Annotated in this window: 12 protein-coding genes; 5 read left to right on the top strand and 7 right to left on the bottom strand. The window is 71.2% G+C overall.

Annotated features, from left to right (window positions below; translation table 11 throughout):
* The 7 genes from D7X12_RS04825 to D7X12_RS04795 form a co-directional block, all read right to left on the bottom strand.
* Nucleotides 1-24,757 (bottom strand): non-ribosomal peptide synthetase/type I polyketide synthase (locus D7X12_RS04825; RefSeq protein ID WP_120624091.1); only part of this gene is annotated, 24,757 nt, incomplete at its 3' end.
* Nucleotides 24,758-24,816: 59 nt separating this feature from the next.
* Complete coding sequence (locus D7X12_RS04820) at nt 24,817-25,896, bottom strand: hypothetical protein (protein ID WP_120624090.1); 1,080 nt, start codon at nt 25,894-25,896, stop codon at nt 24,817-24,819.
* Between the two features lie 68 nt (nt 25,897-25,964).
* Nucleotides 25,965-31,661, bottom strand: a complete 5,697-nt coding sequence (locus tag D7X12_RS04815; protein WP_120624089.1) for a type I polyketide synthase — start codon at nt 31,659-31,661, stop codon at nt 25,965-25,967.
* The gene (locus D7X12_RS04810; protein WP_120624088.1) at nt 31,658-35,686 is read right to left on the bottom strand and encodes a non-ribosomal peptide synthetase; all 4,029 of its coding nucleotides are present in this window, start codon (nt 35,684-35,686) and stop codon (nt 31,658-31,660) included. The genes D7X12_RS04815 and D7X12_RS04810 overlap by 4 nt, the downstream gene beginning before the upstream one ends.
* A 61-nt stretch (nt 35,687-35,747) precedes the next feature.
* Entirely contained in the window at nt 35,748-36,794 is a 1,047-nt protein-coding gene (locus D7X12_RS04805) for a TauD/TfdA family dioxygenase (protein WP_120624087.1), read from the bottom strand.
* Between the two features lie 24 nt (nt 36,795-36,818).
* A complete protein-coding gene (locus D7X12_RS04800) occupies nt 36,819-37,871 on the bottom strand; it encodes a TauD/TfdA family dioxygenase (RefSeq protein ID WP_120624086.1) in 1,053 nt (350 codons plus the stop codon).
* Nucleotides 37,868-41,344, bottom strand: a complete 3,477-nt coding sequence (locus D7X12_RS04795; protein WP_158619964.1) for a condensation domain-containing protein — start codon at nt 41,342-41,344, stop codon at nt 37,868-37,870. Before D7X12_RS04795 ends, D7X12_RS04800 begins: the two co-directional genes overlap by 4 nt.
* 177 nt (nt 41,345-41,521) lie before the next feature.
* On the opposite strand from D7X12_RS04795, the gene D7X12_RS04790 reads away from it, so the two are divergent.
* The 5 genes from D7X12_RS04790 (at nt 41,522) to D7X12_RS04770 (ending at nt 54,921) form a co-directional block, all read left to right on the top strand.
* Nucleotides 41,522-41,881, top strand: coding sequence for a YciI family protein (locus D7X12_RS04790; RefSeq protein ID WP_120624084.1), 360 nt, complete (start codon nt 41,522-41,524; stop codon nt 41,879-41,881).
* Nucleotides 41,882-42,063: 182 nt separating this feature from the next.
* Nucleotides 42,064-44,559: an AAA family ATPase gene (locus D7X12_RS04785; RefSeq protein ID WP_158619963.1), complete on the top strand. Its 2,496-nt coding sequence runs from the start codon at nt 42,064-42,066 to the stop codon at nt 44,557-44,559.
* Nucleotides 44,560-44,619: 60 nt separating this feature from the next.
* Nucleotides 44,620-49,752: a hypothetical protein gene (locus D7X12_RS04780; RefSeq protein ID WP_147443528.1), complete on the top strand. Its 5,133-nt coding sequence runs from the start codon at nt 44,620-44,622 to the stop codon at nt 49,750-49,752.
* Entirely contained in the window at nt 49,749-52,796 is a 3,048-nt protein-coding gene (locus D7X12_RS04775; protein WP_120624081.1) for a DEAD/DEAH box helicase, read from the top strand. Before D7X12_RS04780 ends, D7X12_RS04775 begins: the two co-directional genes overlap by 4 nt.
* A 91-nt stretch (nt 52,797-52,887) precedes the next feature.
* Nucleotides 52,888-54,921, top strand: coding sequence for a membrane dipeptidase (locus tag D7X12_RS04770; RefSeq protein ID WP_120624080.1), 2,034 nt, complete (start codon nt 52,888-52,890; stop codon nt 54,919-54,921).
* Nucleotides 54,922-55,008 lie beyond the last annotated feature (87 nt).

The raw sequence follows: 55,008 nt of genomic DNA, 5'->3' as shown, positions 1-55,008 counted from the left end.
GGTCGCCCGGGACGTCCTCGCGGACCAGGACGGTGGCGTCCTGGATGTCGGGGTGGCCCTGGAGGGCGACCTCGATTTCACCCAGCTCGATGCGGAAGCCGCGCAGCTTCACCTGGAAGTCGATGCGGCCCAGGTACTCCAGGGTGCCGTCCTGACTCCAGCGGGCCTTGTCGCCCGTGCGGTACATGCGCTCGCCGGGCTCGGTACCGAAGGGGTTCGGGACGAAGCGTTCGGCGGTGAGGTGCGGACGGCCCAGGTAGCCGCGCGCCAGGCCTTCACCGGCGATGAAGAGCTCTCCGGCCACGCCCACGGGCACGGGGTGCAGGTTCGCGTCCAGCACGTAGGTGCGCGTGTTGAGCAGCGGGCCGCCCAGCGTGGGCTTCGTGCCCTTGCGGAGCGCGAAGGTGGTGGCGTCGACGGTGCACTCGGTGGGGCCGTAGACGTTGAAGCTGCGCGTGGTGTCAGACGCGGCCAGCAGGTTCCAGGTGGCCTCGTCGATGGCCTCGCCACCGGGGACCAGCAGGGTGGGCGCGGCGTCGCCTTCCAGCAGGCCCGCCTGGATGAGCAGCCGCAGCAGGGACGGTGTGCAGTCGATGGCCTGGACGCGGTACTTCCGCTGCCACGCGACCATCGCCTCCGCGTCCTGACGCGTGGACTCCGGGACGATGCACAGGCAGTGGCCGTCGAACAGTTGGACGAGCTGCTGCACGGAGGCGTCGAAGGCCAGCGGCGCGTTGACGCTGACCCGCGTACTGGTGGACAGCCCCTGGTAGACGGTGCGTCGCAGGGCCGCGTGCAAGTTGAGTACGGCGCCGTGCCGCACCATCACGCCCTTGGGCGTGCCCGTGGAGCCGGACGTGTAGATGACGTACGCGAGGTCTTCCGACGTCGCGCTCGGCGCCAGATTGTGCTCTGGCAGCGTGGCCCAGGAGGCGTCCTTTGCATCCACGCGCACCACTGACACGCCCTCTGGCAGCCAGGACGTGGCGAGGTGTTGCTGCGTGAGGACCACCGTCGCGGCGCAGTCCTGGAGGGCGAACGCGCGGCGCTGGTCGGGCCATGCAGGATCCAGCGGAACGTAGGCGCCGCCCGCCTTCATCACAGCGAGCAGGGCGACGATCATGTCCACGGAACGCTCGAAGCAGAGCGCGACGCGGGACTCGGGGCCGACACCGAGCGTGCGCAGGTGCCGGGCGAGCTGATTGGCCCGGGCGTTGAGCTGCGCGAAGGAGAGCGCCGTGTCCTCGAAGGACACCGCAGGTGCATCCGGCGTGCGGGCGACCTGTTGCTCGAAGGCGGCGGGGAAGGTGAGGCCTTGCGGCAGCGCCTCGCGGGTTTCGTTCCAGGCGTGGAGCAGTTGCTGGCGCTCGTCGGGCGTCAGCATCGGCAGCTCAGAGAGGCGCAGGTCGGGCTGGGCGGTGATGGCCTCCAGCAGCACCTGGAAGTGTCGGGCCATGCGGGTCGCGGTGGCCGGGGTGAGCAGGTCGACGCTGTACTGGAGGGTGCCGAGGAGTCCTTCCGGCGTCTCGTTCACGTCGAGGGAGAGCTCGAACTTGGCGAGGCCCTCGGCGGCGTCCCCGAGCGGGTGCAGGGACAGCGAGGGCAGGGCGAGCGCCTGCACCGGCACGTTCTGCATCGCGAAGAACGCCTGGAAGAGCGCGGAACGGCTCAGGTCGCGCTGCGGCTGCAGCTCCTCGACGAGCTTCTCGAAGGGGACGTCCTGGTGCTCGAAGGCTCCCAGGGTGGACTCGCGCACCTGGGCGAGCCACTGGCGGAAGGTGCTCGCTCCGTCCACCCGGGCGCGCAGCACCAGCGTGTTGACGAAGAAGCCGATGAGGCCCTCCGTCTCCGCGTGACGGCGTCCCGCGATGGGCGTGCCCACCAGCAGGTCGTCCTGCCCGGTGTAGCGCGACAGCAGGAGCTGCCACGCGGACAGCAGCAGCATGAAGGACGTGGCGCCCTCGCGCCGGGCCAGGGCTTCAACGGACCGGCTCAGCTCGGAGGACAGGTGCAGTGGCACCCGGGCGCCCCGGTTGGAGGGGACGGGCGGACGGGGGAAGTCCGTGGGCAGCGCCAACTGCGTGGGCGCCCCCGCGAGCTGCTGCTTCCACCACGCCACCTGGCGCGCCAGCACGTCGCCCTGCAACCACGAGCGCTGCCACACGGCGTAGTCGGCGTATTGGACGGGCAGCTCGGGCAGGGGCGAGGGGCGGCCCTGACGGAAGGCCTCGTAGAGCGCGGCCACTTCGCGCACCAGCACTCCGCTGGACCAGCCGTCGGAGATGGTGTGGTGCAGGTTGAGGAGCAGCACGTGCTGCTGTGCGGACAGCCGCAGCAGGCTGGCTCGCAGGAGCGGCCCCTGGGCGAGATTGAACGGACGCGCTGCATCCGCGTGGGCCAGACGGCGGATCTCGGCTTCCGCGGCCTCGTGCTTGCTCAGGTCGAGCGCGGGGAGGTGGAAGGATGCGGGCGCGTGGATGCGCTGCACGGGCGTGCCGCCCTCGTCCACCAGGGTGGTGCGCAGGGCTTCGTGACGGCGCACCAGCTCCGTGAAGGCCTGCTCCAACGCGGCAGCGTCCAGGGCGCCTTCCAGCCGGAGCGCGAAGGGCATGTTGTAGGACGCGTCGCCGGGCTGGAGCTGGGCGAGGAACCAGAGGCGCTGCTGCGCGAAGGACAGGGGCAGGCCCGCGTCCGTCCTCGGCGTGGGCCGCAGGGCAGGCAGTGCGGCCATGTGCCCCGAGGTGTCGATGCGCTGGGCGAGCTGCTCCAGGGTGGGAGCCTCGAAGAGGGCGCGCAGCGGCAGCTCCACCCCGAAGGTGGCGCGAACGCGGGCCACCACCTGCGTGGCCAGCAGCGAGTGGCCTCCCAGCTCGAAGAAGTGATCCTCGCTGCCCACGCGCTCGACGCGGAGCACCTCGGCCCAGAGCGCGGCGAGCTGCCGCTCCGTGGGCGTGCGGGGGGCGACGTAGCGCTCACGGTGCAGGGCGCTGGCTTCCGGCGAAGGAAGAGCCTTGCGGTCCACCTTGCCGTTGGGCGTGAGGGGGAAGGCGTCCAGCGGCACGAAGACGCCGGGCACCATGTACTCGGGCAGCTTCTGCTGGAGGTGGGCGCGCAGCTCGCTCGGGTGGAAGTTGGCGCCGACGACGTAGGCGACGAGGCGCGGGTCCCCTGTGGGGGAGTCGCGGCGTGCCAGGACGAGGGCCTGCTGCACGGACGGGTGCTGGCGCAGGGTGGCTTCGATTTCGCCCAGCTCGATGCGGAAGCCGCGCACCTTCACCATGAAGTCGGTGCGGCCCAGGTACTCCAGCTGTGCATCCGCGCGGCGGCGCACGAGGTCGCCCGTGCGGTACATGCGGGCGCCCGGCGTGAGGCTGAAGGGGTCCGGGACGAAGCGTTCGGCCGTCAGCGCCGGACGGTTCAGGTAGCCCCGCGCGAGCCCCGCGCCCGCGAGGAACAGCTCCCCGGGGACACCGGGCGGCTGCAACTGGAGCCGGGCGTCGAGGACGTAGGCGTGCGTCTCCGGCAACGGCCTTCCGAGGGTGGGCTCACCGTCACCCGCGGGCACCTCCAGGAACGTGGAGTAGGTGGTGTCCTCGGTGGGACCGTAGAGGTTGAAGACGTGCTGGACGGAGCCCGTGGCGTGGAGGGCCCGGGCCAGGGTGCCGGGCAGCGGTTCTCCGGCGAGGTTGACGGTGCGCACCGAGGCCGGGAGCGCCCCCGCACGCAGCAGCTCCGCCATGGCGGAGGGCACGGTGTTGACGAGCGTGACCTCGTTCCGCGCCGGCAGCGAGGCCAGCGCGAGGACGTTGTCCGCCAGGAGCACGGTGCCGCCACAACACAGCGGCGCGAACAGCTCGAAGACGGACAGGTCGAAGCAGACGGAGGTCGCCGCCAGCGTGCCGGCGAGCTGCGCGGGCGAGAAGACGCGGCAGGCCCAGTCGAGGAAGGCGGACGCGTTCGCATGGCTCAGCGCCACGCCCTTGGGCGTGCCGGTGGAGCCCGACGTGTAGATGACGTACGCGAGCGCGTCGGTGGGAACCTCCACGTCGGGAGGCGTGCGGGAGCGTGAGGCCAGGTCTTCCACCGCGGTGTCCAGGCACAACACGGCCCGCGTGGCGGTGGTGGGGCCCAGCAGGTCCACCAGGGACTGCCGTGTCACCAGCAGCGAAGCCCCCGAGTCCGCGAGCATGCCGTCCAGCCGCTGCCTCGGGTAGGCCGGATCCAGCGGCACGTAGGCGCCGCCCGCCTTGAGGACGGCCAGGAGCGTCACCAGCAACTCTTCGGTGCGAGGCAGCAGGACGGCGACACGGACCTCGGGGCCCACGCCCCGTGCGCGCAGGGCATGCGCCAACTGGTTGGCGCGCTGGTCGAGCGACGCGTAGCTCAGGCGCTGGTTCCCGACGATGAGGGCGGTGGACTCAGGCGTACGGAGCGCCTGCGCTTCGATGCGCTGGTGGAGCGGGGCGCGGCGCAGGGGCGGGGCGTCGGCGTCCCACGCGGTGATCAGCTGCTCGCGCTCCCCGGTGCTCAGGAGGGGCAGCTCCTGGAGCGGGGCTTCCGGGTGGGCCAGTGCGCCTTCCAGCAGCCGCTGGAAGTGGCTGGCGAGCCGGCGGATGCTGTCCTCACGGAAGAGGTCGGTGCTGTACGTGATGGAGCCGGACAGCCCTTCAGGGGAAGCCGAGAAGGCGAAGGTCAGGTCGAACTTCGCGGTGACCTGATCGACTTCGACGGGCTCGAAGGAGAGCTGGGACGTCTGGAGGGCGTGAGGGGTCGCGTTCTGGACCAGGAGCATCGCCTGGAAGAGGGGCGCGCGGCTCAGGTCGCGCCGGGGGCGCAGCTCCTCGACGAGTTTCTCGAACGGGACGTCCTGGTGCGAGTGGGCCTCCAGGGTGGTCTCCCGCACCTGCGCCAGGAGCTGGCGGAACGACGCCGCGTCCCCCAGGCGGGTGCGCAGGGCCAGCGTGTTGACGAAGAGGCCGATGAGCCCTTCAAGCTCCGCGAAGCGCCGGCCCGCGATGGGCGTTCCGATGACGACGTCATCCTGGCCGGTGTAGCGGGACAACACCGCGGACGTCGCCGCCAGCAGTCCCATGAACAGGGTGGTGCCTTCCTGCTGGCCCATGGCCTCCAGGGTCCGAAGCAGCGACGCGGGGAGGCGGAAGTGCACCGAGGCGCCGCGCGTGGACGGGACCGGAGGACGCGCGAAGTCCGTGGGCAGCTCCAGGTGCGCCGGTGCATCGGCGAGGTGCTGGCGCCACCAGGCGACCTGGCGCTCCAGCACGTCACCGTGCAGCCACGAGCGCTGCCACGCGGCGTGGTCGGCGTACTGCACCGGCAGCGCGGGCAGGGCCGTGGGCGTGCCGTCGTGGAAGCCCTGGTAGAGCGCGGCCACCTCGCGCACCAGCACGCCGGTGGACTCGCCGTCGGAGATGATGTGGTGCAGCGTCAGCAGCAGCACGTGCTGGGACTCACCCAGCCGCAGCAGGTGGGCCCGCAGCAGCGGACCCACGGCAAGGTCGAAGGGACGCGCGGCCTCTTCCGCGGCGAGCCGTCGCGCTTCGGCTTCCGGATTCGCGGAGCCCGACAGGTCCGTGCGGGGCAGGTGGAAGGGCGCGGGCGGGTGGATGTGCTGCACGGGCACGCCTTCATGCTGCGCGAGGGTCGTGCGCAGGGCTTCGTGCCGGTGCACCAGCGCCTCGAAGGCGCACTCCAGGGCCGTCGCGTCCAGGGCGCCGTGGATCCGCAGCGCCACGGGGATGTTGTACGCGGACGAGCCCGGTTGCAGCTGGTCCAGGAACCACATCCGCTGCTGGGCGAAGGAGAGGGGCGGCGGCGCGTCCGTGCGCGGGACGGGCACGAACGGGGGCAGGTCCCTGACGCGGCCCGCGTGCTCGATGCGCGCGGCGAGCCTCCGCAGCGTGGGCTCCTCGAAGAGGGCGCGCACGGGCAGCTCCACGCTGAAGGCCGCGCGGATCCGGGCGATCACCCGCGTGGCCAGCAGGGAGTGGCCGCCCAGGGCGAAGAAATCATCCCGCGCGCCGACGGTGGGCACGCGCAGCACGTCGGACCAGAGCGCCGCGAGCTGCTCCTCGGTCCCGGGACGGGGGGCCTCGTGGACGTGCGCCTGGGATTCGGGCACGGGCAGCGCCTTGCGGTCCACCTTGCCGTTGGGCGTCAGGGGCAGGGCGTCCATCATCACGTAGGCGGCGGGCGCCATGGACTCCGGCAGCGTCTGCTGGAGGTGGGCGCGCAGCTCGGCGGCGTCGGGCGTGCGGGTGCTCGGGACGACGTAGGCGACGAGCCGTGCATTGCCCGGCACGTCCTCGCGCACCAGGACGAGCGCCTGGGCAACGGCGGGGTGCTGACGCAGCAGGGCTTCGATTTCACCCAGCTCGATGCGCAGGCCGCGCAGCTTCACCTGGAAATCGATGCGGCCCAGGTATTCGAGCGTGCCGTCCTCGCTCCAGCGCGCCTTGTCGCCCGTGCGGTACATGCGCTCGCCGGGGGTGGTGGCGAAGGGATTGGGGACGAAGCGCTCGGCGGTGCGGGCGGGCTGGCCCAGGTAGCCGCGCGCCACGCCCGCACCCGCGATGAAGAGCTCGCCGGCGACACCGACGGGCACCGGTTGCAGGTGCGCATCCAGCACGTATGTGCGCACGTTGAGCAGCGGCCCGCCCAGCGTGGGTTGCGTCCGCGGACGGACGGCGAAGGCGGTGGCGTCCACCGTGCACTCGGTGGGGCCGTAGACGTTGAAGGTGCGCGTCCGCGTGGAGGCGGCGAGCGTCGCCCACGTCGTCTCATCCAGGGCTTCACCGCCGGGCACGAGCAGGGCCGGGGCGAAGTCTCCGTCCAGCAGGCCCGCCTGGAGCAGCAGCCGCAGCAGGGACGGCGTGCAGTCCAGCACGTCCACGCGGAACCCGCGCACCCAGGGCACCATGGCCTCCGCGTCCTGACGGATGGCGTCCGGGACGATGCACAGGCAGTGGCCGTCCAGCAACTGCACGACCTGTTTGACGGAGCCGTCGAAGGCCAGCGGCGCGTTGACGCTGACCCGCAGACCGGAAGCCTGTCCTTCGTAGACGGTCCGCTTCAGCGCCGCATGCAGGTTGAGCACCGAGCGGTGCTGCACCATCACGCCCTTGGGCGTGCCCGTGGAGCCCGAGGTGTAGATGACGTAGGCCAGATTCTCGGGGCCGGCCCACGGCACCGGATCGTGCGTCGGCTCCGAGGCCAGGTGTTCCCCGGCCACGTCCAGGCACGGCGTCTGGAGGCCCGAAGCCTCCAGCTCCGCGGCCAGTCGCGAGGGGGCGAGCACGACGCGGGCCGCGCTGTCCTGGATGGCGAAGGTCCTGCGCTGGACCGGCCAGGCGGGATCCAGGGGCACGTAGGCGCCACCGGCCTTGAGCACGCCGAGCAGCGCGACGACCATCTGCACGGACCGCTCGAAGCAGAGCGCGACGCGCACGTCCGGCCCGACGCCCCGGGCTCGCAGCGCGTGGGCGAGCTGATTCGACCGGGCGTTGAGCTGGGTGAACGTCAGGACTTCGTCCTCGAAGCGCACCGCGGGGGCGTCGGGCGTGCGCGCCACCTGCTGCTCGAAGAGATGGGGGAAGGTGCTTTCGCGCACCGGCTCCCGGGCGGTGTCGTTCCAGTCCACGAGCATCCGCTGGCGCTCCTCGAGCGTCAGCAGCGGCAGGTCGTGGAGGGGCTGTTCGGGCCTTGCGACGAGGGACTCCAGCAGCACCTGGAAGTGCCGTGCGAGGCCGGTGGCCGTGGCCCTGGAGATCCGCGCGGCGCGGTACTGGAGCACGCCCTGGAGGCCGTCCGGCGTCTCGCTCAGGTTGAGGGAGAGCTCGAACTTGCTGGGGGCCGCGAACTCCTCCCCGAAGGGACGGAGCGTCAGGGAGGGCAGGGCGAGCGCCTCCACCGGCAGGTTCTGCAACACGAAGAACGCCTGGAAGAGGGGCGTGCGGTCCAGGTCGCGCTCGGGATGGAGCTCCTCGACGAGCTTCTCGAACGGGACGTCCTGGTGCTCGAAAGCCCCCAGCGTGCCTTCCCGCACCTGGGCCAGCAGCTCCCGGAACGAAGCCGCCGCGCCGGGCCGCGCGCGCAGCACCAGCGTGTTGACGAAGAACCCGATGAGGCCTTCGAGCTCCGAGAAGCGCCGGCCCGCGATGGGCGTGCCCACCAGCAGGTCGTCCTGCCCGGTGTAGCGCGAGAGCAGGAGCTGGTACGCGGCCAGCAGGACCATGAACGGCGTGGCCCCTTCCTTCCGGGCCAGGGCGTCGACGGCGTGGCCCAGTTCCCGGGGCAGCCGCAGCGGGATGCGTGCGGCCTGCGCGGCCGGGGCGGAGGTGCGCGACGTCCCGGTGGGCAGCTCCAGTTGCGTGGGAGCTCCGGCGAGGTGCTGGCGCCACCAGGAGACCTGCTGCTCCAGCACGTCACCGTGCAGCCACGAGCGCTGCCACGCGGCGTGGTCGGCGTACTGCACCGGCAGCGCGGGCAACGCGGGGGAACGGCCCTGACGGAGCGACTCGTACAGGGCGGCCATCTCGCGCACCAGCACGCCGGTGGACCAGCCGTCGGAGATGATGTGGTGCAGCGTCAGCAGCAGCACGTGCTGCGAGCCACCCAGCTTCAGCAGGTGGACCCGCAGCAGCGGACCGGCGGCGAGGTCGAAGGGGCGCGCGGCCTCTTCCTCGGCGAGCTGGTGCACTTCGGCTTCGGGGTTCGCGGAGCCCGACAGGTCCGTGCAGGGCAGGTGGAAGGGCGCGGCCGGGTGGAGGTGCTGCACGGGCGCGCCGTCGCGCTGCGGGAAGGTGGTGCGCAGCGTTTCATGCCGGTGCACCAGCGCCTCGAAGGCGCGCTCCAGGGCCTCGACGTCCAGGGGCCCCTCCGCGCGTAGCGCCACGGGCATGTTGTACGCGGGAGAGCCGGGCTGGAGCTGATCCAGGAACCACAGGCGCTGCTGCGCGTACGACAACGGCAGGACGCCGTCTCGCGACGTGGGCACCAGCGGGGGGAGCCCGGGCAGGCCCTTCGTGGTGGCGTCAATTCTCCGGGCCAGCTCGCGGAGGGTGGGCGCTTCGAAGTGCACGCGCAGCGGCAGCTCCACCCCGAAGGTGGAGCGGATGCGGCTGACCACGCGGGTCGCGAGCAGGGAGTGTCCCCCCAGCTCGAAGAACTGATCATCCACGCCGATGCGCGGGATGCCCAGCACCTGCGACCACAGCTCGGCGAGCGCCTGCTCCGTGGGGGTGGAGGGCGGTTGGAAGGTTCCGCTCCCGGTGGGCTGCTCCGGCACGGGCAGCACCTTGCGGTCCACCTTGCCGTTGGGCGTCCGGGGAAGCGCGGGCAGCACGACCAGCGCCGCGGGAACCATGAAGCCGGGCAGCCGCTGCTGCACGTGCGCGCGCAACGCCGCCACGTCCGGGAGGGCGCCGGCCTGGGTCGGTGCCACGTAGGCGACGAGCCGACGGTCGCCGGGCACGTCCTCGCGCACCACCACCACCGCTTCGTGGACGCCGGGGAAGGCGCGCAGGGCCTCTTCCACTTCGCCCAGTTCGATGCGGAAGCCGCGCACCTTCACCTGGAAGTCGATGCGGCCCTGGTACTCCAGCGTGCCGTCCGCCTTCCAACGGATCTTGTCTCCCGTCCGGTACATGCGTGCGCCCGGGACGGAGGCGAACGGATCCGGCACGAAGCGCTCCGCCGTCAGGTGCGGCCGGTGCAGGTAGCCGCGCGCCAGCCCGGCCCCGCCCAGGTACAGCTCCCCAGGCACGCCCACCGGCACGGGGCGCAACTCCGCGTCCAGCACGTACGCCTGCGTGCCCGCGAGCGGGCGGCCGATGGACGGCGGCAGCGCGGACTGCTCCGACACGCGCGCGTACGTCGAATAGGTCGTGTCCTCCGTGGGGCCGTAGAGGTTGAACACGTCCCGCACCGTCCCGGTGGCGTACAGCGCCCGGGCCAGGGCCGCCGGCAGCGGCTCCCCGGCCAGGTTCACCGTGCGGACCCCCGAGGGCAGCGCCTCCATCCGCAGCAGCTCCGCCATCGCGGAGGGTACCGTGTTGACGAGCGTCACTTCGTCCCGCGCCGGCAGCGACGCCAGCGCCAGGGCGTTGTCCGCCAGGTACACCCGGCCGCCACGGGCCAGGGGGACGAACAGCTCGAACACCGACAGGTCGAAGCTCACCGAGGTCGCCGCCAGCACGCCGGCCAGCTGCTCACCGGAGAAGGTGTCCAGTGCCCAGTGCACGAACGCCACCGCGCTGCGGTGTGCCACCGCCACGCCCTTGGGGCGTCCCGTGCTTCCGGACGTGTAGAGGACGTAGGCCAATGCATCCGACAGTTCACCGCGCTCCGGCCGGTGCGACGGCTGGTGCGCCACGGCCGCGAAGCCGTCCAGCAGCACGTCCTGGACACCCGGGGCCGCCAGCCGCTCCGCCACCGAACGCTGCGTCAGCCGCACGGGCGCGCGCGAGTCCTCCAACATGGAGGTCAGCCGCTCCCGCGGGTACGCCGGATCCAGCGGCACGTAGGCACCGCCAGCCTTCAGCACGCCCAACAGCGCCACCACCAGCTCGGCGGTGCGCTCCAGACACACGCCCACCGCAACGTCCGGGCCCACGCCCAGCGCACGCAGGTGGTGCGCGAGCTGGTTGGCCCGCGCGTCGAGCTGCCGGTAGGTGAGCCGCTGCGTGCCCACCACCAACGCGATGGCGTCGGGGGTGCGCTCCACCTGCGCTTCCACCAGGTGGTGCAGTGCTCCGGCCGTCGAAGGCACCGGGCCCGTGCGGTTCCAGGCGACGAGCACCTGCTCGCGTTCGGCCGCGTCCAGCAGGCTGACGTGGGACACGGGCGCCTCCGCGTCCGCCGTCACCGCCGTGAGCAGCCGCGCGAAGTGCCGCGCCATGCGCGCCACCGTCGCCTCGTCGAAGAGGTCGGTGTTGTAGCCGAGCGTCCCGACGAACGCGCCGTCGCGCTCCTCCAGGCCAAGGCCGAGGTCGAACTTGGCGCTGGTGTCCTCCACGGGCTCCATGCCCAGCACCAGGCCGGGCAGCGCGAGCGTCGTGCCCGGGGCGTTCTGGAGCGCGAACATCACCTGGAACAGCGGACCCCGGCTCAGGTCGCGCTGGGGGTGCAGCGCTTCCACCAGCCATTCAAAGGGCACGTCCTGGTGCGCGTAGGCCGAGAGCGCGGTGGTCCGCACGCGGGCCAGCAGCCCGGCGAAGGAGTCCCGCGCGTCGATGCGGGCGCGCATCACGAGGGTGTTCACGAAGAAGCCGATGAGGCCCTCGGTCTCCGCGTGGTGACGGTTCGCGATGGGCGAGCCGACGCTCACGTCGTCCTGGCCGGAGTAGCGCGACAGCAACAACTGCCAGGCCGCCAGGAGCACCATGAAGTCGGTGGCGCCGTGCTTCTGGGCCAGCTGCTTCACGGCGTCACCCAGCGCGCGCTCCAGCCGCACGGGGACGGCCGCGCCGTTGAAGGTCTGCACGGCGGGCCGGGGCCGGTCCGTCGACAGCTCCAGGGCCGCGGGTGCTCCCTCCAGGGCGTCGCGCCACCAGGCCAGCTCGCGCCCCAGCGTCTCTTCCCGCAGCCACTTGCGCTGCCACACGGCGTAGTCCGCGTACTGGAGGGGCAGCGGCGGCAGGGCGGGCGTCACGCCTTCGTGGAAGGCGCGGTACAGCTCGCCCAGCTCGCGCACCAGGATCGCGATGGACCAACCGTCGGTGACGATGTGGTGCAGGGTCAGCAGCAGCAGGTGCCGCTGGGACTCCAGGCGCAGCAGCGTGGTCCGCATCAGCGGCCCGCGCGCCAGGTCGAACGGGCGCCAGGCTTCCGTCACCGCCAGCCGCCGGGCCTCCTGCTCGCGCGTCGCCGCTGGCACGGGCTCCAGGTCCACGACGGCCAGCGCCGTGAGTGACTCCGGGTGGACGTGCTGCACGGGCGCATCGCCCTGGAGCGGGAAGGTGGTGCGCAGCACTTCGTGACGCTGGACCAGGGCGTGGAGCGCCCGCCGCAGGGCCTCCGTGTCGAGCGCGCCCTCCAGCCGCACCACGCTGGGCACGTTGTAGGTCGTGCCGCCCGGCTGGAGCTGATCCAGGAACCACAGGCGCTGCTGGGCGAACGACAGGGGCGGGGGGCCCGCGTGCTCCACCCGCTCCATCGCGGGCGCGGTGACGCGCGGCAGGTGCGCCAGGCGCTCCGCGAGCAACTCCACCGTGGGCGCTTCGAACAACTGGCCCAGGGGCAGCTCCACGCCCAGCGTGGCGCGGATGCGGGAGACCACCTGGGTCGCCAGCAGGGAGTGGCCGCCCAGCTCGAAGAAGTCGTCGCCGACGCCCACGCGCTCCAGGTGCAGCACCTCCGCCCAGATGGCGGCGAGCCGGGCTTCCGTCTCGTTGCGAGGCGCGGTGAAGGCGTCCACCGGGGCGGGTGCCGGGGCCTCCGGCGCGGGCAGGGCCTTGCGGTCCACCTTGCCGTTGGGCGACAGCGGCAGCGCGTCCAGCAGGACCACCGCCGAGGGCACCATGTAGTCCGGCAGCACCTGCTGCACCCAGGTCCGGACCGCCTTGCCGTCCACCGGCGTGCCCACCACGTACGCGACGAGCCGCTTGTCGCCCGGCACGTCCTCGCGCACCACGACCACGGCCTCCGCCACGCCAGGACACCGGCGCACCGCGGCCTCCACCTCGCCCAGTTCGATGCGGAAGCCGCGCACCTTCACCTGGAAGTCGGTGCGGCCCAGGAACGCCAGCGTCCCGTCCGCCCGCCACTTCACCTGGTCCCCGGTGCGGTAGAGCCGCGTCCCCGGCTGGGTCCCGAAGGGATTCGGGACGAAGCGCTCCGCGGTCAGCTCCGGCTGATCCAGGTAGCCCCACGCGAGCCCGTCGCCTCCGACGTGCAGCTCACCGGGCACGCCCACCGGCACGGGCCGCCCGGCCGCATCCAGCACGTACGCCGTGGAGTGCGCCAGGGGCCGGCCAATGGGCACCTGGTGATCCACCGCGTCCCCATGCCGCAGCGTCTGCGTCACGGAGAAGGTGGTGTTCTCCGTCGGCCCGTAGCCGTTGATCAGCACCGCGCCCTGCGGCATCCGCGCCAGGTGTTCCCGGACGCGCACGGCGGGGAGCACGTCGCCTCCGGCCAGCAGCTGGTTCACGCCCGCCAGTGCGTCCGGCTGGTGCTGCGCCATCTGTTCGAACAGCGCGGCGGTGAGCCAGAGCGAGTCCACCGCGTGCCGCGTCAGCAGCCCGCCCAGCTCCTCCAACGACAGCGCGTGCGGCGGGGCCAGCACCAGCCGCGCCCCGTGCAGCAGGGCTCCCCAGAGCTCCAGCGTCGACGCGTCGAAGGCCACCGGCGCGGCCTGGAGCCAGGTGCGCTCCGGCCCGAAGCGCGCGAAGCCCTGGCCCTCCACGAGCCGCACCACGCCCCGGTGGGGCACGCACACGCCCTTGGGCTGGCCCGTGCTCCCGGAGGTGAACATCACGTAGGCGAGGGCCTCCGCGCCTCCGCGCGATTCGGGCGCGCTCACCGGCCGGGCCGCGAGCGCCTTCGTCTCCTCGTCCAGGAGCACCAGCAGGGCGCCGGTGTCCGGAAGATCATCCGCCAGCGAGGACTGCGTCAGCAGGACGCCCACGCGCGACTGCGACAGCATGGACAGCTGCCGCTGCGCGGGGGCCCCCGCGTCGACCGGCACGTAGGCGGCTCCGGCCTTCAGCACGCCCAGCAGCGCCACCACCAGCTCCACCGAGCGCTCCAGGTACACGCCCACGCGCGCGCCAGCGGTCACGCCCAGCGCCCGGAGGTGGTGCGCGACCTGGTTGGAGCGTCGCTCCAGCTCCGCGTACGTCAGGGTCCGCTCCGCCTGGACCAACGCGACCGCGTCCGGCGTGCGCGCGGCCTGCGCGGAGAACCGCTCGTGAATGGTCGCATCGCGCGGGTAGTCCGACGCGGTGGCGTTCCACTCGCGCAGCAGCCGTGCCTGCTCCGCCGCGTCCATCAGCGGCAGCGCGCCGAGGGTCTGCTCCGGCGCCTCGGTGATGCCCCGGGCCAGCGTGGCCAGGTGGGAGGCCATCGCCTCCACCGTGGCGGTGTCGTAGAGGTCGGTGTTGTGGACGAGCGCGCCGGTGAAGCCCTCCGCCGTCTCTTCCAGGTGCAGCGAGAGGAAGAAGGGCGACGTGCGCGGCTCTGGATCCAGCAGCCGCAGCGCGAGCCCCCGCACGGACAGCTCCGGCATCGGCGTGTTGTGCAGGGTGAACGTCACCTGGCACAGCGGCGGATGGCTCAGGCTGCGCTCGGTCTGGAGCGCCTCCACCAGCTTCTCGAAGGGCAGGTCCTGGTGCGCGAAGGCCCCCAGCGCGGCCTCCTTCACCTGGGCCAGCAGCTCGCTGAAGCGCAGGTCGCCCCGGGGCTTCGCCCGCAGCACCAGCGTGTTGACGAAGCAGCCCACCAGCGCCTCGGTCTCCACCCGGTGGCGCCCGGCCACCGGCGAGCCCACCAGCACGTCCTCCTGTCCGGAGTACCGGTGCAGCAGCGTCTGCCACGCCGCGAGCAGCACCATGAAGGGCGTGGCGCCCTCGCGCAGCGCGAGTGCCTTGAGCGCCTGGGACACGTCCTTCGGCAACCGGACCGGCACCCGGGCGCCGTGGAACGTCTGGGCCGCGGGGAGCGGACGGTCCGTGGGCAGCTCCAGCACGCGGGGCGCGCCCGCGAGCCTCGCCTTCCAGTACCCCAGTTGCTTCTCCAGCACCTCGCCCTGGAGCGTGCGCCGCTGCCACACGGTGTAGTCCACGTACTGCACGGGCAGCGCCGGCAGGGTGGGCTCACCGCCCGCGGAGAGGTCCGCGTAGAGCGAGGCGATCTCCCGCACCACCACGCCCATGGACCAGCCGTCGGAGACGACGTGGTGCAGGGTCAGCAGCAGCAGGTGCCGCTGGGGCTCCAGGCGCAGCAGCGTCGCGCGCATCAGGGGGCCTCGCGCCAGGTCGAAGGGCTTCAGGCCCTCCTCGGCGGTGAGGCGCGCGGACTCGCGCTCGCGTTCGTCCGGGGACAAGGCCTCCAGGTCCACGCGCTCCAGCGTCAACGACGTGTCCGCGGCCAGCACCTGCACGGGGCCGTCCGCCTCCGAGCGGAACGTGGTGCGCAGCGCTTCGTGCCGCCGCGCGAGGTGCTGGAAGCAGCGCTCCAGCACGGCCACGTCCAGCGGCCCGTCCATCCGGACGGCGGTGGCGATGTTGTGGAAGGGGCTGCCGGGCTCCATCTGATCCAGGAACCACAGCCGCTGCTGGGCGAACGACAGCGGGAAGGCCTGCCCGTCGCGGGCCTGGGGAAGCAGGGGCGTCGTCGCGACCGACGGCAGGGCCTGCTGCAGCTCGATGCGCGCGGCCAGCTCCGCCACCGTGGGGGCGACGAAGAGCTCGCGCACGGGCAGGTCCGCGCCCAGGGATTCACGCACGCGCGAGACGACCTGCGTGGCCAGCAGCGAGTGGCCTCCCAGCTCGAAGAAGTTGTCGTGCAGGCCCACCTGCTCCAGCCGCAGCACCTGCGCCCACAGCGACGCGAGCGCCTGCTCCAGGGCGGTGCGGGGCGCCACGAACTCGCGCTCCAGCTCCGGGCGGGCGCCGTCGGGATCCGGCAGCGCCTTGCGGTCCACCTTGCCGTTGGAGGTGATGGGGATGGCCGGCACGGCGAGGAAGGCCGAGGGCACCATGTACTCGGGCAGCTTGCGGCCCGCCCAGCGGCGCAGCTCGGACACGGAGGGCAGCGCTTCACCCGCGCGCGCCACCAGGTACGCCACCAGCCGCCGGTCTCCTCGCGCGGGGCCGCGGGCGTCCACCACCGCCTCCTGCACCGCCGGATGCTCCGCGAGCACCGTCTCGATTTCGCCGGTCTCCACGCGGAAGCCGCGCACCTTCACCTGCTGGTCGGCGCGGCCCAGGAACTCGATGTTGCCGTCCGGGAAGAAGCGGGCCCGGTCTCCCGTCTTGTACATGCGCGTGCCCGGCGCGGAGTTGAAGGGATCCGGCACGAAGCGCTCGGCGGTGAGCGCCGGGGCGTGGGCATAGCCGTCGGCCAGACACTCGCCGCCGATGAAGAGATCGCCCGTGACGCCCACCGGCTGGGAACGCAGGCGCGCGTCGAGCACGTAGTAGCGGGCGTTGGAGATGGGGCGGCCATACGGGATGGACGTCCACGCGGGCTCCAGCGCGCCCACGCGGAAGAAGTTGGACCAGATGGTCGCTTCCGTGGCGCCACCCAGGCTGATGACCTGGGCGTGGGGGAAGACGGCGCGGATGGCGTCCGGCAGGGTGAGGGGGATCCAGTCGCCGGAGAGGAACACGCGCCGCAGGGCCGGGCCGCCCGCGCCGAAGTGCGTCGTCAGCTGTTGGAGCGCGGCGGGCGCGCTGTCCCAGAAGGTGATGTCGCGCTCGCGCAGCAGCGCGGCCAGCCGCTCCGGATCGCGCAGGTCCTTCGCGGTGGCGACCACCAGCGTCCCGCCGACGGCGAGCACGCCGAACACGTCGTAGACGGACAAGTCGAAGCAGGGCGAGGTGACGAAGAGCAGCCGCTCCGTGGGGCCCACCTGGAACGTGGTGTTCACCCAGTGGATGAGGTTGATGGCGGGCGCGTGGCGCACGGAGACGCCCTTGGGCCGGCCCGTGGAGCCCGACGTGTGGATGATGTACGCCAGGTTGTCCGGCCGCACGTCCGTCGTCGGGGTGTCCTCGCGGCCGGCGCTCAGCTCCAGCCCGCCCTCGCCCAGGCAGAGGACGCGCACGCCGGTGTCGCTGAACGCGTCCGCCAGCGGGGCCTGGGTGAGCAGGATGGCCGCGCCGGAGTTGCGCAGGATGAAGGCGGAGCGATCCGCGGGGTACTCCGCGTCGATGGGCACGTACGCGGCCCCCGCCTTGAGGATGCCGAGCATCGCGACCAGCAGGTCGAAGGAACGCTCCAGGCAGAACGCCACGGTCTGCTCCGGCCGGACGCCCAGGGACAGCAGGTGCCATGCGAGCCGGTTGGAGCGCAGGTGCAGCTCGCGGTACGTGAGCCGCTCATCGCCCAGCTCCGCGGCGATGGCGTCCGGGGTGCGCAGGGCCTGGGCGATGAACAGCTCGTGCAGGCAGCGCTCGCGCGGGAAGTCGGCGCGGGTGTCGTTCCACGCTTCGAGGATGCGCTGCTGCTCCGGGGGCGTGAGCCAGGCCAGATCGTCCAGGCGCGCCTCCGGCCGGGCCAGGGCGGACTCCAGCAGCACGCCCAGGTGCGTCACCATCCGGGTCGCCGTCGCCGCGGTGAACAGGTCGGTGCTGTACTCGAGCGAGCCCCGGTAGCCGTCCCCGGTGTCCGTCAGGGACAGCACCAGCTCCAGCTTGGCCGTCTGGCTCTCCTGCTCCACCGGAACGAACGTCAGCCCACCGGCCTCCAGCGCTCCGCCCGGAGCGTTCTGCAGGGCGAACAGCACCTGGACGAGCGGCGGCCGGCTGAGGTCGCGCTCCAGGTCCAGGGCCTCCACCAGCCGCTCGAAGGGCACCGACGGGTGCGCGAGCGCGCCCAGCGTCGTCTCCCGCACCTGTCCCAGCAGCGTCAGGAAGCTCTCCGCGCCGGACAGGCGCGCGCGCAGGGGCAGCGTGTTGACGAACAGGCCGATGAGGCCCTCCCACTCCGGACGCTCGCGGCCCGCCACGGGCGTGCCCACGACGACGTCGTCCTGGCCGCTGTAGCGACCCAGCAGCGCCTGGAAGGTCGCGAGCAGCGCCATGAAGGGCGTGACGCCGTGGCTCAGGCAGAAGGCCTCCAGCGCGGCGGTGAGCGCGCGCGGCAGGTGCACGGGCTGCGAGGCGCCGCGCGGCGACAGGGTGGCGGGGCGGGGGAAGTCGGTGGGCAGCTCCAGCGAGCGCGGCACGTGGGCCAGCTGGCGCCGCCAGTACGCGAGCTGGGACTCCAGCGCTTCGGCCTGGAGCACGTCGCGCTGCCAGTGCGCATAGTCGGCGTACTGCAACGGCAGCGGCGTCAGCGGCGCGGGCTGTCCGGCCCGGAAGGCGCGGTAGAGGGCCGCCATCTCGCGGATGAGCACGCCCATGGACCAGCCGTCGGAGACGATGTGGTGCATCGTCATCAGGAGCACGTGCCGCGTGCCGTGCAGCTTCAGCAGCGTCATGCGCAACAGCGGACCGTGTTCCAGGTCGAAGGGCCGCACGGCCTCCGCCAGCATGAGGCGCGTGGCCTCCGCTTCGGGCTCCGCGTGGCCGGACAGGTCCACCACGGGCAGGGGCACGGGCCCAGCGGGATGGATGACCTGGACCGGCCTGCCGGAGGCGTCACGGAAGGTGGTGCGCAGGGCTTCGTGGCGGAGCACCAGCGCGTCGAAGCCCTGGCGCAGCGCGTCCACGTCCAGCTCGCCCTCCATGCGGAGCGCCGCCGGGATGTTGTACGTGGCGGTGCCGGGCTGGAGCTGCTCCAGGAACCACAGGCGCTGCTGCGCGTACGACAGCGGGAGCACGCCGTCGCGAGGCGCGAGCTTGAGCGGCGCCAGCCGGCTGCCCGGTCCGGCCTGGAGCGCGGCGTCCACCTGGAGGGCCAGCCGCTCCACGGAAGGCGATTCAAAGAGGGCCCGCAGCGGCAGGGCGATGCCGAAGGCCGCGCGCAGGCGGGACAGGGCCTGGGTGGCGAGCAGCGAGTGGCCGCCCCGTTCGAAGAAGTCGTCCTGTGCGCCCATCTCCGGCACGCGCAGCACCTCCGCCAGCAGCAGCGCGAGGCGCCGCTCCGTGTCCGTGCGCGGGGCCACGTAGGCCCGCTGCGTGAGCGCGCCTTCCGGCGCGGGCAGGGCCTTGCGGTCCACCTTGGCGTTCGCCGTGAGGGGCAGGGCGTCCAGCGGGACGATGGCGGACGGCACCATGTACTCCGGCAGGCGCTGCTGGAGCGACGCGCGCAGCGCGGCGAGAGCCACCACATGGTCCTCGGCGGGCACCACGTAGCCCACGATCCGCTTGTCGCCCGGCACGTCCTCGCGCACCACGGCCACGGCGGCGCGGATGCCCGGCGCCGCGAGCAGCGCGGCCTCCACTTCGGACAGCTCCACGCGGAAGCCGCGCACCTTCACCTGGAGGTCGGCGCGGCCCAGGAACTCCAGCACCCCGTCCACGCGCCAGCGCGCCTTGTCGCCGGTGCGGTAGAGCCGCGCCCCTGATTCGGCGCCGAACGGATCCGGTACGAAGCGCTCGGCGGTGAGGTCCGGCCGGCCCAGGTAGCCCCGCGCGACGCCGGGTCCGCCGACGTACAGCTCGCCCGGGACGCCCACGGGCATGGGCTGGAAGTGATCATCCAACAGGTACACCCGCGTGTTGGAGATGGGCTGGCCAATGGGCACGCTGGTGCCCGGCTGCTCCGGCCGCGTCATCCGGAAGCACGTCGTGAAGAGCGTGGCCTCCGTGGGGCCGTAGCAGGCGGTGACGGGGATGCGCAGCGTCTCCAGCACCTTGCACACGTGCGGGGCGGAGACGACGTCGCCGCCGGTGAGCAGCTGCCGGACGCCGCGCAGGCTGTCCGGCTTCAGGTCCACCACCTGCGTGAAGAGGCCGGAGGTGAGGTGCAGCGTGGTGACGCGGTGGTGCTCCAGGACGTGGCCCAGCAGCTCCAGGTCGCTGGGGGACTGGGGCGGAAAGAGCACCAGCCGACCGCCAAAGGCGAGCGGCCCCCACAGCTCCAGGACGGAGGCGTCGAAGGACACCGGCGCGATGAGCAGGAACGTCTCTTCGGGCCCCAGGTGCGCGTAGCGGGGCGCGTGCAGCAGCCGCTGGATGCTGCGGTGGTCCACCGCGACGCCCTTGGGACGGCCGGTGCTCCCGGAGGTGAAGACGACGTAGGCCAGGTTCCGCGCCGACACGCCGGTGACGGGCGGCGTGGACGGCAGGGCCTTCCAGCCGTCCTCCTCCACGTAGACGCGCCGCGCGGACTCCAGCTCCGGCAGCTTCGCGCCCAGCTCCCGCGTGGTGACCAGCACCCGCGCGCCGGAGTCCTCCAGCATGTGCGTCAGGCGCTGGGCGGGATAGGAAGCGTCCAGCGGCACATAGGCGCCGCCGGCCTTGAGGATGGCCAGCAGCGACACCATCAGCTCCGGCGAGCGCTCCAGGCACAGCGCCACGGCCACGTCGGGGCCCACGCCCAGCGAGCGCAGGCGGTGCGCGAGCCGGTTGGCGAGCGCGTCCAGCTGCGCGTAGGTGAGGCGGTGTTCGCCGGACTCCACGGCCACCGCGTCCGGACGCTGCGCGGCCTGCCGCTCCACCAGGGTGTGCAGGCAGGTGTCCGCGGGGTAGTCCGCGTCGGTCGCGTTGAAGCCCTCCATCACCTGGAGCCGCTCGGCCACGGGCATCAGGGGCAGGGTGGAGAGCGGCGCGTCGGGAGAGGCGAGCGCGCCCTCCAGCAGCACGCGCAGGTGTCCCGCGAGGCGCTCGGCGGTGGCCGGCGCGTACAGGTCGGTGTTGTACGTGAGGGTGCCGTGGAAGCCGTCACGCGTGGGGAAGAGGGACACCTCCAGGTCGAACTTCGACGTGCCGGGGTCCAGGTCCAGGGGCTGCAGCTTCATGCCCGGCACCTCCAGCACGCCCTGCGGCGCGTTCTGGAGGGCGAAGAACACCTGGAAGAGCGGCGGGAGGCCCAGGTTGCGCGCGGGCTGGAGCTCCTCCACCAGCTTCTCGAAGGGCACGTCCTGGTGCGCGTAGGCGCCCAGCGTGGCCTCCCGCACCTGGTCCACCAGGGCGCGGAAGGACGCGGCCTGTCCGGGGCGCGCGCGCAGCACCAGCGTGTTGACGAAGAAGCCGATGAGGCCTTCGAGTTCGGAGAAGCGGCGGCCGGCGATGGGCGAGCCGACGAGGATGTCGTCCTGCCCGCTGTAGCGGTGGAGCAGCGTGTACCAGGCGGCCAGCAGCACCATGAACGGCGTGGCTTCCTGCTGGCGGGCCCGCTCCTTGATCGCGTCCGCGAGCTCGCGCGGCAGGTGGAGGGGAACGACGGCGCCCCGGAACGAGCGCACCGGGGGACGCGGGAAGTCGGTGGGCAGCTCCAGCGTCGCGGGCGCGCCGGCCAGCGCCTCACGCCACCAGGCCAGCTGCGTGGGCAGCCCGCCGCCCTGGGTGAGGAAGCGCTGCTGCCAGAGCGCGTAGTCGGCGTACTGCACCGGCAGCGGGGGGAGCGCTGGAGGCTGTCCGGCCCGGAAGGACAGGTAGAGCGCGGCCAGCTCCCGCACCAGCACGCCCATGGACCAGCCGTCGGAGACGATGTGGTGCATCACCAGCGCCAGCACGTGCCGCGCGTCGTCCAGGCGCAGCAGGGTGGCCCGCAGGAGGGGACCCTGGGTGAGATCAAACGGGCGGGACAGCTCCTCCAGGGCCCGCCGCCGCGCCTCGGCGTCGCGGGTCTCCGGCGGGAGCGCGCGCAGCTCCACCCATTCGAGCGGAACGGGCGCGGGCGGGTGGATGCGCTGCACGCCCTGGTCGTCCACCGACGCGAAGGTGGTGCGCAGCGCTTCGTGCCGCTGCACCAGCGCGTCCAGGCTGCGGCGCAGCGCCTCCACGTCCAGTGCGCCCTCCATCTGGAGGACCGCGGGCAGGTTGTAGGTGGCCGTGTCGGGTTCGAGCTGATCCAGGAACCACAGGCGCTGCTGCGAGGACGACAGCGGCAGCGGCCCTTCGCGCCCGCTCGCCACCAGCGGCGGGAGCGCCAGCACGGCCGGGGCCTCGGAGCGGGGGCGCTGGCGCTCGCGCACGCGCTCCGCGAGCCGCGCCACCGTGGGCGACTCGAACAGTTCGCGCACCGCCAGCTCCACGCGGCACCGGTCGCGCAGGGCCCCGAGCAGTTGCAGGCCGATGACGGAGTCCCCGCCCAGTTCGAAGAAGCTGTCGTGGATGCCGATGGGGTGGATGCCGAGCAGCCCGCTCCACACCTCACACAGCTCCGTCTCCAGGGCGTCGCGCGGCGGCGCATGGGAGACGCTCAGCTCCGGCCGGTTGCCCGGGTCGGCCGCGGTGGCGTTGCTCCCGGCCACGGTGTCCGCGGGCTCGTCGGCGGGAGGCACGGCCTGGGTGGCGCCCGGCGGCGGCGCTCCGGGCCCCAGGGTGGGCTCCAGCCAGTGGCGCTGCCGCTCGAAGGGGTAGGTGGGCAGCGACACGCGGCGGCGCGCCGCGCGGCCGTTGAAGGCCTTCCAGTCCACCTCCACGCCCGCCTGCCACGCCTTGCCCACGGCCTCCAGGAGGACGGGCACGTCACGCTCGCGCTCCATCGCGTGGGGCAGCGTGGGGGACACGACGACGCCCGCCGCGCGCTCCGGGTGCTGGAGCGCGAAGGTCGTCAGCGCGTTGCCGGGGCCCACCTCCAGCGCGAGCAGGTCCGGCTTGCGCAGCAGGGCCGTGATGCCCTGGGAGAAGCGGACGGCGCCGCGCAGGTGCCGGGCCCAGTAGTCGGGATCCGTGGCCTCCGCCGCCGTCAGGGGCTGGCCCGTGAGGTTGGAGTACAGCTCCACCTGCGGCGCCTTGCGCTCCACCGCGCGCACCGCGCGGGTGAAGGGCTCCAGGATGGGGTCCATCATGGAGGAGTGGAAGGCATGCGACGTGTGCAGCCGCCGCGCCTTGAGCCCGCGCGCGTCCAGCAGCCGCTCCAGTGACTCCACCGCCACCAGGGGACCGGCGACGACACAGCGGCCAGGGGCGTTCACCGCCGCCAGCGACAGCTCCCGTCCCAGCAGGGGCAGCACGGCCTCCTCCGCGAGGGGCACCGCGCTCATCGCGCCCGGGGGCAGGCCCGCCATCAGCCGGCCGCGCTCGCACACCAGCGTCACCGCGTCCGTCAGCGAGAAGACGCCCGCCAGACACGCGGCGACGTACTCACCGATGCTGTGTCCCAGCAGCGCCGTGGGGCGCAGGCCCCAGTGCATCAGGAGCCGCGCCAGCGCGTACTCCACCGCGAAGAGGGCGGGCTGGGCCCACTCCGTCGCCTTCAGCCGCGCGTCCGCTTCGTCGCCCGCGCCGCCCAGCACCAGGGTGCGCAGGTCCACGCCGCGCAGGGTGCGCACCCGCTCCGCGCACGCGTCGAAGTGCTCGCGGAACACCGGCTCGCGGCGGTGGAGGCCCGCGGCCATGCCGGCGTACTGCGAGCCCTGGCCGGAGAACAGGAACGCCACCGGGGGCCGCTGGGCGGCCTGCTGGCGCGTGGGCAGCCGCTCCGGCGTGGAGAGCGCCGCGAGCGCGTCCTGCGCGTCGCGCACCACGGCGAAGCGGCGGTGCGTGAAGTGCTGGCGTCCGGCCTGGAGCGTGAACGCCACGTCCGCGAGCGGCGCCTCCGGCAGGTCGGCCAGGTGGTCCGCCAGGTTGTCGGTGGCCCGTTGCAGCGCTCCGGCCGTGCGCGCGCTGAGCACGAGGAGCTGGTAGGGCTCCGCGGGGGCGGAGGCCTCCGCGCGGGGCGGCTCCTCCAGGATGACGTGCGCGTTGGTGCCGCCGATGCCCAGCGAGGACACGGCCGCGCGCCGGGGGGCGCCTCCCGGCGGGGCGTCCCAGGGCAGGGGGCGGTCGTTGACGAAGAAGGGGCTCTCCGGCAGCTCCAGCGCCGGGTTGGGGCGCTTGAAGTGCAGGCTGGGGGGGATGACCCGGTCGCGCAGCGCGAGCGCGACCTTGATGAGGCCCGTCACGCCGGACGCGGCGTCCAGGTGGCCCACGTTGGATTTCACCGAACCGATGGCGCAGAACTGCTTGCGCCGGGTGGACTTGCGCCACGCCCGCGTCAGGCCCTGCAACTCGATGGGGTCGCCCAGCCGCGTCGCGGTGCCGTGGGCCTCCACGTAGCCGATGCTGTCCGGCTCCACGCCCGCGTTGCCGAGCGCCTCCAGCACCACCTCCGACACGCCGTCCATGCTGGGGGCGGTGAAGCCGACCTTGTTGCTGCCGTCGTTGTTGATGGCGGTGCCCAGGATGATGGCGTGGACGGTGTCGCCGTCCGCCATCGCCCGATCCAACGGCTTGAGCACCACGCAGCCCACGCCGCTGCCGAAGAGGGTGCCCGTGGCGTCCGCGTCGAAGCTGCGGCAGTGCCCGTCCACGGAGGCCACGCCCCCGGCGGAGTGCATGTAGCCATTGCGGGTGTGCACGAGCACGGAGGCCCCGCCGACGAGGGCGACGTCGCACTCCTCGTTGAGCAGGGCCTGGCAGGCGACGTGCGTGGCGACGAGCGACGAGGAGCACGCGGACTGCACCAGGTGGCTGGGGCCGCGGAGGTTCAGTTTGTAGGACACCCGCGTCGTCAGGTAGTCCTTGTCGTTGGCCAGCTGGAGCTGGAGCGGATCCGTGGCCAGCGCCACCGGATTGCGCATCAGGTTGTAGAGCAGGTACGTGTCCATGGCCGCGCCCGCGTAGACGCCCACGCGGCCCGGCACCTGCTGCGGGTTGTACCCGGCGTCCTCCAGGGCCTCCCAGGCGCACTCCAGGAAGTGACGGTGCTGCGGATCCAGCAGCGCCGCCTCCCGGGGCGTGATGCCGAAGAACGCGGCGTCGAACTGCTCCATCTCCTCCAGGTACGCCGCGGCCCGGACGTACCCGGGCTGGGCCACCTGCTCCGCCGGCACGCCGCGCCGCACCAGCTCCTCCGGCGTGAAGAACGACACCAGCTCCGTGCCTTCGCGCACCTGTCGCCAGAAGTCCTGGACCCGTTCGGACTTCGGGTAGTGCCCGGCGATGCCGATGATGGCGATTTCAGTTCCGGTGCGGCTCATGGCGGTTCTCTCGTGCTGCGGACGGCTGGAAGGAAGGGGAGCAGCGGTGGGGCGCGCGACTAGCCGGTGGCGGCGGGGGAGGTCTCACCGGGCTGGGAGAAGTCCAGCCGCTGGTGCACGACCTGGATGCTGCCCAGGTTCTTCAGCGGCAGCAGGCTGACCTCCAGCACGGTGCGGGACAGGTCCGCGGTGCGCTCCCACTGGCTGGGCGTGAGCACCACGTCGTAGAGGGCGCCTTCGCGGTCCTCCAGCACGCCGGTGCCAATCCAGAACTTGGCGCGCGAGGACTTCGTGCTGCCAATGCCGATGGTGTTGGCGCCCGGCGACACGAAGATGACGATGCGCTGACCGCCCATGATGAACTCGGCGGTCTTCTCCACCGTGTAGATGCCGACCACTTCGTACACGGCGCCCCGGAGGATCTTCTCCTCCTTCTGCTCGTGCGTCAGCAGGGTCCAGTCCTCCACGCCCTTCCACTGGATGTTCTGGCGCGCCCAGGTGAGGAACGTGTCCCGCTGCTTCTGCGGGAAGTCGTTGAACCCCATGGCCATCATCTCGTACCGCTCGTCCAGCAGCCCGAAGTACTCCTCACGGCTGTAGAAGGCCGCGTCGCGGACGATGGAGAGCTTCACGTTGGACGGCAGGTGTTCGCTGAACGCGTCCAGCAGCGCCTGGAAGGAGCTGACGTAGCGCTCGATGTCCTCCGCGCTGATGTTGTCGTGGCGCTGGGGAAGGAACGTGTACATGAAGAACTGCATGTGCACGCCGGGCGCGTACCCCGCGGCGATGCCACTGAGGTACTGGAGGATGTGGGAGATGCCGAAGAACTCCGCCCAGTCCACCTCGGGCGAGGACGGCAGCCGCCAGATTTTATAGCCGCCCATGGGGTGCACGAGCTCCAGGGGCTTCTGCTCCTTCAGCGCGGCGTCCACCGTGCGCGTGATGTTCTGCTGCGTGTCCGCGTCCACGGACCACTTGCGGAACTTCTTCGACAAGAGCTGCTTGACGATGAAGGCCTTGGGGCCTTCGGTGTCCAGCACGGCCTGCTCCTGGGGGGAGAGGGGACGGCGGGCGGACTGCTCGAGCCGCGAGCGCAGGTGCTGCTCGACGCTCTTGGCGAGAGGGCTTTCGACCTTCATGGATGTCACCGCGGGAGGGTTCGTGTCGTCGGAATCGGAGGAAGAAGAAAGAGGGGTCGGGGCCTGGGCTACTCGCCCTCGGGACCGCGCCGGGCAATGGCCTTGGCGCGACGGCGCGCACCCCGGCTCGCGCTGTCCTCGCCGGGAGGCGTGGCGGCCGCTGCCTGCGGGGAGTCCGCGCCCTCCAGGCCCCCGGCCGCGCCGCCCAGCAACGTGGCCAGGGCACCGAGCGTGGGGGCTTCGAAGAGCTGCACCACCGCCAGCTCCCGCCCCAGGCGCTTCTTGATGCGGGAGACGATCTGGATGGCCATCACGGAGTCGCCGCCCAGGTCGAAGAAGTTGTCGCGCAGGCCCACCCGGTCCACCGCGAGGACCTCTTTCAGGATGTCACCCAGCTGCTCTTGCAACTTCGTTTCGGGAGCCTGGAAGGGGACGGGCAGCTCCGGCCGGGGACGCCGGATGGCCTGGGAGGAGGCGTCGGTGCTGGCCTCCGCCTCGACCTCCTGCTCGGCGGCCTTGGAGGGCGACGTGTGGATGAGGCCGCGCGCCAGGAGGGCGTTGAGGTCGCGGGTGGACACCACCACCTGCGGCAGCTCCGCGCTCGCGAGCACGCGCCGCAGCAGGTCCACGCCCTCCTCCGGGGAGATGGCCTCCTGGCGGAGGATCTGCTGGAAGACGTTCTCCGCGGGGGCGGAGGCGGGCGCGGCGGCCTGTGCCCTCACGACCGCAGCGGCGGGCGCGGCGTCGCGGCTCGCCAGGTTCTTGTACATGGCGCCCACGTCGTTGACGCGCTTGAGCGCGAAGCGGGTGATCTCCACCAGCTCACGGCCGGTGTCGTCCATGATCCGCAGGTCGAACGCCGGGGTCTCGCTGCGGTTGGAGCCCTCGCCGTGCGAGCGCGTGTGCACGTGGATGCGGCGCGTGAAGGGGTGCCGGAAGACGAGGCGCTGGTACGAGTACGGCATGTACGGCACCGCGCCCAGGATGAAGTCGCGCCCGGTGCCGATGGACTTGTCCAGCAGCGACGGGTGCAGCTTCATCACGTCCAGGTCGGAGGCGAACTCGGCCGGCAGCTCCAGGGTGGCCAGCACCTGCTGATCGCCCCAGCGCACCTGCCGCACGCACTGCCACCGGGGGCCGTGGTCCTCGTCGTGCGAGTCGTCATCGGTGAAGACCTTCACCGTGGGGCAGCCCGCCGTGAGCGCCGCCAGGTCGTGCTGGGGCGCGGGGGTGGAGGCCAGCGGCCGCGCCCGTCCCATGACGTGACGGATGAGGTCCGCGCCCTCCGCGCTCCGGCTGCTGACGTGGAAGCTGAAGCCGTCCGCGCCCTCGTCCGTCAGCTCCAGCCGCGCCACGCGCTGGTCGCCCACGCGCACCGACAGCGGGGTGAGGAAGTAGACGTCGGAGATCTCCAGGTCCTGGCGCTCCGTGCGCTGCGCGAACGCGGCGCGCACCATCTCCAGGTACGTCGTACCCGCGATGACCGGGTTGCCCAGGATGCGGTGGTCGTCGAGCACCCAGTGCGTGTCGACGCGGAGCACCGTCTCGTACACCTCCGTGCCGGGGGCGGAGGGCATCCGCCGTGAAAGCAGGGGGTGTCCCAGCTCCACCGGCTCGCCGCTGAGGGCCGCCGCGGGGGTCCGGATCGGCAACGCGGCCTTCGCGCCCGCGGCGTTGGCGAGCATCCCGACGTCGCGCCACGAACACCAGTCCACGGCGACGGTGAAGGTGGAGGACGTGAGGGACTTGTGGTGTGCCCAGGCGTCCAGGAAGGCGTTGGCCGCGACGTAGTCCGCCTGCCCGAAGCCGCCCAGCACGGAGGTGCGGGACGCGCAGTGGATGACGAAGTCGAGCGGCTGGCCCTCCAGGAGCGCGTCCAGCACGAGCGTGCCCCGCACCTTGGGGGCGAACACGCGCTGCGCGATCTCATCCGTCTTGAGCTGGAGCGCGCCGCCCGCCGGCACGCCCGCCGCGTGGATGAGGCCGTGCACGGCGCCGAAGCGCGCGCGCACGTCGGCCAGGACCTCGGCCATGCGCGCCCGGTCCGTCACGTCCGCGGCGACGGTCATCACCTCGGTGCCGCCGCGCTCCAGGTCGCGGATGGCGCGGATGATGCTCGCGTGGGGTGACTGGGGCTGCGACTCCATCAGTGCACTCCAGGTCGCGCGCTCCGGCAGCGGCTGACGTCCCAGCAGCACCAGCCGGGCGCCCCCCGCCATCTTCGCCACGTCCTGCGCGAGCACCAGGCCGATGCCGCCCAGGCCGCCGGTGATCAGGTACACGCCCCCCGGACGCAGCCGGGGCACGCGGCCTTGCGGGGCCTCCAGGCGCACGGATTCGTGCGTGCGCACCCAGCGGTGCCGCCCACGCCACGCGGTGACGGCGTCCGAAGCGTGCGATTCCACCTCCGCGAGCAGGTGCCCGACGAGCCCCGCCTCCCCGGTGCTGCCGGGGGTGGGCAGGGGCACGTCGATGAGCCGGCACCGAACGTTCGGGTACTCCTGCCCGATGACGAGACACGGCCCCAGCAGGGTGGCCTTCTCCGGACAGAGCGTCTCCTCACCCGACACGGAGAAGAGCTGGCTTGCGAGCACCTGCAGCTCCACGGGCGTGGTGGCATACACGGCGCCCACCGCCTGGGCCAGGTACATCAGGCTGCGGAAGCCTGCCTCCTCCACGCGGGGCAGCACGTCCAGGCGCGAGCCCGCGGAGCGCTGCGGATCCACGCTCCACAGGTGCACGATGCGCGCGGGCGAGCGGCCCTGATCCTTCAGCTCCTGCAACAGTCGCCGGTAGTCACCGGGCGAGCGGGGATCCAGCGTGTAGCGGCCCGCGGCCGGCACGGAGGCTCCCGAGGCTCCGGAAGTGCCCCGCTCCACGCGCAGCACGGTGTGGCCCCGCTGCTCCAGGCGCGAGGCCAGCAGCTCTCCCAGGCCAAAGGCGTCCACGAAGAGCAGCACGCGCTCGGGCTCGCGCGAGGCCGGCATCGGCGGCGCGGTCCGCTTCCACGAGGGGACGAAGAACCAGTCGGCGGGATCCACCCGGCGCGGAGGCAGCGGCTCCTCCGTCACGGCGCGCGTGGGGGTGCGCGGCGTCGGATCCAACCAGAGCCGCTGCCGCTCGAAGGGGTACTGCGGCAGCGGGACGCGACGTCGCGACGCTCCGGCGTGCACGCCCTCCCAGTCCACCGGCGCGCCGGACATCCACAGGCGCGCGAGCGCGGCCAGCATCGCCCGGGGCTCCGAGGCCTCCTTCACGTCCTGCGCGAGCGAGCCCACCACCGTCTGCCGGGGCGACTTCGCGGGGTGCAGCCGGGCGATGTTGAGCCAGGTCCGCCCCGGGCCCACCTCCAGCAGCAGCCGGTCCGGCTCCTGGAACAGCGCTTCGATTCCCGGCGACAGCCGCAGCGTGCGCCGCAGCTGCGACGCCCACCACGACGCCTCCGCCACCTCCGTCCCCGTGACCCAGCCGGCGTGGACGCCGGAGAAGAAGGGGACGGTGGGGGCCTGGAAGGAGAAGCGGCGCAGGGCGGTGGTCAGCTCCGCGCTGATGCCATCCACATCGGGTGACTGGAGCGCGCGGTCTCCCAGCAAGCGCCGGAAGGCGACGCCCCGCTGCCGCAGCCCCGCCTCCAGCGCTTCGATGCCCGCCTTCGGGCCGGACACCGTGCCCACCGACGGCCGCCCCACCCAGGCCAGCGACAGGCCATGCGGGGGCAGCAGCGCCGCAAGCTCCTGCTCGGGGAGCATGACCAGCGTCATGGCGCCCTCGGGCAGGCGCTTCACCAACCGGCTGCGCAGCGCCACCAGGGTGACGGCGTCCGCGAAGGACACCACGCCCGCGACGCACGCGGCGGTGTACTCGCCAATGCCCTCGCCCAGCACCGCGCGAGGCTGGACGCCCCAGGCCTTCCACGTCGCCGCCAGCGCGTACTCCACGGCGAAGAGCGCGGGCTCGGCCACGTGCGTATGGGACAGGGCCTCCGCGGCCGCGGCTTCGGCGCCGGGACGGGGGAAGAGCAGGGGACGCAGGTCCATGCCCAGCGCCGCGTCCAGCGCCTTGAGGCACGTGTCCAGGTGCTCGCGGAAGACGGGCAGCGCTTCGGCCAGCTCGCGCGCCATGCCCGGGTGCTGACTGCCCACGCCGGGAAAGAGGAACGCGACGGAGCGGGCATGGCCCTCCACCTTGCCCGTCCACGTGCGCTCCGGGGGCAGGCGCTCCAGCGTCTCCACCGCGTCCGCCACCGAGCGGCAGTTGAGGGCGCGCCGCACCTCGAAGGGCCTGCGCCCCTGCTGGAGCGTGAAGGCCACGTCCGCCAGGTCCAGTTCCGGGTGCGCCGCCAGGTGCCGCCGCAGTTCGTCCGTCCGGGCCTCCAGCGCGCTCGCGGTGCGCGCCGACAGCACCAGCGTGTGCCAGCCGTCGGACGCACGCGCGGCCTGCACGGGCGGCGCCTCCTCCAGCACCAGGTGCACGTTGGTGCCACCGATGCCGAACGAGCTCACGCCCGCGCGCCGGGGATGCGTGGCCGGCCGGGCCCAGTCGCTCAGGCGCGCGTTGACGTAGAAGGGGCTCTTCTGCAGGTCGATGGCCGGGTTGGGCGACTCGAAGTGCAGGGTGGCCGGCAGCTGCTGGTGCTTCAGGCAGAGCACCGTCTTGATGAGCCCCGCGATGCCCGCCGCCGTGTCCAGGTGGCCGATGTTGCTCTTCACCGACCCGAGCGCGCAGAACTGCCGCCGCTGCGTCTTCGCCCCGAAGGCCTGGGTGAGGGCCTCCACCTCTATCGGGTCCCCCAGCACGGTGCCGGTGCCGTGACACTCCACGTACCCCACGGTCTCCGGGGACACGCCCGCCACCGCCAGGGCCATGCTGATGGCGCGGCGCTGGCCTTCGGGAGAGGGCGCCGTGTAGCCGATCTTCGACGCGCCGTCGTTGTTGGCCGCCGAGCCCCGGATGACGGCGTGGATGGTGTCGCCCGCGGCGATGGCGTCCTCCAGGCGCTTGAGGACGACGGCGCCGGCGCCGCTGCCGAAGACGGTGCCCTTCGCCTGGGCATCGAAGGGGCGGCAGTGTCCGTCCGGAGAGGCCACGCCGCCCTCCTGGAACAGGTAGCCCATGGTCTGCGGCACGCGCACCGCGACGCCGCCCGCGAGGGCCATGTCCGTCTGGTACGAGAGCAGCGCCTGACACGCCAGGTGCACCGCGGACAGGGCGGTGGAACAGGTGCTCTGCACGGTGAAGGCGGGGCCGCGCAGGTTGAGCTTGTAGGCCGTCAGCGTGGCCAGGTGGTCGCCCCGGTTGGCGATGGCCGCCTGGAGCAGGCCGTGGGATTCGATGAGCTGCCGGTTGCCGGCCAGGTTCTCCAGCAGGTACGTGTTGATGCTGAGCCCGCCGAAGACGCCGATGTCACCGGAGAACCGCTCCGCGTCGTAGCCCGCGTGCTCCAGGGCGTGCCACGCCACCTCCAGGAACACGCGCTGCTGCGGGTCGGTGATCTGCGCCACGCCGGGGTTCATCCCGAAGAACCCGGCGTCGAACAGCTCCACGCCCTCCAGGGCCGCATTGGCCCGCACGTAGGCGGGGTCCGCCAGCAGCTCCGGGGACACGCCCGCGTCGAGCAGCTCCGCCTCCGAATAGAAGCGGATGGACTCCACGCCGTCGCGCAGGTTCTTCCAGAACGCGTCCACGTCCGCGGCGCCGGGAAAACGGCCCGCCATGCCGACGACGGCGATGCCCTCCAGCCCTTCCTGTCCACCGGTGCCGCTCATGTTTCACCCCTGCCCTTGCTGCGGTCCTTCTGACGCTTCATGGCTTCCACCCGTTTCCGGGCGGCTTCGTCCACGTCCTCGGTCGTCTCGCGCGCGGGCGCCCGGCCCGCCTCCAGGAACGCGACGAGCGAGGCCACCGTGGGATGGCGGAAGAGATCCAGCATGGACAGGGGCGTCTCCAGCACCTTGCCCAGGCGGTTGTGCGCCTGCACGAGCAGCAGCGAGTGCCCGCCCAGGTCGAAGAAGGCGTCGTGGATGCCCACCTTCTCCAGCTTCAGCACCTCCGCGAACACGGCCGCGATGCGGCGCTCCAGCTCGTTGCGCGGCTCCACGTAGGCCGCGCGCGCACTGGACGCCACCGCCTCCGGCGCGGGCAGGGCCTTGCGGTCCACCTTGCCGGTGAGGGTGAGCGGCAGCACGTCCAGGAAGACGACGTGGCGAGGCAGCATGAACTCCGGCAGCACCTGCCGCAGGTGCGTGCGCACCGCGTCGTCGGTGAGCGGGGTCGCCACCGTCCTCGCGTCCAGCGCCGCGGAGGCCGGCGCCGCCACCACCGCTCCACCTTCGCGCCAGGCGTACAGGTTGTGACGGTCCGTGCCTTCAAGGAGCGGATCCTGATCCACGCGCACGCGGAAGCCCTTCGCCTCCAGCAGTCCGGTGATTCGCTGGGCCCGGCCCTCGCTCGCGTGGCCCCGGGCGTCGTGTACCTCCATCACCACCTGCTGGATGGCCGGCCAGTGCTCCGCGTCGATGCCCTCCAGCACGTCCAGCTCCGCGCGCTGCACGTCCACCTTCAACAGGTCGACGTGGCGGATGCCTTCCTCGCGCATCACGTCGGACAGGCGGCGCAGCCGCGCCGTGTGGCGCTCCTCGGCGAAGCGGCCCTCCAGCAGCTCGTCCGCGTTGGTCAAGAGCGTGTCCGCGGCCGAGTCCCCCGCGGTGTGCTGGTTGCGCAGGAACGTCTTGATGACGCTCACCTCGTCCTCGGGGTTCGCGTACTCGGACTGGCCGGACATCATCGTGTAACGGCTGTAGTAGGTGAACGTCGCGGAGTGCTCGTGGTTGGACAGCCCCACCGGGAACACCTTCACCCGGGGGCCGTACAGCTCGCAGTTCGCGGCGGCCGTCTCGTACAGGGGCGCGAGCGGCTCGAAGGCATACACCTGGCACTCCGGAGCGTTCAGGCTGGCGAACAGCGAGAACATGCCGATGTTCGCCCCGACATCCAGGATGACGCCCCGTGCCGGGAGCTGGACGCCGTGGCGGATGTACAGCCGCTCGTGGAACAGCTCGCGGTAGAGGTAGTCCGTCTCGTTCTTGTTCTGGTGGAGGACCGCCATGCCGTTGGGCAGCGCGTACCGGGCGCGCGAGTCCAGCCGGGAGCCATGGCGGCGCCTGGGGACCACGTAGGCCACCAGCTGCTGCTCACCCTGCGCATCGGCGCGGGCGACGACGGCGGCGTGCTTCACCGACGTGTGGCTCCCCAGGGCCTGCTCAATCTCCTCCAGCTCGATGCGGAAGCCGCGCACCTTCACCTGGAAGTCCGCGCGGCCCATGAAGGCGAGCTGCCCCTGCTCGTTGAAGCGCATCACGTCGCCGCTGCGGTACATCCGCGCGCCGGGGACGCCGCTGAACGGGTCGGGCACGAAGCGCTCCGCGGTCAGGTCCGGCCGGCCGTGATAGCCCCGCGCCACGCCGTCCCCGCCGATGAACAGCTCGCCAGGGACGCCCACGGGGACGGGCCGCCCGTCCGCGTCCAGCAGGTACACGCGCACGTTGGCCAGCGGTCCGCCGATGGTGGGCTCGGGCGCCTGGGCCGTGACGGCCACCGCCGTGGTGTCCACCGTGCACTCGGTGGGACCGTAGAGGTTGAAGGCACCGCGCCCCTCCTGGGCGAGGCGCTTCCAGAGGTCCGGGGTGATGGCCTCGCCTCCCAACAGCAGCACCGGCAGTTGGGCCAGGTTCACGCCGTCCTCGTTCTCCAGCAGCAGCCGCAGCTGCGTGGGCGTGAGATCCAACACGTCCAGCGGGCTTGCGCGCAGCGAAGCCGCCAGCGCCTTGCCGTCCAGCCGGATGCGGTCGGTGAGCACGTGGAGCGTGTGGCCCTGGCACACCTGGATGAGCTGCTTCACGGAGGCGTCGAAGGCCAGGGACGCGTTGAGGCCCACCGCGAGCCGGGGGCCGCGTCCGCGATAGATGACCTGTTCGAGCGCCGCGCCCAGGTTGGTAAGCCCCCGGTGGCGCACCATCACGCCCTTGGGCTGGCCGCTGGAGCCGGACGTGTAGAGCACGTAGGCCACGTGCTCCGGATCCAGGGGCAGCGAAGGATCCGCGTCGCTTCGCGCGGCGAGCTGCGCGGCGTCCGCGTCCAGGCGCACCCGGGTGCCGGTGAAGCCCTCCAGGCGCCCCTCCAGCTCCGCCGTGGTGACGGCGACGGAAGCGCGCGTGTTCTCCAGGATGAAGACGAGCCGCTTCGCCGGCAGCTCCGGATCGAGCGGCACGTAGGCCGCGCCCGCCTTGAGGATGCCCAGCAGGGCGACGATGGCGTCCACCGACCGGGGCATGCACAGGCCCACGGCGTCACCCGTCGCGACACCGATGGAGCGCAGGTGCGCGGCCAGCTGGTTCGCGCGCCGGTTGGTCTCGCGGAACGTCAACCGCACGCCCTCGCAGACCAGGGCGATGGCGTCCGGCTGGGAGGCCGCCACGGTGGCGAAGTGCTCGTGGACGCAGCCGCCCTCCACGCTCAGCGCGGTGGCGTTCCAGCCGTGCACCACGCGGCGCTCCTCTTCCGCGTCCAGCAGGCGCAGCGTTCCCAGGCGGGCTTCGGGGTGCGCGAGCAGCTCGCCCAGGAAGACGCGGTAGGCCTGGAGCAAGCGCCGCATGTCCGCCTCCTCGAAGCGGCCCGCGTCGTACTCCAGGCGCAGCGCGAGGCGACGGCCGTCGTCCGTGACGGCGAGCATCAGGCCCGCCACGTCCTCGTGGGCCTCCAGCCGCTCCAGGTGGAAGCGCGTGCCCGCGTGCTCCGAGTCGGGCCAGGAGACGAAGCGGAACGCGCACGGGGCCTGCGCGGCGGACGGCACCAGCGACGGGTAGGCGTCCGCGTCGAAGGCGATGGCGTGCTTGCGGTGGGCCGCGTGCGTCTGGCGCAGCCGCTCCAGCAGATCCGCCAGCCGGTAGTCGGCAGGGATCGTCGTCACCACCGGCAGCGAACGGGCGAAGGTGCCCAGCGCGCCTTCAAGCTGTTCGTACGCCCGGCCGTCCACCCGGAGCGTGGACACCACCGGCCCGCGCCCCGTCAGCCGCCACAGGAGGCCCTGGAACGCGGCGTGCGTGAGCGTGTCCAGCTCCACGCTGAAGCGGCCCGCGAGCGCGCGCAGCGGCCCGGTGTCCGCCACCTCCGCCTCCAGCACCTGGAAGGACGTTGGCGCCCGGGCGCCTTCCTTGCGCTCGTAGGGCAGGGGCGTGGGCGCGGGGAGGGACTCCGCCAGCTGGCGCCAGTACGCGGCGGCCTCGGCCTTGTCCTCGCCCGCGAGGAACTCGCGCTGCCAGTCCGCGTAGTCGATGTACTGGAGCGGTTCGTCCGGGCCCGGCTCGCCCGCGTAGGCGCGGCCCAGCACGGTCGTCAGGTCGCGCAGCGCGAACGGATCCATGCACAGCGCCGGCAGCTCCAGCCAGAGCCGGTGACGCTGGGCGTCCTCCGAGTGCACCGTGCAGCGCAGCGGGCCTTCCTCCGGGGCCTGGGCCACGGGCTCCGCCGGAGGAACACCCCGGTGGAGGCCGACGGACAGCTCCGCCACGGCCTGCAACGGCGTGCTCATGCCGGCCAGCCGCGACAGGCGCGTGCGCAGGACCTCGTAGCGCTGGCCCGTGTCGGCCAGGGCCCGCTCGAGCGCGTCCAAGCGCAGGGGGCCCGTGAGGGAGAGCTCCGCGCGCACCCGCTGCGTGCCGGCGGGGCCGCCGGTGGCCCAGAGGCGCCGCTGTTCGGCGGAGAGGGGGTAGCCCTCGATCTCGTCGATGCTCATCGTCGTGTTGCTCCTGCGTACGGAAGGAAGAAGGGAAGGGGAGGACGGGGCGGCGCGTTGCTCAGCCCGGGCCCGGGCTCACGTACAGCTCGGCCATGGCGACCAGGATGGAGCGCTCGCCCTCGAAGGGGTCGCGTCCGTGGACCGCGAGGAAGTTGTCCACCATGAGGACGTCGCCCTTCTGCCAGGGGAAGCGCACGGTGGCGTCGGCGTAGACGCCGCGGATGCGCTCCAGGACTTCGGGCTCCAGCGGGCTGCCGTCGCCGTAGAAGGCGTTGCGCGGCATCTCGTCCGGACGGAACTGGGCCCGCAGCGCTTCGCGCACCGACGGAGACAGGTTCGTCTCATGGAAGATGGGCGCGTGGTTGAACCACAGCGCTTCGCCGGTGCGCGGGTGGGTGGCCATCACCTGTCGCACCGCGCGCGTGCGCAGCCGGTCGCCGTCGCGCCACTCGCACGTCATGCCGCAGCTCTGGCAGTAGCGCTCCACCTCCGCGCGCTCCTGCGTCTGGAACGCCTCCTGCCAGGACAGGTCCACGCCCTCGCCGTAGTTGCGGACGTACATGACCTTCTTCTCCAGGAAGCGCTGGCGGATGTCCTCCGGGATGCGCGACGTGACAAGGCGCTCCGGCGCGAGCGGCGTGGCGCCACCCACCGGCGAGGGCACGTCGCAGTAGAACCACAGCCGGGTGGGCCAGTTGTGGGAGTAGGACATCTCGTGGTGCAGCGGGATGGACTGATCCGCGGCGAACTCGGTGGAGGTGTAGACGTTGGGCGCCACCTGCGTACGGGGCGCCGCGCGCTCCACGTAGTCCAGCAGCTCGCTGCTGAGCGCGCCCACGAAGGCGCGGAAGGCGAAGGCATCCGGCACGCGGAAGCCGCGGAACAGCAGGGCGCCGGACTCCTGTAGCTTCGCGTCGATCCACTCGCGATGGTTCGCGGCCCAGTCCGCCGGGTCCAGGTCCTCCAGCGTGGGCTCCACGACGAGCGGGAAGCCCTCCGCGCCAGGGAGGCTGCCCACCTTCACCAGCGACGTGGTGGACAGCTTCATGGGCGCGCGGCGGCGCGAAGAGATGCCGGGGCCAGCGATGTCGGGTTTGCGCGTCATGTGTTCTCTCGGGTGCGCGGGGCGTCAGGCGGGGAGCGGCCCGTCGAAGACGACGTCCGCCCAGCGTCGGGGGTCCGCCATGGCGACCACGACCTTGCGCTCGCCCTTGAAGGGTTGGCGGCCGTGTCCCATGAGCATGTTGTCCAGCAGCAGCACGTCCCCCGCCTGCCACGGCACCGCCACGCGGGCGCGCAGATACGCGGCGCGCAGCAGCTCCAGGACCTCCGGCTCGATGGGGGAGCCGTCGCCGTAGAAGGTGTTGTTGGGCATCTCCTCCTCGGCGTAGAGCGAGCGCAGGTGGGCGACGAGGGGCTCGGGCAGGGTGCTGACGTGGAAGAACGTGGCGTGGTTGAACCACGCCAGCTCCCCGGTGGTCGGATGGCGGGCCACGCACGGGCGCTTCTGGCTGGTGCGCAGCCGGCCCTGGGCCAGCCACTGGAAGTCGATCTCGCTGTCGCGGCAGTACTGCTCCACCTCCGCGCGCTCCTGCGTCTGGAAGGCCTCCTGCCACGACAGGCCCAGGCCGTCACCGAAGTTGCGCACGTAGCGGTAGCCGCGCGCCACGAAGCGCTCCACCACGTCGCGCGGCAGCTCGCGCAGGATGCGGCGGGTGCTGGTGATGGGCGTGGCGCCGGCTTCGGTGGGCGCCGTCACGCAGTGGAAGTAGATCTTCTGCGGGAACGTCAGGTTGTAGGACTGCTCCGTGTGCGGAAAGATCTCCTGGTCCGACGGGTGCGACGTCGACGTGTAGATCTGATCCTTGACGACCTCGCGCGGAGACGAGCGCTCCGTGTAGGGCAGGGGCGCGCCGGACGTCGCCCGCACGAAGTCCGCGAAGCCGTCCACGCTGGCCACGCGGAAGCCGCGCAGCAGCAGGCCGCCCACCCGGGCCAGCTCCTCCTCCAGGTACGCGCGGTTTTCGCCCGCCCACTGCACCAGCTCCAGCCCCTCAACGCGGGGCTCGAGGATGAGCGGACAGTCCTCGCCTTCGGGCAGGCGCGTCGTCACCAGCTCCGTTCGCGACAGCTTCACGGGGCGGCGTGAGCGCGCTCCCAGTCCTGACAGGGCATCCTTCATGAGGTGGGGTCTCCTGACGTGCCGGGGGGAGGGGTGCCGCCGTCCGGGCCCGCGCCGCGGCGCCGTCGGGTGCCCAGCCGGCCCAGGGCGCCCTGGAGCTGGGGCGTCGCGTCGTCGTCGGCGTCCAGGGCGAGCGCCGCCAGCCGCGTGTCCGGGCGCGCCAGCGAGTCCTCCAGCAGGCGCACGAAGCGGCGGTGCAGCCGCTCCACGCTGGACGCGTCGAACAGGCGCGTGGCGTAGGTCCAGTGACAGCGCAGCCCTTCGGGCGTCTCCGACGCCCACAGCGTGAGATCCAACCGGGACACGCCGGAGTCGAACAGCAGCGGCTCCACCTCCAGGCCGGGCAGCGACACGCGCTCGCGCGGCTGGTTCTGGGTGCCGAACGCGGCGCGGAACAGCGGGGGCCGGCCGCGGCCCAGCTGCTCGTGGGGAAGCTCGGCGTGGGCGGCGGCGCCCAGCGAGCGCTCCTTCACGCGGTGCAGCACCTCGCTGAACGGAGGGTCTCCGCCCAGCGGCGTGCGCAGCACCAGCATGTTGACGAAGTTGCCGATGACGCGCTCGGTGCCCGGGGCCGCGCGGCCCAGGTCCGCGACGCCCACCGGGACGTCCTCCTGCCCGGTGGTGCGCGCGAGCAGCGTCTGGAAGACCGCGAGCATCCACATGAACGGCGTCACGCCCTGCTTGGCGCAGCCCTCCCGCAGGCGCGCTGCCAGCTCCGGCGACAACCGCGTGCTCAGCGTGCCGCCGCAGGCATCCGGCGGGCCTCCGGGCTCACGGTCCGTGGGCAGCTTCAGCGCGGTGGGAAGCCCCGCCACCTCCGCGCGCCACCAGTCGAGCAACGACTCCAGATGCGCGCCCGTCAGCCGCTGGCGCTGCCACACCGCGAAGTCCGCGTACTGGTAGGGCAGCGCGGGCAGGGTGGGCGTCACGTCCGCCTGGAAGGCGGAGTACAGGGCCGTCAGCTCCTGGATGATCAGGCGCATGGACCAGCCGTCCGCGACGATGTGGTGCACGGTGAAGAGCAGCACGTGCCGCGCCTCCTCCAGCCACAGCAGCCGCGCCCTCAGCAGGGGGCCGTGCTGGAGCGCGAACGGGGCTCGCGCCTCCGAAAGCGCCACCTCCTGGAGGCGGGCCTCGCGGGCCTCCGGGGCGAGCGCGCGCAGGTCCTCCACCGGAATCTCCAGGGGCACGGCGGGCAGGATGCGCTGCACCGGCCGCCCCTCCACTTCGGGGAAGCAGGTCCGCAGGGCCTCGTGGCGACGGCAAATCTCCAGCAGCGCCGCCTCCAGCCACGCCGTCCGCAGCGTCCCCCGCAGGCTCAGGGCCGAGGAGATGTTGTACCCGCCGCCGCTGGGGTCCAACCGCGAGGCGAGCCACAGCTCCTCCTGCGGAAACGACAGCGGCAGGGGCCCCTCGCGAGGCACCGGGCCAGGTCGGAGCGCCAGGCCCGGCCCGGAGTCGAGCGCGTCCTGACAGCGCCGCGTCAGCTCCGGGAGCGTGATGCTCCCCAGCAGTTCGGGCAGCGGAATGGACAGGCCGAGCGCCGACTCGATGTCGGCCCGCAGCTCCACCGACGCCAGCGAGTCCAGGCCCAGCTGCACGAGCGGGGCCTCGCGGTCCACGCTGCCCGGGGCCACGCGCAGCGCCACCGAGGCGCGAGCCAGGAGCCAGTCCGCGATCCGCGCGTCGCGCACGTCGCGTGTCAGGGCGCGCAACGCGTCCAGCGGCGGCAGCTCCGGGACGGCTGGAGGCGCCGCGTCGTGCGCACCGGAGGCGTCCCCGGAGGCTTCAATTGCCACCACCTGGAGCTGGCCCTCGAGCCATGCCGCCCGGGTGGCGCGGCGCTGCACCTTGCCGCTCGACGTCTTGGGCAGGCTGCCGGGCTCGATGAACACCACCTCGTCCATGTGGACGCCGTGCTCCCGCACCACGGCCTCGCGCAGGCCGCGCGCGCACTCCGTGGCGTCGAACGCCTTGCGCGTGTCCACCTCCTGCACCAGCACCAGCCGCTCCGCGCCGTGGGTCTGCACGCCGAACGCCGCGGAGCACCCGGGCCGCAGCGCGGGGTGGCTGGCGACGGCGGTCCGCTCCAGATCATGGGGGTGGTGGTTGCGGCCCCGGACGATGATCAGATCCTTGAGGCGCCCGCTGACGAACAGCTCGCCTTCGCGCAGGAAGCCCAGGTCGCCGGTGCGCAGGTAGGGGCCTTCGGTGGGCGCATCCGCGCGCCGTGCCTGGAAGCTCTCCGCCGTCTCCTCGGGGCGGTTCCAGTAGCCCTGGGCGACGGAGGGCCCGCGCAGCCACACCTCCCCGACCTTGCCTTCGGGCAGGGGCAGCCGCCGCGTCGGGTCCACGATGAGCAGCTCCTGATCCGGCAGGCGCACGCCACAGCCCACCAGTTGGAGCGCGCCCGGCTCCGTGGCGGCGACGGGCACGGCGTCGTTGTCCGCCAGCGCGTCCTTGCGGAAGGCGCGCAGCTGGGGCAGGGCCGCGGCCTTTCCGGAGGCGATGAGCGTGCCCTCCGCCAGCCCGTAGCAGGGGTACATCGCCTCGGGGCGGAAGCCCGCGGGCGCGAAGGTGTCGCGGAAGCGCTCCAGCGTGGCGGGGTGGATGGGCTCCGCGCCGTTGAACGCGAGGCGCCAGGAGCCCAGGTCCAGCGCCGCCACCTGCTCCGGGGTCGCCTTCCGGACGCACAGCTCGTAGGCGAAGTTGGGGCCGCCGCTGGTGGTGGCGCGGTAGCGGGACACCGCCTGCAACCAGCGCAGCGGGCGCGCCAGGAAGTCCATGGGCGACATCAACACGACGGGGAAGCCCACGAAGAGCGGCTGCAGGATGCCGCCGATGAGGCCCATGTCGTGGTACGGCGGCAGCCAGATGACGCCCACGCTGTCCGTGTCGTGCTGGAAGCAGCGCTGGATGGCCCGGGAGTTGTGGAGCAGGTTGGCGTGGGTGAGCACCACGCCGCGCGGCGAGCCGGTGGAGCCGGACGTGTACTGGAGGAACGCCACCGTGTCCGGCGTCGTGTCCGGGGCCTTCCACGCGCCCGCGTGTCCGGGGGCCGCGTCCTCGATGGCGAGCCATGAGGCCCGCGCGAGCGCCCCGGACTGTTCGAACAGCCCCTGGGCCATGTCGCGGATGAAGGAGGGGGCCAGGACGAAGCGGACCTGCGCATCCGCGGTCAACGCCTCCAGTCGGGGCAGGGTGCGCGCCAGCCGGGTGGGATCCGGCGGGTAGGCGGGGACGGCGACCGCCCCCGCCTGGAGACATCCCAGGAAGGCCACCAGGTAATCCAGGCCCGGCGGAAACAGCAGGAGCACGCGCTCGCCCCGCGCTCCGGCCTCCTGGAGCAGGCCGCCCACCTCCAACGTGCGCCGCTGCAGCTCCGCGTACGTGAGGCTCCCGCCCTCGCCCTCCCCGTCATCCAAGAAGATGAAAGCCCGCGCGTCGGGCGTTGATGCAGCGCGCAAGGCCATGATTTGAAGAAAGTTCATAGAGCGGGGTTTTGAACGGGCGTCCTGTGAAACATTAATAAAATGTTCCCGCCCGGGATGGAAACGGAAGTCAGAAAAAACCCAGGTTTCTCGCCGCCTGAGCGGGTATCAGGCGAGCGTCAGTGGGCTGGTTCGTTCCAGGCCGGAAGGGAGCACGGCATGTCGTTCATGGTGTTGGTCCAGCAGGTAGGAGCCCGGGCGCGCACGGACGGGGAGCGCCGCGTCGCCGCCGAGCGGATGGAGCGCATGCATCGCTATGGCGCGGACCTCAAGGCGCGAGGCCTGCTCCTGGCCAGCGACTCGCTCCGCTCCGACGAGGAGGGCGTCCGCATCCAGGTGCGCGAGGGCAAGCGCTCCTTCAGCGACGGTCCCTTCACGGAGTCGAAGGAGATCATCGGGGGCTTCTTCCTCATCGACGTCCACACGCGGGAGGAAGCGCTCGCCATCGCCAGCGAGTGTCCCGCTGCGGAGTGGTCCATCGTCGAGGTGCGTCAAAGCGGGCCTTGCTTCGACGAGTGAGCCCCTGACGGAGCGCCCGCAGTACTCGGCACTGCATCCGAATCCCCTTGATGCGTTGCCGGCAAAAGAGCTTCAGCGCAATACCCCGTGCGGGGGATGGCCGGCGTGGTTCTTGTCGGCTGTCATCGGCTCGGGTGTGAGGGGTTCCTCCTCGTGCCATGCTTGACCCGGGGAGGGTCGTCATGAAGGTCATGATTGGCGATACGGTCGTCTTCAAGCACCAGTCGGGAAGTCCCATCGGGATTGTGACGCGGCGCAGTGGGGCCACGCTCACGGTACGGTTGCCGCTTCAGGACAATGCCCTGGAGCGGGTCTCCCGCGCGGATGTGGAGCCCCTGGCCCTGTGGCTGGCGGATGCTCGCAGGCGGCAGACGAAGTTCAGCAACACGCTGAGCCTCGTCGGACAGTCTTCCTTGTCCGAGCTGGTCAAGACGTTTGGTTACTCCACCGACGTCAAGATGCAGCGCTCCTCCCTTGGGAACGTCGTGCGCCAGCTGGAACGGGCGGGGCTGGATGTCACGCCGACGACGGGGAGCTGGGATCGCCACGCGCCCTTCGTCCTGGCGCTGAAGAAGGCCCTCATCGATCCCGCCCCGGACGTCGACAAGGACGAAGCGCCGGAACCGTCCCGCTCCTTTGCACTGCCCCAGCCCTTCTGGCCGAGCGCCCTGGGATTGTCTCAGGATCGCGAGGTGGCGTTCCTTCGCGCACTCACCGGTTCCGAGCCGATCCTCTCGTTGCTCTACCTTCCAGAGCGCCGCGACACCGCGGACTGGCTCCAGCCTACGTGGGAAGGGGTGATGGGCTGGGCCTATCGCTGCGCCCAGCGCTTCGTCCGAACAGGAGGCTCGGAGCGTGCGGCACCGCAGGTCGTGCGAGGCTCTTCCCCGTTGCTGCACGGGTATCTCAAGCCCTCTGTGCTCGGCTCGGACGGCCCCCGGCTCCACGATGCTCCCCACGCCTTGAATCTCATCTCGCTCCGGCGTGACACGGATGCGCCCGTCGATCTGTCCCGCCTCCTGGCGACCTGGCCGGGCCCCGTGTTCGAGTTCGATGCTACGGCGATCAGCGGTGACGGAGCGCCGGTGTCCCGACTGCTGTTGATGGTGGGCGGCAAGCCCGAGCTGGAGAAGCAGGATGTCGTGTCGCAGCTGTCCCCCTTGAAGCTGGTGTTGTGGAGCCGCGAAGCCAGCGCCCAGGGGGCTGCGCAGGCCTTGAACTCCTGGGGAGACATCCTCACGCGAACGCCGCTCTCCCGGTTCAAGGGCAGCAACGAAAGCAGCACCACGCTGTCCCTCAAGGCCCGGCTGGCGCAGTGGATCCTGTCGCGCAATCCCCAGGCCTCCCTCCAGTTCGAGCACCATCGGACCGAGGTCCTGGACGACGAAGGCTCCACCCAGGAGGTGACCCGGACGGATCTGCACGTGGAGGAAATGGGGACCTTCGAGGTGGAAACGCTGGTGGGCAGCGGACCGATGGAGTCTTTCTACCATCGGAAGATCTTCTCGCGGCGCAAGCCAGACGAGCCCTTCTCCCTGGTGGTTCCCAGCGAGACGCTGCTCTGGGCCGGCCCCTTCCTGGCGGATATCGCCCACCACCTGGGTGAAGGGGGCGCGGTGTTGGTGCCCGTCGCAGGGGCCGCCTTCGCTTCGCTTGAGTCCCGCTCGCTCGAGGAGAACGCCTCGGAGGTGAAGGATCCGGAGGAAGAGGCTCGGCGTGAGTCTCCGGTCGAGACCCCGGAGCGCCGCGAGGATTCCCTGCCTCGGCTGGACGACGTCGCGGGCTACGCGTCCGTCAAGGAGCGGATCCAGCGCGACATCGTCTGGCCGGAACAGCGGGGGGCCCTGCTGCGCAATGTCTCCCGGGCTTCGGGGATCCTCTTCTTCGGCCCTCCCGGGTGCGGCAAGTCGCTCCTCGCCCGGGCCATCGCGGGCGAACTGGAGCAGGAGGTGCGCCTGCTCTCGCCCTCGGACCTGCGCGGCCCCTACGTGGGGTGGGGCCAGATCATGATCCGCGAACAGTTCGACTGGGTGGTCGAGCAGGAGAAGCGGATGCTCGTGCTCGACGAGCTGGATGCGGTCGCACGTTCCCGGCGCTCCGGCAACATGCACAGCGATGAGAAGGCCGACGTCAACGAGTTGCTGGTGCAGTTGGACAGGGCGGGTCGGCTGCGCCGGATCATCGTGGGCACGACCAACTTCCTGGGAGCGCTGGATGAGGCGGTCATCCGCAGCGGCCGTTTCGGACGCTACGTCCCCGTGCCGCCGCCAGACCTGGGGGAGGCGGTGGAGATCGTCTCCTATTATCTACAGCGGTTGGGACGTGCGGAGTCGTCGGTGGGAGTCAATGCTCCCGACACGGCGGAGATCCATACGCTCCTGGCGCCCCTGTTCCTGGCGAACCAGGTGAACCAGAGCTTCTTCTCGGGCTCGGATCTGGAAGCCGCGGTCACCGAGTCCTATCTGCGCTGCGCGCAGGCGGAGGATCCGACTCCCGTGTCGGGTGGGGGGCCCGTGCGCCTGACCGTGGAGGCGCTCGCCGTCGCCCTGGAGGAAGGTCCGCGCTCCGTATCTGCCGCGTCCATCCGTCGATTCCTCACGGAAACGCGACGCCACTGCGGCTCCCGTCTCGCGGATTCGCTGGCGCGGCGGTTCCAGCCCCAAGGGCCCACGCCCTGAGGGGACGGGATCGAACGCGGTCGATATGAGCAGGCATTGCAGGGATCAAGGGGGCGCTCATTGCCGAACGAACAGGACGTGTCTGCTTCATTGATCGTGCGTCAATTGCTGTCGACGCTGGAGCAGTCTTCCCTTCGTGAGGAGGCACGCTCCTTGCGACAGCAGTTCGACCTGCGAGGGTGGACGGGACTCGGGGCGCCGGACATCGCGCTGGTGGCGGCGCTCGTGGGTCGCCTGCAGACACTTCCTCCGGCGCGGGTCGCCGCACCCGAGCCGCCTCCGCCCTCCGAGCCGGTGCCCCAAGCGGTGCTGGAGCGCCCCGAGGAACCGGGGTGGAGCCCACTCGAGAACAGCGCGGCCTGGGTCGACGCCATTCCCCGAGGGCGGGAACTCCTCGGCCTGCTGGATGCGCTTGCCCGGTGCGATGACGGGGATGAGGCCGCGGTGCTGTTGGAGCGCGTGTTCGTGGGCCACCTTCGGTACGAAGCGCATGCGGTGGATGAAACGCAGCGGCTCGACTCCACGATGGTCCTGCGTCGCCTTCGCACCGTCGCACGCCATGGCGATTTCGTGGTGTCCCTGGCGGAGCTTGTCTTCCCCTATCCCCACGGCTCCACGTTCCAGCCCATCTTCCGCAGGCATCCCTACGGACTCGTGGTGGCCATCGCGCCGGGTTGGAACGCTTGTCAGTTCGCCTATCGGGTGGAAAAGGACGGAGGCAGCTTCCTTCCCAGGACCCGGCAGATGGTGGGGCATGCGAGGAGCGGCGAGCTGCGTGACACCCTGTTGATCTGGCTGCGGCGCATGAGCCTGCTTCGGCTGACGGGAGGCGAGGAGGTGGCAGCGCTGGTGCGGCGGGTGGAGGAGGCATTGGAGCCGGGACCCGTGGAGGTGTCTCGCCACTGGAACACCGTGGCACTGTCGCCCTCCCTGTCGTTTCCTCCCGGTGTTCCCTGGGATCGACTCCTGGCCCATGAGCGGCGCGCGTTCCTTCAGGAAGACCTTGCGCCAGGACAGCCCCGGATGTGGTGGGGACTGGAGCGGGTGCTGCGCATGGCGCTTCCCTTCACCCTGTCCGAAAGGCGGGGGAAGGTGTGCTACCGCGGCTATGACCTGGGGGCGCCCACCTCCTCCGAGATGGCGCGTCGGAGTGGCGGCAGTTGGTACCGTCCACTGACCCTACGGCTGGAACTGGTCTGTGAGGACGGAACATGTCTGCCCATCCAGCTTCCCGCCGCGGTCCCCGAGGTTGATGACAGGGGTCGGGTACTTCTGGATGGCACATGGTATCGCTGGGTTCCGAGAGTCCTCGCCAGGGGCCTGCTGACCTCGGGGGATGCAAGAACCCAGGAGGAGCCATTCGACGACGGGTTCGAGGAGGACATTGAAGAAGAGCTGCCGATGCCTGAACTGGAAGAGGGCCCCGGGCAGGGAAGTGCCGAGCCTGAAGTGGAGTCGCCCCAGGAACTGCTGAAGGACGAAGGCCTTGCTCCTTCAAGGAGGCAGAACTTCCGCGATCCCGTCGCGATCGGAACGCTGGCGGGCGCGAGCCTCTGCGCCCTGCTGGAACTCGCGGCGTACCGGAAGCTGCTCGGGATCAGCGCGCGTCTTGGGGTCTACGCGGAGGATGCGCGCGACCTTCCCCGGAATCTTCTTGGCATCCTGCGCGGCCTCGCGGGTCGGGACGAGCGACTGCTATTGGCCAGCAAGTACTTCCTCAAGGCCGTCCTGGAGCCCGTACCGGACACGACCGCGCCCGACGGACTGCTCCCCATCCTGCGACACGCGGTGTCGGCGGAGGCCGGCAGCGCACCCGCGTGGGCCTGTCCCGATGTCTCCTCCGAACTCCGGCCGGGGGCCTGGGTTCCGGTGGCAGCGGCTCGGCTCACCCCGGGTGGCGAACTCGCGGTCCCCCTCCGGGATGCGTCAGGGGTCATTCGCTTGAGTGTCGCGATGGTGCCGCTTCCCCAGGTGAATCCGAGGGCGGGGGGCGCTGGGAGCATGGCGGGGCCGGGATGGATTTCCTGTGGATTGTCATCCTTCGCCTCTCTTCCGGCAGGACGGCTGCAGGCGGCCGCACGGGTTGCCGCCCACGCGAGGCCTCTTCCAAGCGGGCTTCGCGTGGTTCACGTCCGAGGGTCGCACCTGGGTGCCCGGTGGATGGAGGCTTCCCTTCCGCCACGGGAGGGGGAACTGGGGCCCTCGCGAGAGGTCAGCGTCCGGATTCCCGTGTTGCTCTGCGCGGAGGGTGTAGTCCCGCACCGTGTGCTGCTTTCACGGGGAGCCCCCGTGAAGGCTGGCGACGCTTGGCTGGAGGCGCAGCATTCGCTCTGGGCCCGGATCCCCAAAGGCCCTCTGAAGAACAAGAGCCTCCATGAGGTGAGCGTCTGGAACCTCGCGGCCAACATCTTCACGCCCCCGCCGAAGAAGGACACGGAGGAGGGTGAAGAGGAAGACATCCTTCTGCCGCTGACGCTGAAGCTTCCTGGGGCTGCGGAACGCTGGTTCATTCCTCCCGGGATTCAGGGGCGGGTCCTCGACCTCCGAGAAGAGATGGAGCGGGACAGGTCGGGGATGGGACTCGCGTGGCGGATAACGCTGGTCGTGGGCAACGATCCTCCGACCTTTCCCTGGAGCCATCTCGTCCTGTCGGACGGAAGGGTGCTTCCCTTTCAAGCGGGGTTGAAGCGGGAGGACGCGCCCTACGGAGAGGATGGCTTGCCAGCCCAACTTGTCATTGAGGATCCAACCCTCGCGTCCACTCCTCCAGAGGAGGTGTGGTTTGACGGAGGCACCGGCGAATTGATCGAACGGGCCACTTCGCGGGTGGGCGCCTGCTACGTCCTGCCTGAAACCTCCAGCCCGCTGGTCGGCCCGGATCTCCAGCTCCGCTTTCGCGCCCGTGATGGTGAGGGAATTCCCGCGAGTGCGGAGGCCCCGGCGCTGTCCAGCATGGAGCGCTTGTGGTGGACTGCGGCACATCCTGAGAGCGCGGCGGAACTGGCGAGGATCGAACGGGCCTGGTCAGGAGGAACTCCACCCTTTCTTCCCCGGCTCGCAGAAGTCCTGGAGGCCGCCGGCATCGCGCCTCCGGAATGGAAGAAGCCGGAGGCGGCCCGTCATACGGAGGGTGGCCGTCCCATACGGTTCGAGACCCTGACCATGTCCCGGGTGCGCTACTGGGCCACCGGGTACGACAAGGAAGAAGACGCGCCCGTGCGGTGGTCCTGCTGGTGTGGCCGTGCACAAGGACGCAGGCGCGCCTTTGAGATGTGCGATCCCAAGTCGTGGGGATGTGGAACCCCGGTCGTGTTGCGGCCGGCGTTGCAAGGCCGCCGTGCACTTCCGGTCCTCGGCCTCAGTGAGCCACTCCTCCATCCGTGGCGCATGGAGACCGCAGCCTGTCTGCTGGGCTTGACCCTCCATGAGTTGAAGACGCGGCAGATACGGTCGGGCGGCGTGGTGCTGGGAATCCAGATGCGTCAGGCCCTGCGCAACGGGCCGCCAGGCGCCGCAGCCCTCAAGCGCCTGGGGGGCCCGCTCTCCGCCGCCGAACGCGAGCCCCTGCTGCGCGGCCTCAAGGCTCTTGAACACGACGCCGGGAAGCTGGGCGCGGGTCTCGTGGGCCGGCTCTTCCTCTCGACGATCTCGGTCCTTCCCAATGCCCTCCATCCCACGGGGATGCCCCCCGGTGGGCCGGGGCCGGTGAAGTCACCCCTGACGGAGGCCTACCAGCGGGTGCGTTTCGCGTCGAACCGCCTCGCCGTCCTGCGCACGGTGGACTCCAAACTCCTGCGGGAAACAGCACGGGCGTCCTTCCACGCGTCCGTCGAATCTCTCTTCGGCCCATTGGATCAGGGGATGCACCAGGGCGAGCCCACCAGCCTCGCAGGCCTCATCACACGCCTCTGGCCCCTGACCCGGGCGCCGGGCCTGCGCTCCGTGGTTCCTGGCCTGTTCCGCATGGAGGGAAGGCCGGCGGGGTCCACCGCCGACGGCGCGTCCGTCGAGCGGGAAGTCGAGCGGATTCCACCGGTCTACGAAGTCCTGGCCAGGGCTTCGCCATTCGTAGAGCGCCACAAGGACGCAGCCGCGGAGTCGGTGGCGAACGACGACAGCGATTCCGAGGCGTCGTCGAGTTCACCTCGTGATGGCATTGAGCGGATGCGTCTGAGGACGACGCGGACGGTGCCGGGGGTGACCACCACCGGAATCTTCTCGGCCGAGGCTGCTGTCTTCCTCCCGTCCTATCCGTCACTGACAACAGAGCCCGCTTCGGCGGAGTTCTGGGAAGAGCGGGCGGCGCGCGACCGTCTGATCCGGGGGCATCTGCCTCGCCTGATGGTGATCGTGGGGGCGTTCACAACGTCAGACGCGGCGGAGGTGGAAGCCGAGGGAGGGATTCCCGAATCACGGAGGATGCCCCCTGGAAGCGTCGGGACCGTGACCCTTCGGGAGCTGATGGCGGCGCTGGTCCGGCAGGAGTCGCGACCCCTGGAATTCTGCCGCCTCTTGGAAGCAAGGCGTCCCACACCGTTCGTGGAGGATGGGGCGCGAGCGTGTGCGCTGCTTGAGGAGACGGTGCGCCGCGCGTTTCCGGGCGAGGGACCATGGCTGCACACCGGGAGACGCTTGCTGGTGCGTGCGCTGGTGGGCTGGTGGAAGTCATTGCCTCGCGTGGGTGCTCCCGCAGGATGGACGTGGCTGCCGCCGAATCAGAAGGGGCCTGCCGGAGGCCGCCGCTTCGTGCCCCCGCTCGCCTCCGTCGCCTGGGTGGAGTGGCCCGGCATGGCCGCCGCCACGGCGCCCGTCCGCTTCTTCGAGGAGCACGCGGGGCGCCCCGTGGAAGGACATTGGAACCAGACCCTCCTGCGGGCCCTGGGCCTGGAGGTCGAAGCGGTGCCCACGAGCCCGGACGTTTCCGCCGCGCAGCCAGGCCCGGAGCCTCTCGGGACTGTTCCCGAGCCGCTCCCATCCCCAGGGCCTCCTCGCCCGGAATGGGTCCTGGTGACGCCGCTGCCCTTGGAGCCTGCTGTCGCGCCCACGAGTGGCGAGGATGAGATTTCCATCCTGGAGGTCCCCATGGCTGCATGGCTGAGCGCGAACTCCCACCTTCCCGCCGAGCCAGAACCCGAGGTGTCGCTCCTGGCGTCATCGATGAGTGCCTGGTTGGAAAGAGGAAACCCCTCATGAGCACGTTGGACAGGGACGGTGCGACACTGGTCTCGGCGGGGGAATTGCGCACGGATGTCCTGGAAATCTTCCAGGCCGAGCCGCGAATGGACCTCTTGTTGTCGGCCCCGGGCTTGCTGGCCCAGCCTCCGCAAGGACATGCGAGCCTGGCGCGGGAACCGCATGCGGGCCTTCCCGCCAGGGTGACCCATGCCCACCGCAACGCGCTCCTGGAGGCGTTCGGTGGACAGCTGGACGGCCTGCCCCAGACGGCGGAATGGGAAGGTCGCATCGGGGAGTGGATCCGGAAGCTCTCCTCCGCCGAAGCCCGCGTCCTTCACTATCAGCCGGGGCCGCTCTTCAGCCGGATCATCAGTCGACCGGGGGGCAGCCTTGTTCCCGCGGGGCCCATCACCCATGGCACCTTGCACCGGCCTTCCGGCGCGGAGCTGGACCTGGCGCTCACGGGCGCGATGCATGAGCGGGCCCGCGAATGGTTCCGGCTCCGTGCGGCGGAATCAGAGGACATCTCAAAGGACGTCCAGGCGCTGTTGGAGAGCTCCTGGGCCGGGGCGATGCTCGGCGCAGAGGAGCTGTACCTCAAGGTCCTCTCGGAGTTCTTCCTGGAGATGCTCCAGGGCGCCGACCTGACCGACAGCAATCCCTTGCTGGAGGTGATGACAACCTTTCAGCGGGCGGCCTACCAACAGGCGAAGGGAATCCTGCGGCGCTTTGGCGGGGTCTTCCTGGCGGATGTCGTGGGTCTGGGAAAGACCTACATCGCCATGGCCCTGCTGCGCTATCTCCAGGACACGATGGACCGCCACGCGTTGGTGATTGCTCCGCCCACCGTGTGTCCGACGTGGCAGGCCCTGGGCGAGGACTTCGGGGTGAACCTGCGCGTCCTGTCCCATGGGCGACTGGAGGACCTTCCTCAATACAGTCAGCGGCAGGTCCTGGTGGTGGATGAGTCCCACAACTTCCGCAACCCCGCGACGCGTCGCTACGAGCGGATCTGGGAGTGGCTGCACCCCAACAACGTCCCCTCGCGGAGGCAGGTGCTGCTGCTCTCCGCGACACCGCAGAACAACAGCCCCCGGGACGTGATGCAGCAGCTGAAACTCTTCCCAGAGAACTTCACGCGCTTGCCCTTCCCAGGGGAGTCCCTGGAGGACTTCTTCAAGGCCGTGGAGGCGGGGAGGGAGTCGCTCACCAACGTCCTCCAACACGTGGTGGTGCGGCGCACCCGTCGCTTCATCCAGAACCACTACCAAGACGCGAAGCTCCCGGTGAAGAAGCCCACCGGGGGCTACGACTGGGTGCCCATCCGGTTCCCGACGCGCGTCTCAGGACCGGAGCAGTGTCTGCGCTACCGGATCGAGGACACGTACGGCACCGGCCTGTACGACCGGATCATCCACCTCCTGGGCAGCATGGAGTACCCCCTCTACGGGCTGGCCGCCTATGTGCTGGAGATGCACCGCGATGATTCCCGCATGGTCGGCTTCCGCCAGGCAGGGCAGAGCCTCCGGGGCCTCTTCAAGGTGCTGCTGCTCAAGCGACTGGAGTCCAGTGAGGCCGCGTTTCGAGCTTCCCTGGAACGCCTCCGGACGCGGCTCCAACGCGCACTGGAGAACCTCCGGGCGGGCTTTGTCCAGGTTGTCGCGGACGTCGAGGACGAAGGCGAGTCGAACCCGGGAGGCGATCAGATGCCTTCGGGGATGTTTCACGTCGACCGGTTGCGCAACGCCCTGACGGCCGACCTGGAGCGGGTGGAAGAACTCTGGGGGGCGATGCATCAGCAGTCCCCCGCGGCGGATGCGAAGCTCGCGCGGCTGCGGGCCTACCTGACGACACGCCCTCCCCGAATGCACCGCACCCTCATCTTCACGCAGTTCACCGACACGGCGGAGTTTCTTCATGAGCATCTCCAGGGGGAACATGGAGTCGTGGCGAAGGTGACGGGCAGCAGCGGAAACGTGCGGGAGACTGCTCGCCGCTTCGCTCCCCGGGCCAACCCCGCACGCGGTCGCCCCGAAGTGCCGAAAGAGCAGCAAATCGACCTGCTCATCTCCACGGATGTGCTCAGTGAAGGCATCAACCTCCAGGATGCTGACACCCTCATCAATTACGATTTGCACTGGAACCCCGTGCGGCTCATCCAGCGCGCGGGTCGCATCGACCGCCTGGGGAGTCTCAACGAGGAGATCCACATCTCCAGCTTCCTTCCGGAGCGGGCACTTGAAACCAACCTCGGGCTCGAACAGGTCCTCCGACGGCGCATCCAGGAGTTCTTGAAGGTCTTTGGTGAAGACAGTCACATCCTCCCACTGGAGGAGCGCCCCGACGTTGATGGCGTTCTGGATATCTATGCGGGAAAGGCCCTGGAGAAGGCCGAAGCGCACGATGAAATGGATGCGCTTGGCCGTCATGCCGAACGCATCCTGATGATCCAGCAGTTGGAGCCCGCCCGCTATGACCGGATCCGGGCGCTGCGCCCGGGCCGGAGGGCGGCGACCCGGTCGCGTCTCCCCGGCGTCGTCGCCACGCGGCTGGGCTGGTACTGGGCCTTCTGGCGCGAACAGGATGTCGGGGGCCTGGAACGCGTCGCGGACGTCGCGGGGCTGGATCTCCTGTTCAAACACTCCCAGAAGGCGGATGTGACAGAGGGACTGCGCACGGTCCCATGTCGACAGCGTGCGAACACGATGGCGGAGGGCGCCCGACGGCTCTTCTCCGGCGTGGCGGAGATTGTCCGTGCGCAGCGGCAGAAGCCCGCGCTGGACAAAAACGAAGAGTGGGTGCTGTCCTCAATGGACGCGCTGCGCAAGGGCTGCGACGAAGCACGACTCGCCACGCTGGACGCTATGCGTCAATGGATCCTCGCGGGCCAGTACAAGCCAAGCTTGCGCCTCGCGGCGGGCCGCTGGCGCAAGGAACAGCTGCCAGGCGAAGCGCTCTTCCAGCAGATGGAAGCCATGCTTCGTTTCCCTCTCAAGAACGAATTCCTCGGCGAAGAAGAGATGGTGGGGGTCGTTGTGGGAGAAGAGCCCGATGCTGTGTGACAAAATACCGTGTTTAGCCTGCAAGAATTGCTAGTCCGGTCTCATTACTGATACGCCCAGTGCGCCTTCCCCCCCAAGAAAGGTGCACTGCATGCAACGTCGTTCCCGTTTCAATCCCCGCAGTCTGTTCTCCCCGTTCCTCGCCGCTTCGGCGCTGGCCCTTGGCTGTGGCCCCGTCGCCGACGAGCCGCCTGTTCCCACCGTCGCGCCGGAGGTCGTGGCGCAGCCGCTGGCCGTGGGCGGCTTCGCGGAGATGCACCACCACATGTTCGCCGAGGAGGCCTTCGCCGGCGGCTGGTTCCATGGCGGGCACACCGGCACGCTCGCGAGCTGTGACGGTGGTGAACCGGAGAGCGACCACGCGCGTGTCCGCATGGACCTGCGCAACATGCTCAACCTCTGTCCCAACTCGGGCAGCGTGAACCTGAGCGGCGTGCCCATCCTGTCGGACATCTTCGGCGTGGGCGGCGCGGTGGCGTCGGAGGTCATCGGCCAGGCGGAGGGCACCGAGGGCGACACCGGCCTGCACCTGGGCCGCAAGGACGTGCACACGCAGTGGCCGCGCTGGGACACCATCGCGCATCAGCAGGCGTGGGAGGGCTGGCTGCTGAAGGCGAAGCAGGGCGGCATGTCGCTGGTCATGGTGTCGCTCGTCAGCAACGAGTTCCTCTGCAAGGCGCTGCCGTACCAGAACCTCAAGCGGCCCTGCGACGAGATGACGGACGTGGACATCCAGCTCCAGATGGCTCGCGACTTCGACGCGCGCACGGACTGGGCGGAGATCGCCCTGTCGCCCGCGCATGCCCGGCAGATCATCGCCGCCGGCAAGCTCGCGATGGTGCTGTCCATTGAGTCGTCCAAGCTGTTCGGCACGAAGGACTGGCGCGCGGAGTTGAACCGCGTCCACTCGCTGGGTGTGCGCTCGCTGCAGCCCGTGCACCAGCTGGACAACCGCTTCGGCGGCGCGGCGCCGCACAATGCCATCTTCCAGGTCGCCCAGTTCCTGGAGAACTGCCACATCGACACTGACTGCGGCATCACCGGCTCCGGCTTCACGCTGGGCTTCGACGTGGACGCGAACTGCCGCAACACCAAGGGCCTCACCGCGGACGGCAAGGCGCTGGTCCAGGAGATGATGGGCAGGGGGATGCTCATCGACCTGGCCCACATGTCCGAGAAGAGCGTGCAGGACGCGTTCGCCGTGTCCCAGGCGAACACCTACTACCCGCTGTACATCTCCCACGGTCACTTCCGCGAGGTGATGAACCCGGATCTCGCCGCCAACGAGAAGACGACGCCTGCCTGGGTGGTGCGCTACGTGCGCCAGACGGGCGGCATGTTCGGCCTGCGCACCGCGCATGACGAGACGCGCGCCTACACCCGCACGACCGTGGCCAACAACTGCCAGGGCTCCACGCGCTCACTGGCGCAGGCGTACGAGTTCGGCCGCCAGGGCCTCAAGGTCAACATGGGCTTCGGCGCGGACCTGAACGGCTTCATCCAGCAGACCCGGCCGCGCTTCGGTGACTTCGGCGCGTGCTCCGCCGGCTTCCGCGCGGAGGCCGACACCCAGCGCGAGCAGCAGCGCGTCTCCGGGCCCGGGCGCCTGGGCACCGACTTCGACATCTACGGCCTCGCGCACGTGGGCCTGCTGCCGGACGTGGTGCGCGACCTGAAGCAGCTCGGCGTGAACACCACCGGCCTGGAGGGCTCCGCGGAGAACTTCATCCGGATGTGGGAGCGCGCGAACGGCACCCGCTCCGGCATGGCGGACGCGGCGGCGGACATCGACACCAGCGGTGTCGCGGCCTACGTTCCCAAGGCCACCCGTGAGGCGGCCTATCCGCAGATCTGCGGCAAGGCGTACGCGCCCGCCACGAAGTTCGTCTCCGAGACCTGCCGCTTCGACCAGGAGTGCCGGAGCAACTCGTGCAACGCGCTCGACGACTGCGGCGACATCCCGGGCAGCTGCATCTGCACCACCGACTCGCACTGCACCACCAGCCAGTTCTGCGGCTGGGGGCTCAACTCCGGCAAGTGCGTGGAGAAGCGGCCCCGGGGCTCCATCTGCTCCACCGGCCGCGAGTGCCAGTCGGGCAAGTGCTCCTGGCTGACCTGCACCTGATGCGCTCCACCGGAGCGGCGTCTCCTGACGCCGCTCCGTGACGGTTGCTCCCTCCCGCGCGTGCCTGCTTCAGGGGTGGGCGGGAGG

This window comes from Corallococcus sicarius, assembly GCF_003611735.1.
GTDB classification, from domain to species: domain Bacteria; phylum Myxococcota; class Myxococcia; order Myxococcales; family Myxococcaceae; genus Corallococcus; species Corallococcus sicarius.
Note: the sequence above shows the minus strand (reverse complement) of the source record. Positions and strands in the feature narration are given on the sequence as shown.

What these genes read in the sequence shown, in the direction of transcription:
- D7X12_RS04820 (WP_120624090.1), bottom strand. Translation starts at nt 25,896, where the DNA reads ATGAAGGTCGAAAGCCCTCTCGCCAAGAGCGTCGAGCAGCACCTGCGC.
- D7X12_RS04815 (WP_120624089.1), bottom strand. Translation starts at nt 31,661, where the DNA reads ATGAGCGGCACCGGTGGACAGGAAGGGCTGGAGGGCATCGCCGTCGTC.
- D7X12_RS04810 (WP_120624088.1), bottom strand. Translation starts at nt 35,686, where the DNA reads ATGAGCATCGACGAGATCGAGGGCTACCCCCTCTCCGCCGAACAGCGG.
- D7X12_RS04805 (WP_120624087.1), bottom strand. Translation starts at nt 36,794, where the DNA reads ATGACGCGCAAACCCGACATCGCTGGCCCCGGCATCTCTTCGCGCCGC.
- D7X12_RS04800 (WP_120624086.1), bottom strand. Translation starts at nt 37,871, where the DNA reads ATGAAGGATGCCCTGTCAGGACTGGGAGCGCGCTCACGCCGCCCCGTG.
- D7X12_RS04795 (WP_158619964.1), bottom strand. Translation starts at nt 41,344, where the DNA reads ATGGCCTTGCGCGCTGCATCAACGCCCGACGCGCGGGCTTTCATCTTC.
- D7X12_RS04790 (WP_120624084.1), top strand. Translation starts at nt 41,522, where the DNA reads ATGTCGTTCATGGTGTTGGTCCAGCAGGTAGGAGCCCGGGCGCGCACG.
- D7X12_RS04785 (WP_158619963.1), top strand. Translation starts at nt 42,064, where the DNA reads ATGAAGGTCATGATTGGCGATACGGTCGTCTTCAAGCACCAGTCGGGA.
- D7X12_RS04775 (WP_120624081.1), top strand. Translation starts at nt 49,749, where the DNA reads ATGAGCACGTTGGACAGGGACGGTGCGACACTGGTCTCGGCGGGGGAA.
- D7X12_RS04770 (WP_120624080.1), top strand. Translation starts at nt 52,888, where the DNA reads ATGCAACGTCGTTCCCGTTTCAATCCCCGCAGTCTGTTCTCCCCGTTC.